Source organism: Maritalea porphyrae, assembly GCF_030159895.1.
Taxonomy (GTDB): domain Bacteria; phylum Pseudomonadota; class Alphaproteobacteria; order Rhizobiales; family Devosiaceae; genus Maritalea; species Maritalea porphyrae.
This window is the reverse complement of the sequence record NZ_BSNI01000002.1, coordinates 2,402,399-2,458,101: the sequence shown is the minus strand read 5'-3', so window position 1 is coordinate 2,458,101 and position 55,703 is coordinate 2,402,399. Positions and strand designations below refer to the sequence as shown.

Below are 55,703 nucleotides of genomic sequence, written 5' to 3'. Positions count from 1 at the left end.
TTGTCTGAGCTTGGTGGTGATCGCGTTGTCGATATGACGTTGCGATCACGGCTGAGCTCGCTTTCCAGCTTCAAGCAAAATGTGGAGATGGTGAATATCCGCGTCAATTTCATGTCTACGACAATGGAGCGTATGGATGAAATTGAGGGCGCTGCTCGGGCGTCGGCGCAACAAGGAACCTATGAAATCAACGGCGTGAACATGACCGCTGCTCAGTATTTGGCTGAGACCCGAATGACTGAGCTGATTGATTTGATGAATAGCGAGCTCAATGGCCGGCATTTGTTTGGCGGCAACGAGACCGAAAACGATCCTGTTGCACAATATGATGCAATCATGAACGGTAAGGATGGCAAGGCAGGTTTTCGCACGGTAATGGCAGAGCGAAAGCTCGCTGATATGGGTGCTGCCAATATGGGCAGGTTGACTTCCGGTATTGCTGGCACAGCCGTGACTTTGTCTGAGGATGGAACCCATCCATTTGGCTTTAAGCTTGATACGCTAACATCTGATGGTGCTGCGGCAACGCTAACCGCGCCTGCAGGCGCTCCACCTTCGTTGACAGTGGATTTTGCAGCGCAACCCAATGATAATGAACGGATTTTTATTGGTTTGGATATGCCCGATGGACGCACTATCCAAATGGAAATGAAGGCGGTGGCTGGTCCGCCAACTGCAACCAATGAGTTCCAAATTGGCGGCACAACTGCGGCAACCGCTGCGAACTTTAAGGCATCAATGGATGCGAAAATCGCTGAGTTGACAAAGACAGACTTGGTGGCAGCCTCAGCATTCGCAGCTTCTGACAATTTCTTTGCAGCCAACGGTGAAACGGCGCAACGGGTCGATGGACCACCTTATGATACAGCGACAGCGCTGGTAGCTGCGACGGATGCTGATACGGTTATTTGGTATCAGGGGCAAAGCGACACAAATCCGCGCCAAACGGTTGATGCGCGGGTGGATGAAAACACTCGAGTTCACTATGGTGTTCAAGCCAACGAAGATGGTCCGACGCGGTTAATTCGGTCGCTTGCTGTTTTTGCGGCGGAAGGGTTTTCACCATCTGATCCGGACGCAAAGTTGAAATATCAATCGCTCAACAACGCCGTGCGCGACCGTTTGAGCGAAAACCACAATTCCGAAAAGGGATCGATTGAAGTGATCCAAATGGAGTTGGGACTGGCTAAAACGACAAACGGACGTATTCAAGAGCGTCAAACCCAGCAAAAAGCGATGCTGGACAATATGTTGGTGAACATCGAAGAGGCGCCCATTGAAGAAGTGGCGATGAAAATTCTCTCACTGCAAACGCGTATGCAGGCAAGCTATCAGACCGCTTCAATTGTAAGTAAACTGTCGCTGGTCAACTACGTTCAGTAGTCTTTGGGAAGTTTAACTAGGCAATAAAAAAGGCGAGGATCGGAACCGATCTCGCCTTTTATCTATTCAAGGAAATCTTTGCTTATTCAGCGGCTTGCGCCATCTGCGTGCGTAAGCCAGCTGCGAGTTCTTGATTGATGTTGATCAGAACCGCAAGCTTTTCAGGTGCCGGACGCGCCAAGACCGTGATGGTCTGGTTCATCACGAATATGCCGAGATTTGCCACATTTTGTTTGATGGCAATTGGCAGCGGGTTTTCATCTTTGGTAACTGAAGTCAAAAACACGGTCCAAAGCTTGCGATTGTAGGTGAGGGCACCTTCAAGTTCGCTTTGTTTGTTGTCCCAATCGTCTTTGATGCGCTGCAATTGTGCTGCGGATTTCGACAGAAGACTTGCCTCTAACTCACGAGGACTCGCCGTCTTTTTGGCTGTCTGTTGATACGCTGCTGCCGCCTGTTGTTGCATGCCCTAACAATTCCCGTTCATACTCAATGAGTTTCTTAGCCTTTTTCAAAGCTTTATACAGTGAACCCGTTAATATCTCATTATTTACCTCGTCAACCATGGCTACAGTCGACGGTGCGGCGCGCACAAAATCGTTCACTAAAGTGAAATAATCTTCCTGCACTTTTTCGATATCATCGTCCAAATACATCAGCTGAACAGCAAAATAGATCCGCTTTGCAGGGCTATCTGCCGTTTCAAATGTCAGGATGTCTTTTTCGCGTAAAATTGGCGAACGACCGGAGACGTAAAAGCGTGTGCGTTGGTCTGAATTGGTGATTACGCAATCACCAATAATCAGCTTTTCATTTGGCTTTAACTCAACTTTTAGCGCCATTTAGCTCATTCCTTTGCGTATCTTATTGGAAGAGACGCAGTACGTTTTGGTCGGCTTGTGATGCCATCGATAGGGCGGTTGAGGACAATTGCTGCCTTGTTTGCAAAGCAAGCATATTCGCGCCCTCTTCGTTACTATCTGCCAATGTCAACATGTCTGCGCCAATGAGCAGTGTGTTGATCATGTTCTTGGTGAAGTCCTTGCGGTTTTCAACCACCGTTAAGTTGGTACCAAACGTGGAAGCCTGACCGCGAAGCGTGTTCAACGCTTCGGTGATCGCAGACAAGGTGTTGTTGATTGCCGTATCGGTTTCAAAGCTACTTTGTACGTATCCTGAACCGGAAACCGTTGCCATGTTGGCGGTTGAATTTGTGTCATCGAGTGTGAAGTCAGCCCCACCTGCAGTTGTGATGGTCACTGTTGTGCCGTCGGTCGTCGCCGTTACGTCCTGCAAAGCGTTCAGTGACGCGATGATTTCAGCTGCGGTTGCGGATGCACCATATTCAATAGTGTGTGTTTTTGACCCAATCGTCAGTGTCAGCGTGTCACCTGCTTCGCGTCCAGCAATCAAGTTTGCTTCAGTTACTGTACCCGTTGAAACCGTGCCAACTGTGAGGTCCGGTAGTCCCAAAAGGCCTGAAGTATCGGTGAAGTCCACAGCACTGATGTTCAGTTTTGAGGTACTATCTTCGTTAAAGATTACCTGCAAATCGTTACCTGCACCGGCAAGCAAGTTTTTACCCGAATATCCCGAATCTTTAGCGACAGCTTCAATCTGTGCCAAAAGTTCGTTGTATTCTGCGGCATATTTTTGCCGGTCCGAAACAAGGTTGGACTGGTGCGCTTGATTGGCCTTGGCTTTGGCTGCTTCGACCAAATCTACGATTGTGGACATGCCCTGATCAGCCGCGCGAATGGTTTGAACAGCCTGACCCATAGAATCGAGCAATGTCGATAAGTCATTGGATCTATTGTTCAATCCCTGCGCAGTAAAGAATGAATTCGGGTTATCGAGGGCCGAGTTGACCTTTTTGCCCGTTGCCAAACGATCTTGTGTTCTGCCCAGAAGATCCGCGGTGCTTTGCAATGACAAAAGGTTCTGTCTTACGGATTGGGAGAGGGTGATGTCGGCCATGTCAAACCATCCTGGCTAAAAGTTAACAATTCTTGCGCTTTGATTCCTTGCGACAATGAATTGTTAACCTTACCGAAAGGTTAACGCTAGTCCAAAGTGAGTGTCAGAATGGGACGGGTGGGGGATTCATCTGTGCATAAAAAAACGGCCCGTTCCCACGGACCGTTTTCTGACCGAGCCTAGCGTGCCTACTATCCGAAGAGTCGTAGAACGTTTTGGTCTGCCTGAGATGCGAATGATAGGGATGTTGAGGACAGTTGCTGGCGTGTTTGCAATGCCAGCAAGTTCGCACCTTCCTCGTTGCTGTCAGCAAGGATCAGTTTACCTGCACCTTCTTCGAGCGTATTGATCAACCGTTTTGTGAAATCCTGGCGGTTTTCAACTACGGTTAGGTTTGTACCGAAGGTAGAAGCTTGTGAGCGAAGCGTCCCAAGCGCCGACGTCAAGCTTTTCAGCGTGTTATCAATTCCGGTATCAGTATCGAAGCTACTGGCGACAAATCCAGAACCGCTGACAGTTGAAAGGTTGCTGCCTGTCACATTATCGTCCAGCGTAATTTCGCCCGCTGTTGATGTGATTGTGACGGTTGTTCCATCTGTTGATGCTGTTACATCTTGGATGGCGTTGATTGCTGCAACAACTTCTTCCGTTGTGGTGCCAGCACTATAGTCGATGCTGTGCGTTGTAGAGCCTAGCGTCAATGTAAGCGTGTCACCAGCTTCGTCACCAGCTTCTAGGTTTGCTTCGGTTACCGTTGCGGTTGAAACAACACCAAGTGTTAGGTCAGAAAGGCCAAGCGCGCCTGATGTGTCTGTGTAGTCAACTGCGGTAACACCGAGCTTTGATGTACCAGTTTCATTAAACACAACAGAAAGGTCGTTGGCTGTGCCGCCGCCCAGCAGGTTTTTGCCAGAATAACCTGCGTCTTTTGCAAGTGCTTCGATTTGACCAAGAAGGTCGTTGTATTCTGAAGCGTACCGGCGACGATCTGTGTTGCTGGAAGATTGAAGCGCTTGGTTGGCTTTACCTTTTGCAGCCTCAACCAGTTTAGTGATTGATTGGATGCCTTCATCCGCCGCTTTGAGCGTTTGAATTGACTGACCCATATCATCAAGCAAACCACTGAGATCTGACGCACGGTTGTTGAGCGCAGATGCGGTGAAGAATGAGTTGGGGTTATCAAGGGCGGAGTTTACTTTGAGGCCGGTTGCCAGTCGATTTTGGGTATTCGACATCAAGTCCGCTGTGGATTGCAGCGAGAGCAAGTTTTGGCGTACGGCCGCTGAAAGATGAATCATCTCAGACATTATTTTTCCTCTTCTAGGCTATACAAGAACCCCATTCTGGGGCCTTGATTAGAGGATGAATGATTATGCCTAATGAAAGGTTAATGAACTTGCATAATGCGAATATCGGTGTTGCAAAATGCGAGAATTGTTAAAAATCAACATGTTAAAACAGTAAGGGCGGATCAAATGACCCGCCCTTTGAATGAAGATATGCTCTTTTGTTAAAACAGTCTGAGCACATTTTGGTCCGCCTGGGAGGCAAATGAGAGGGAGGTGGACGATAGTTGTTGCCTTGTTTGCAACGCCAACAGATTCGCGCCCTCTTTGTTGGTATCGGCTAAGGTGAGTTTGCCCGCGCCTTCCTCAAGTGTGTTGATTAGTGAATTGGTGAAGCTCTGGCGGTTTTCAACAACTGTCAGGTTGGTGCCAAATGTGGATGCTTGCGAGCGCAGCGCGCTGAGCGCGTCATTGAGCTGACCAAGTGTTTCATTGATGAGTTGGTCGGTTGCAAAGCTGCCAGCCGTTGCCGCAACATAGTTTGACGTGGTTTTGGTCGCCAAGTTCCCGCCAGATAGATCGTTGTCATCGATAATGATGTCATCATGATCATAGGTGATCGTTACGCTTTGTGCGCCCATGTTCCAAGTTGCCGACAGACCATCAATGCCTGCGCTGTTGATGGCGTTTGCTGTTAGCATAGCCGTGCCGTTCTCAGAAGCACCTTGGCTGAGTGGAATGCTGTTCGAAAGCGTGTCACCGCTCGCTGTTTGAATGGTCAGCGCGTCATCATCTGCCCAAGCGGTTGCGGCGTGGAGTTCTGCGCCGGATATTGTTACTGACGCGGACGTGCCACTAACTGGGGCTGCCTGTCGGGCAAGCCCAAGGCTGCCGCTGTCAGAAATGTCAGTATAGTCAACTGCGGTAACGTTTAGTTTGCTATCGCCAAGCTCGTTGAAGATAACAGCTAGGTCATTCCCTGCGCCTGCAAGAAGGTTTTTGCCTTTATAGTCGGCATCGCTTGCCAGGGCTTCAATCTGGCCAAGTAATTCGTTGTACTCGGTCGCGTATCGAGCGCGATCGGTCGTGTCGGATGACTGTAGAGCTTGGTTGGCTTTGCCTTTGGCTGCCTCAACAAGTTTTGTAATGGCTTGAATGCCCTCATCAGCAGCCTTTAGGGTCTGAACAGATTGTCCCATGTCGTCCAACAGCCCTCTTAGATCGGAAGACCTTTGGTTGAGGGAAGATGCTGTGAAAAATGAGCTTGGATTGTCCAGTGCAGAATTTACCTTCAATCCTGTAGCAAGGATGTTCTGGGTTTTGGACATCATGTCTGCAGTTGCCTGAAGCGAAGACAGATTTTGCCGGACGGCGGAAGACAACTGAATACTAGACATAGGCACCAAATTCTAAGGCGTGAATCGCTCATTCTGAGCTTGTTAAGTATCGAATATATTTGGCTGGTTAATAGAGTGTTAATCGACGTAAAAAGTCGTGCAGAAACAGCTGCTTAACTGGCATGTTTATTAAGGTGTGGATTGCTTGGGTTGAAGGCTCGATAAACGAAAAAGGCGGACCAGATGGCCCGCCTGATGGAAATTGTTGTTGCGACTAGACTTAGAACAACCGCAATACGTTCTGATCCGCTTGTGAAGCGAATGACAATGACGTCGAAGACAATTGCTGCCTTGTTTGCAATGCAAGCAAGTTCGCGCCTTCTTCGTTAGTGTCTGCCAATGTGAGCTTGCCCGCGCCTTCTTCCAAAGTATTGGTAAGACGTGTGGTAAAATCTTGACGGTTTTCAACAACCGTAAGGTTTGTACCGAACGTAGACGCTTGTGAGCGAAGGGTGCTCAAAGCAGATGTCAATGATGTCAGCGATGCGTTGATCCCGGCATCTGTATCAAACGAGTTTGCCACATAACCAGAGCCACTGACTGTCGCCAAGTTTGCAGTGGTGTTGGTATCATCGATTGATATCTCACCATAGGCCGACGTCACAGTCATTGTTGTGCCGTCTGTTGATGCTGAGACGCCATCCAATGCTGTAAGTGCGGTGACAACATCTTCAGTTGTTGTGCCAGCACCATAAGCAATTGTGCCGACAACTGTGCCACCAACGGTAACAGAAAGCGTATCGCCAGCTTCATCGCCAGCTTCCAAGTTTGCCTCGGTTACTGTCGCAGTTGAAACGGTGTGTGTTGTTAGATCAGAAAGACCCAACGCACCCGTCGTATCTGTGTAATCTACTGCAGAAACCGACAGTTTGGACGTGCCTGTTTCATTGAACACAACTGATAGATCGTTGCCCGTACCTGCAAGCAAGTTCTTGCCAGAATAGCCTGCATCTTTCGCCAACGATTCAATTTGCGACAGCAATTCATTATACTCATTTGAATATTTGCGGCGATCGTCAGTGGAAGAAGACTGTAGGGCTTGGTTAGCCTTACCTTTGGCAGCTTCAACTAATTTGGTGATGGATTGGATGCCTTCATCGGCAGCCTTTAGGGTTTGCACCGCTTGGCCCATATCGTCGAGCAATGCACCAAGGTCGGAGGACCTATTGTTTAGTGCTGAGGCGGTGAAAAATGAACCGGGATTATCGAGGGCGCTGTTGACTTTCAGGCCTGTTGCTAATCGGTTCTGTGTTTTTGACATCAAGTCAGCGGTATTCTGCAAAGAGAGCAGATTTTGACGCACCGCGGACGATAGATGTATCATATCAGCCATATACTTATTTCCTTTCCTAGGAAATTAACCCCTATTCTAGGGGTATAAACTCCAGCATACCGTTGAAAGACTAACTCGGCATTAACGATAATGCTACGAAACCATGGGTTCTATCGGCGTGTATTTTACGTCGATAGAACAGCTCTATTGTTTACTTACTACCCTAGAATAGTCGGAGAACGTTTTGGTCCGCTTGTGAAGCGAACGAAAGCGATGTTGATGACAGTTGCTGGCGCGTTTGCAACGCCAGCAAGTTAGCACCTTCTTGGTTGGTGTCTGCCAGCGTTAGCTTGCCTGCGCCTTCCTCGAGCGTGTTTATCAATCGGTTGGTGAAGTTCTGACGGTTCTCGACAACTGTCAGGTTCGTACCAAACGTGGACGCTTGTGAACGCAAGGTGTTCAGCGCCGAAGTCAGGCTTGATAGAGATGTATTGATGCCGGAATCTGCATCAAAGCTACTTGCGACAAAGCCCGAACCGCTAACGGTTGTCAGGTTGCTACCAGTGACGTTGTCATCCAACGTAATTTCACCAGCAGACGACGTGATTGTCACCGTTGTACCATCTGTTGAAGCAGACACATCAGCAATGGCGTTGATGGCCGCTACCACTTCTTCAGTTGTTGTGCCTGCGCTGTAGTCGATTGAGTGAGTTGTTGAACCTAAAGTGAGGGTCAATGTGTCGCCAGCTTCGTCGCCAGCTTCCAAGTTTGCTTCAGTAACGGTTGCCGTTGAGACTGTTCCAGTTGTTAGGTCAGACAGACCCAACGCGCCAGTCGTGTCGGTATAGTCAACAGCAGATACAGAGAGTTTTGACGTGCCAACTTCATTAAAGACCACTGAGAGATCGTTGCCAGTACCAGCAAGGAGGTTCTTGCCCGAATAGCCTGCATCTTTCGCCAAAGTCTCGATTTGAGAAAGCAGTTCATTGTACTCAGTCGCATACTTGCGACGGTCGTCGTTTGAAGAGGACTGCAAAGCTTGGTTTGCCTTGCCTTTTGCCGCTTCAACAAGCTTGGTGATGGATTGAATACCTTCATCTGCCGCTTTCAACGTTTGCACCGCTTGGCCCATATCATCTAGCAGAGCGCCAAGGTCAGAGCCGCGGTTATTTAGCGACGAGGCAGTGAAAAAAGACCCAGGATTATCAAGGGCGGAATTGACCTTGAGGCCCGTGGCGAGCCGGTTCTGGGTTTTGGACATCAGGTCCGCAGTATTCTGCAACGAAAGCAGATTTTGACGCACTGCGGCTGACAAATGAATCATTTCAGACATTACTCAAATCCTTTTCTAGGAACGCACCTCTACATTCTGTAAAGGCTTATTAACCATATCAGAAAATGACTAACGTCAATTTAAGTTACTGTTAAATAAGCATTAAAAAAGGCGGATCCGAAGACCCGCCCATTTGGAGCTGTTTTTGTTGTTCTTGGTTTAGAACAAACGCAACACGTTTTGGTCCGCTTGTGAGGCGAATGAAAGTGATGTCGAAGACAGTTGCTGACGTGTTTGCAACGCTAGCAAGTTCGCACCCTCTTGGTTTGTGTCGGCCAATGTGAGCTTGCCCGCACCTTCTTCCAAAGTGTTGATCAACCGGTTTGTGAAGCTTTGACGGTTTTCAACAACGGTGAGGTTTGTACCAAAGGTGGACGCTTGTGAGCGCAGTGTGTTCAACGCTGAGGTGAGGCTCGATAGTGAAGTGTTGATGCCAGAATCTGCATCAAAGCTACTTGCAACGAAACCTGAACCGCTAACCGTTGACAAGTTGCTGCCAGTCACATTGTCATCAAGGGTGATTTCACCAGCAGATGAAGTGATGGTAACAGTTGTGCCGTCAGTCGAAGCTGAAACATCAGCAATTGCGTTGATGGCTGCTACAACTTCTTCAGTTGTGGTGCCTGCGCTGTAGTCGATTGAGTGAGTTGTTGAACCCAAAGTGAGGGTCAATGTATCACCTGCTTCGTCGCCAGCTTCAAGGTTGGCTTCAGTAACTGTTGCTGTAGACACAGTGCCAGTTGTTAGGTCCGCAAGGCCCAACGCACCAGTTGTGTCCGTGTAGTCAACAGCTGAAACTGACAGTTTTGATGTGCCTGTTTCATTGAAAACAACTGACAGATCGTTGCCTGTACCGGCAAGAAGGTTCTTGCCAGAATAGCCAGCGTCTTTCGCCAATGTCTCGATTTGAGAAAGCAGTTCATTGTACTCAGTCGCATACTTGCGACGGTCGTCGTTTGAAGAGGACTGCAAAGCTTGGTTAGCTTTACCTTTTGCCGCTTCAACAAGCTTGGTGATGGATTGAATACCTTCATCCGCAGCTTTAAGCGTTTGGACCGCTTGGCCCATATCATCCAAAAGGCCGCCCAAGTCAGATGCGCGGTTGTTCAATGATGACGCTGTAAAGAATGAACCAGGATTATCAAGGGCAGAGTTCACCTTGAGGCCAGTTGCAAGGCGGTTTTGTGTCTTAGACATCAGGTCTGCGGTATTCTGCAAGGAGAGCAGGTTCTGGCGTACTGCAGCCGACAGATGAATCATTTCAGACATGTACTAATTTCCTTTTCTAGGGATACTCAGTTCCTTCCTGGAACCAGTCCTTAAAAAATGCCCCATTATGGCTAATGAGAAGTTAATAGGAAAAATTACGTACAAAAAAAGCGGGCCGGGGCCCGCTTTTCCTAGAAATTCTGTGCGCTTTATTAAAGCAAACGCAACACGTTTTGGTCGGCTTGAGAAGCAAAAGACAATGAAGTCGATGCCAATGTTTGCCGTGTTTGAAGGGCAAGAAGATTCGCGCCTTCTTCGTTGGTGTCGGCCAAGGTTAGCTTGCCTGCACCTTCTTCCAACGTGTTGATCATTGACTTTGTAAAGTCCTGACGGTTTTCAACAACGGTTAGGTTTGTACCGAATGTTGAAGCCTGAGAACGCAACGTACCCAAGGCGTTAGTCAAGTTTGTCAATGTTGAGTTGATTGATGCATCAGTGTCGAATGTACCAGCCGCAAAACCTGTACCGCTTACAGTTGTAAGGTTTGCAGTGGTGTCAGTGTCGTCAAGAGTGATTTCACCAGCTGACGAAGTGATCGTCATTGTTGTGCCATCAGTGGTAGCTGATACGTCTTCAATCGCGTTGATTGCAGCCATAACGTCTTCAGTCGTTGTGCCAGCACCGTATGCAATTGAGTGGTTTGTTGAGCCTAAGGTTAGGGTCAATGTGTCACCAGCTTCGTCGCCAGCTTCAAGGTTCGCTTCAGTTACTGTTGCAGTTGATGAAGTACCAACTGTCAAATCAGAAAGACCCAAGGCGCCTGAAGTGTCTGTGTAATCAACCGCTGAGACTGACAACTTAGAAGAACCAGACTCGTTGAACACCACTGACAAATCGTTGCCAGAGCCGCCAAGCAAGTTTTTACCTGAGTATCCACTATCTTTCGCCAATGTTTCGATTTGCGAAAGCAGTTCGTTATACTCGCCAGCATATTTGCGACGGTCATCATTTGAAGATGATTGTAGAGCTTGGTTTGCCTTCGCTTTAGCCGCTTCAGCAAGTTTTGTAATCGCCTGAATACCTTCGTCAGCCGCTTTAAGCGTCTGAACCGCTTGGCCCTGATCATCAAGAAGTGATGAAAGGTCGGAAGCGCGAGAATTCAGTGATTGGGCTGTAAAGAATGAACCTGGATTGTCCAAAGCTGAGTTAACCTTCAAACCAGTCGAAAGACGGTTCTGGGTTTTGCTCAACATGTCAGCAGTGCCCTGAAGGGCGGTTAGGTTTTGCCGTACGGCAGATGATAGTTGAATAGCCATGATACTAAATACTCCATTCTGGCTGTCAAACGAGCCTTTCTGGCCCGCGTATAACCTGGGTCAACACCAACTAAGTGTTTTCTCCAGCATGGCACCCATAAAGCCCGGCTCGACTGAATCAAACCTTAACAAGGCAGTTAGGGGCGTTTTTAGGGTTAATAGAGGGTTAGCTCCTTTCGTTTAACTGATTGATTTATTTGAGTTGTTCGAGCATGTTCATTTCGCTGGGTGAGGGCACCCATTGCCTATTGATCATGCGTGGGAAATCGATGTGCGCACCGTGGCTCTCGCCATCACCGCGTTGCTTAGCGCTTGCGGCCAAAGAGGCTTCAAAAAGCAAGCTTGCCGGTGCTTCGGGGCCAACGAGTTTTGGATACTCTTTGACTGACTTGTCAGCGACAGCGTTGACTTTATTTGGAGCAGGTGGTGCAGCGTTCGCATCACTTGCTGGTGCATTTGTAGCAGCAGCATCAGGTTTACTGTAATGTTCGCCTTTAACACTGGCATTGCCAGTACTAAGTGCTCCACCTTGAAAACCGGCTGCGGACTCAATTCTGAGGGTCACGGGTCTTCTCCATTGAAAAATTGGCCTTCTGGTCAACTTTCAGTATGGAGTACCCGTGTTTAGATGAGGTGATTTGAATTGGTGTAAATTAATTCAAATTGAAACTAAAGCGTTGTGTTTATTGAAACGCCTTTAACTGATGCCGCTTGTCCCGCTGTGCCGCGCCCGGTGTTCCCGTAGGCTGCTGTCTGGCTGGATTGTCCGAGTTGGTTGGCAACGCTTGATACGATTTCTTCGGTCAAAGATTTAGCGGTGGCAAGCACGCGCAGATTTTCGGCCATCTGCGTAGCGAGCGCTGTTTGACCCTGCTGTAGCTTTTGCAACAAATGGGGTGCTTGTTTTTTGATTTCCGCCGCATTTGCTTGGATTGAGCGTGCCAGCCCGACATATTTTTGGGCCAATTCGGCCTTTTCTGCCGCCAATTCACTGGCTTCCACCAGTTTGCCTGCACGTAGTAGCGTGGTTTCGTTGTTGGTGACATCAACCAAAGCCCTAAGGGCAACGTCAGCATCCGCACAGACTTGCTCTGGGTTTTCGGGCATCGGAAGTTTCTTTGCGTTGGCTAGTGCTTGAGCGCGTATTTGTTGTGGGGTCATTTCTGGTAAGCTCCAGCAGGTGGGGTTGCATATTGTTGGGAAACGGCGGCCTGTGTATCAATGAGGTCGCGCAAAATACTATCTGACAGGCCAATGCCGCCAGCGCGTGCGATGTTGTTGGCAAATTCGCTTGCTTGCATGCCGCGCCAAGTTTCTTCGCCATATCCGCCGCCAAATGGGCCTTCTGTGTCGACACTTGAAGCAACCTGAGAAAGCAGGGTGTTCAAAAACACACCTTCGAGTTCCACGGCTTTGCTTTTAAGCTGATTGAAGGTTTGCTCTGGCATATGGGCCGGACGTTCTACCGGTATATGAATTGTAGAGTAAGCCATTACATGACCTCGATTTCTGCCTGCAACGCACCTGCAGATTTTATCGCTTGCAATATGGCGATGAGGTCTCGCGGTGAAATGCCTAGCGCGTTCAATCCGTCGACCAGCTCCTGCAATGTGACGCCTTCTTCAACGAGCGCGAGTTTGCTGTCGACTTGTTCTACGTCAACTTCTGTTCTGGGCAGCACAACGGTTTCACCCAAAGTGAGTGGGTTGGGTTGATTTGCTTCTGGTGTCTCGGTGATTGTGACGGTTAGGTTGCTCTGCGCGACGGCAACTGTGGACACGCGAACCTCGCGACCCATCACAATAATGCCAGAGTTCTCGTCGATTACAATCTTTGCAGTCTGGTCTGGAGTGACCACAAGCTGTTCAATGTCTGTCACTAGATCAACAATGTTGCCGTTGAAGCCACGTGGCAGAGTGAGTTCAACCGTTGCATTATCCACTGGAACTGCTGTTGGCATGCCGATGAGATTGTTGATGGCGAGCGCAATGCGGCGAGATGTTGTGAAATCTGGATTGCGCAGCGCCAAGCGCACAGAACGGCGCGAACCGAGAGCGAAATTCACTTCACGTTCAATAATAGCGCCTGACGAAATTCTTCCGGTGGTTGGAACGCCTGAAACGATGGATGCGCCATCACCACTCGCTTGGAAGCCATTAATTGCAACCTGGCCTTGCGCGATGGCATAGACTTCGCCGTCAGCGCCCATCAACGGGGTAACGAGTAGTGTACCACCTTGCAGGCTCTTTGAGTCGCCTAAAGCGGCAACATTTACGTCTATGCGTGAGCCTTGCGACGCAAATGCGGGCAGGTTGGCTGTTACCATCACTGCTGCGACGTTTGCGGTCCGCATGTTTGTGCCCAGCGTGTTAACGCCCATGCGTTCAAGCATGGCTTGTAAGCTCTGCTTGGTGAAAGGTGAGTTGTTAAGCCCGTCACCGGTGCCGTTTAGACCAACAACAAGGCCATAACCAACAAGTTGGTTCTCGCGGACGCCCTCAATATCAACAATGTCTTTGATCCGGGCGGCATAGGATGGCGCAACCAATGTTGCAGCTAGTCCAGCTAGGCCGATCATGAGAACTATGAATTTGCTCAGTTTAGTCATCAAATTCCCCAATTGCTTTGGTGTTTGGTACGCTCCCCAGCGCAATGCACACCATCGATGACAAATATAATGCCAGTATCGTGCCAGATTTGCGTTTGATGTAAGTTATTGAAGTAGTTGGGTAATTTTAGAGCAAAATCGTTCGATAAGATTTTAGAGGAAAAAATTGCCTATTCTTGGTAAGTGGTAAGTGATTTGTGGTAAATTTTGCCTAGTGCCTGATTTGATTATTGAGCGGCACAGATAAAGAAGAGAGCACAGATGCGCATTACGGATGCAAATCGGATAAACAGCCCCGCCAAGAAGTCTGCGAAAAAAGCGGGCAAGGCAGGTGATGGTGCATTTTCGGTTCGCCAAGAAGAATCTTCTCCCAAACAAACCGAAGCGACGTCACAAAGTCAGGATGTGGGCGGGATTGATGCTTTGTTGGCGTTGCAAGCTGTAGAAGATCCGACATTTGCCCGCAAAAAGGCGATAAAGCGGGGGCATGATTTGCTGGATGGTTTGGAGCAAATCAAAACGGATCTATTGGTTGGACAAATTTCCGAATCTCGGCTCAACAACATGCTCAATTTGGTTACAAAAGCGCGTGGAAACCTGGACCCGACACTAGATTCACTGATTGATGATATTGAATTGCGTGTTCGAGTCGAACTAGCAAAGTTCAACAAATTCTGATGGTTACCTGATTTTCAAAGTAAAATTCGGAACTTCATATTTATGTCACACACAATCCTTAACTGCTGCGCAACAAACTCACTTGCCGTTAGTGAGCTTGGCCATTATATATGTCGCGCATAGACTTAGGGAGTAAATTGCCGTGTCAATGGATTTGGAGAGTAAGGTCGATCTAGAGGAGACAAGTTTCGACAGTAGCGAGACTTATCAGCCGACCGAAGGCGAAGAGTTTATGAATCCCCGCCAGCTTGCGTATTTTCGTAAGAAATTGGTGGCGTGGAAAGACGACATTCTGCGCGAGAGCAAAGAGACTCTAGAGGCGCTGCAAGAAGAAAGTCAAAACCATCCTGATATCGCTGACCGTGCGTCTTCAGAAAGCGACCGGGCGCTTGAGTTGCGTACGCGTGACCGTCAACGCAAGTTGATTTCAAAGATTGATGCTGCTTTGGCCCGTGTTGATGATGGTTCTTATGGGTATTGTGAAGTGACGGGTGAGCCTATTGGTTTGGCCCGTTTGGATGCGCGCCCAATCGCGACAATGAGCCTTGAAGCACAGGAAAAGCACGAACGTCGCGAAAAAGTCTATCGGGACGATTGATCTAGATCGTTGTTTGCCTAGACTTGGTCTGTGCTAAAATGGTTGCGTTTTTGATGCATTCGTTGTGTGATGAGCGCAATTAACAATTGTCTGTTGGCGTAAAGGGGTAGGGTTGGTCATGAATCAAGCAGTTTTGCATGATCAGCCAGCTTTTGCTTCAGGGTCAGACATGCGCCCAGATCCCAACCTTTGGCCGATTTCCAAACCATATGACGTCGTGTTCTACCGCTCGTATGGCCCAAAATCGAACGTAAACGTTACTTTTCAGCACCTTTTTGATCTAGATGCTTTTAAATCTGAGCGGAAATTCACGCATTGTGCGCTGGTGGGCTCGGAGCTAACAGCCATTGAAGCTTATCCGCGTGCCGTGAAAGGCTATTACACCGACATGGTGCACCCTGGCGGTGTGCGTTTTGTGCCGGTGATTGACCTTTGTTATGACAGCCAAAATCGCTATCGCGACTTCATGGTGCTTCGTGCGCCAGGTTTGAGTATGCCTGAGACCGCTTTTGGCGCCGAGTCTATGCTCAAAGCTTGGCGGTATATAGAATCGAAATATGGCCTGCGTCGCTTCTTGGGGATCGGTCGCGGACCACGCGATAGCAACGCCAAGCAAATAAAGGAATGGCTTTCTTGTTCGGATTTGGTGTTAAAGGTTCTGGCGGATTCCGAGCGTTTCGGGTTGAAATTCCAAGAACGTGTGACGCCAAGTGGGTTGGTTGCAACTTTGCGCGGGTTGGGGTGGCAAGATGTCACCCACGATTACGCGCCGCATCGATTTGAAGCGAAAAGCCGGCAATATATGCAGCGCTTTGGTTTAACGGGTGGACAGCGGGCTGGTGTAGACCTCTACGCGCTGAAAATGGCTTGGAACTTGGGCACTTTTGCTCAGTCATTACAACGCCAGCAATATATGGTCGAAGAGTATATCAACCGGCGCTTGTCCAATGTTTGGCCAGATGGGCTGGACGCCGGGCGCTATTTTGAGAAATTCACCGCAGAACATGCGATGCAGGTGCTCAAGCAGATCAAAAGTGCTCGACAGGAAGAGTTTTCTGCCCACATTGATCCGTTGTTGGCTGAGCTTTCTCAAAAACGGCACGTGCTGAAATAGGTTCTGCCATGTCACGGATCGTCATTGTCGGGTATAAGCCAAAACCTGGGTGTGATGATCAGTTAGCTGCATTAATGAAAACCCATGTGCCCCGTCTTCGGGACGAAGGACTTGCAACGGATCGCCAGTCCATCGTTATGCGGACGGCTGACGGCACGTTTGTTGAAGTCTTTGAATGGGTCAGTGAGGCGGCGATGCAAGCAGCGCATTCAAACCCAAATGTTCAGAAAATGTGGGCAGAATATGCTGAGCTTTGTGACTATGTGCCGGTCGGCGATTTGCCTGAGTCGGCAGAGTTATTCTCGTCATTTTCGTCGTTTGACGCCTAGTTATCTAGATCTGCCAGCAGTTTCTTTGTCAGTCTATTGAGTTGTTTCAATTCGTCAGTTGATAGCGAGGCGAGGATGTTTTCCTCATTCTGCACATGCATTGGAATGAGTTGGGTAATCTTGTCAAAGCCAGCTGTCGTTAGTGCCACAATAACCCCGCGGCGGTCGTTGGGATTTTTGCGGCGTTCAACAAATCCAGCCTTTTCCAGCCGGTCGATCCGGTTGGTCATGCCGCCAGACGAGACCATCGTGGCTTCATAAAGTTGTGTCGGGGTGAGGGCATAAGGCTCGCCGCTGCGGCGCAATGTTGCCAAAACATCAAACTCACCGGGATGTAGCCCGTGCTCTGCAAAGAATGGTTCTAGCTTTTGTTGCATGATACGAGCAGAAACCTCAGCCAATCGTCCAAGGGTGAGCATGGGTAAGCTGTTGATTTCAGGCCATTCTTTTTGCCACTGATCGGCAGCGAATTGCGCGCGGTCCATAAATCCCTCAATTTATCTTGACATTAAGATACTTTATGTAAAGATACAATCCAAATGATAAATGGAGAATATCTATGGCTGGCCATATCACGCCAGCGTCGCCAAAGGATAGTCCCTTAGGCGGCGTTCCTCTCGTTGTGCCTCCAGTTCTGCAGGGGTTCTTCGACGTCAAAAAGTTTTTGCCATTGATGCTTTTGCTCATCGTGGGCAGCTTTTTTGGCGCAACAGCAGTAAACGGCAAAATTGCTGCAATTGCAGGCTGGGATCCGATTGTCTTCCTAGCGCTATCTGGTTCGCTTGGCGGCTTGCTAATGATGTTTGGTCTGCGACTGTTCGGCCACAGAATGGATTTTCGTGCTGTTGTATTGCGGTTCTCTTTGCTCAGCGGGTTTCTGTTTGCACTGCCAAATCTCATTTTTTTTATTGCGGTGCCGCATGTTGGCGCTGGATTTGTTGCACTGGTTACAGCGTTTGCGTCGGTACTTACCTATGTCTTTAGCGTTCTCCTGCGCACAGAAACATACAAATGGCAAAGCGCGATCGGTGTGACGATTGCTCTTTTGGGAGCAGTTGCGCTTAGTGTGGGCAAATTAGCGGACGGCAGTTTTCCCCTTGTTTGGGTATTGGTGGCGCTTGCAGGTCCTGTGTTTCTGGCAATCGGCAATATTTATCGATCTTGGGCATGGCCCGAGGCGGCATCTCCTTTTGCGCTTGCGCCATTAATGTTGATTTTTGCCGGTTTCATTTCAGCAATAGTTGCCTTGGCTCTAGGACGACCAATTGTGGCATTGCCATCTTTAGAAATGGCGCAAGTCTTGCTAGTTCAGGTGATGATCTTCGCCGTTGGATTTGCGTTCTATTTCTTGCTGCAAAAAATCGCTGGCGCTGTCTATTTGAGCCAAATTGGACCCATTATCGCTTTTGTTGGTACCGGGTTGGGGATTTTTTTGCTTGGTGAGCCTGCGACGTTGTCTTTGTTGGCTGGCGGTGCGGCAATCATTCTGGGTGTCGTCGTCTTCAATCTTAGCCGAGATCAAAAATAGAGAAGGACGCGGCAAATTGGGGAAAGCCGCGCCCTTCTGGGGAGAGCCAACCGAAAAATTGGGGAAATTCGATTGGCAAAACTTGTGTCAGATTAGAATGGTAGGATCGCATCCATGAATTGTTGGCCGTATCGTGGTTGCTGCACGTCGGTGATTTGACCACGTCCACCATATGATATGCGGGCCTGAGCGATCTTTGATGATGGGATTGTGTTTGCAGCCCCGATATCTTCTGGGCGCACAATGCCGGCGACAATCAGATCACGAACTTCAAAGTTGACGCGCACTTCTTGGCGCCCTTCAATCACTAAGTTGCCGTTTGGCAAGACTTGAATAACGACCGCTGCAACTTGAGTTTCAAGTGTCTCTGAGCGATCAACCGATCCATTGCCACTGTCTGCGCTACCTGATTTCAGCTCGATTGCGGTTGATGGTGAAACGCCGGGAACAACGGAGTTGAACAAAGATCCAACCACGCCACCTGCGCCAGCATCGTTAGTGCTGGTGCGCGAACGGGCGGTCTTGTTTGAGAATTGTGCCTTGTCAGAAATCGTCACCTGTACGGTCAGAATATCGCCAACTTTGCTGGCACGTTGATCTTTAAAGAAACCGCGTGTGCCAGAGATGAACAGCGAATTGGGTGAGTATGCAACCCGCTCCGGTGCAGGCATCGGCATGTTGACTGGCTTGTAGCCCGCTTGCGCTGTAGGGTTTTCAATTGTTGTTAGCGTCGGTGCTTTGCCAATGCCTGCCAAGCGGTTTGCAGTTGTGCAGGCAGCCAAGCTAGCGCCAAGAGCGACGATTGTTATGATCTTGAACAGTTTCATGATTGGCTCCTAATTACCGGCTTGCAATGCGGGTTGGATCGTTTGTGATCAACACCGTGCCAGCGGCTGCGGCAAAGCCTTGAACAGGTTTCTTTGACATCAGATTGAGAACGGTGACCAACTGTCCTTCGGTGGCAGCGTGAAGTGCCTGACCTTTGACAGTAAGTTTGAGTGGGCCGTGTTGATAGAACAGCGTGACCAATTCGTTCCGGTCGATAATAACAGGGTCGGACAGGTCGGAGATTTTGATCATGCTGCCACCGCGAACGGCGCGGGTTAGGCTTTTGCCGACAAGGTCTTCCAGGCGCAAATCGCCCTGTGTTTTGGAAAAACGAACTGGCACAGATTTGAACTCAATATCACTGATGTCGATGATCTCGCCTTTTACCATTGTGCGGCCAAGGTGAGCAGCTGGTTCCAAAATCTCAAGTCGACCGTTGACGCGAATTGGGTTGGTGTGCCCAGCAAGCGCCAATCGCGCAGCGACGCGGCCCGTTTGCGGTTCGAATGTGAAATCAAGCAAAGTTGCAGGGCTTGATGCTGCAGGGTCAGCATAAATCGCTTCATATGAACCGAACGGTGCAAACTGAGCTTCTTGGTGATCAAGTAATTGACCGCGCGCAGCAGCTTCTTGGCCAAAAATCTGACTTAGAAATTGGTTGTCGATTGCAATGCCTGGGCGCTCTACACGAACATGCGTGATGCCTTGAGCGTCAAAGCTGTCAATGCCAACGCGTTGTGCGGCCAATTTGATCGACGGTAGGGTCACCGCGCCAACAGTGCCTGGGGCAGGGGCGCGGAACAAGCCTTCTTCAGCCAACATGCCAGCATCGTCAAACATGTCGCCTACGGTGACGACTTTTGAGTGAACGGTCACATTGGCTTTGAGCGTTGGTGCTGCAAACCCAGCAGTGATGCTAAGTGCACCGATTAGCGCAGAGGTTAGAAGTGATTTGGTGAAGCGAAACATTCTAACTATCCCTTAGCGAAGCTGCGAAGTCGCTTGAAGCATTTCGTCTGCTCCAGAGATGACCCGCGCATTCATTTCATAGGCTCGCTGTGCAGCGATAAGATCGGCGATCTCGGTCACTGCGTTCACGTTTGCCATTTCAAGGTGGCCTTGCAACAAATTGCCAAAACCATCGGCATTGGCCGCGCCGGTTTGGGGCGATCCGCTGGCCGCTGTTTCGACATATAGATTGTCGCCAACGGCTTCGAGGCCAGCCTTGTTCACGAAGCGTGACAGCTGCAATTGGCCAAGAGCGGTTGGGCTTGAATCTTGGTTCAAGAAAGCTTCAACTTGCCCGTCGGCTGAAATTGATACCGAGCGCGCCGTGTCGGGAATAATGATGCCAGGTTGAACCAGATAACCTTCAATTGTCACCAGTTGACCTTGGCTGTCGCGCTCAAACGATCCATCGCGGGTGTAGCCCGTGCGACCATCTGGCATGGTGATAGAGAAGAAGCCTTCGCCACGAATGGCAACATCAAGTTCTTTTTGTGTTGGTGCGACGCTGCCTTGGCTCATGATACGAGGTGTAGCACCGAGTTTAACGCCCGATCCAACTTCAACACCCGTTGGCAATTGTGTTCCGCCTTCTGAGGTTTGTGAGCCGGAGCGACGATAAACTTGGTAGAGCAAATCCTGGAAATCAGCGCGTTGCTTCTTAAAGCCAGTGGTCCGCATGTTGGCGATGTTGTTTGAGATCACCTCAACGTTGCGTTCCTGAGCGGCCATCCCGGTTGATGCTGTGTATAGAGCTTTCATTTATTCAATTCCTTCTTGCTGGGACAGCGCAAACTACGCGTTGAGGTCGCCTAGGCGCTTGATCGCATTGCGTCGCAACTCATCTTGCTTTTGCTGCAAGTTCGCCATTGAAGTGTAGGCGCGGGTGACGCGGATCATTTCTGTCATCTCATTCACGCCAGAAACGTTTGAGCGCTCGATGGCCATATGAACGATGCTTGATGGATTATCGAAAATTGGGTTTTCGCCGGAGAACATGGTGTCGCCTTCGCGCTTTAGCGCTTGCGGGTCTTCAAACTCTGCAACGCGCAGAATACCTTTGTCACCGGCTGAGGAGGAAACGCGACCGTCCTTGGTCACGATGATACCCGTTTCCTCAGGGGCAAAGGTTAGAAAACCACCATCAGCAAGGACATTATATCCTTCTGACGTCACCAATTCGCCGCGTTGGTTGAGTTGGAATGCGCCGTTGCGTGTATATCGTTCGCCAGCAGGTGTTTGGACGACAAAGAAACCCTGGCCCTGAATGGCCATGTCCAGTTCATTGCCCGTTAGTTCGATTGAGCCTGAGGCAAAATCGTCGATGGTTGCCCAATCTTGCGTAAAGGACAGAGGCTGGTCGAGTGACTTGAAGTCTTTATGCCGCGCAGTGGGCATAATGTATTCTTCGAAAAGAATATCGACGTTCTTGTACCCGGCGGTGTTGATGTTGGCCATATTGTTCGCAACAACGTCCATTTGACGTTGCAGCGCAATTTGCCGCGATAAGTTTATGAGCTGTGCATTTTCCATTTTGCACTAATCTCCCCAATTTTGTTCAGCGAGCCACTTCCCCAAGTTTTTCGCCTGTCCAACATAATGCGAGGATCGTGCCAGTTTTTAAGTAATTGTTATATATAGGTTTTTGTTGAAGTTTGTGCTTTAGGTAGGGTGCGCTTTGTGTGCTGGGGTAAAAACTCCTCGGCAAAAATTGCCCAGCAAGTTTGAAATGGTAATACTTCGTTAACCTTCTCGTCGTTACGTGGATATGTGGAAAGAATTTCCTTATTGATGTGCACCGTACCAGTAGAGCAAAAACATGGCAGACCAGACGGCTGAAGACGTAGAAGGCGAAGAAGGCGAGAAGAAAAAAGGCCCCCCAATGATGATCATCATTGGTGCGGCGGTCATCTTGTTGCTTGGCGGCGGCGGTGCGGCTTACTTCTTTTTGTTTTCGGGCGGTGGAGATGATGCGGCGTCCGTTCAGGCGGAGCAAGTGCGCCAGACCTATTTTCATGACCTTGAGACCATCACAGTAAACTTGAACTCTAAAGGGGAGAGCAAAGAGCTCTTCTTGAAAGTCATTGTTTCTCTTGAATTGGCCGATGAAAGCTTGGTGCCGCAGGTTGATGCAATGATGCCGCGCGTTCTGGATACTTTCCAAGTTTACCTTCGCGAATTGCGCAAATCTGATCTTGAGGGGTCAGCGGGTATCTATCGCTTGAAGGAAGAGTTACGCCGCCGTGTGAATTTGGCACTGTTCCCAACTCAAGTTGAGAGCATTGTTTTCAAAGAGATATTGGTGCAATAGGGGCGCTTGAAGCATGTCGGAATCTGACACTGACGATCTCTTAAAAGAATTTGGAATCTCTGGTGACGAGGAAAGCTCGGACGGAGATGGCGAAGGCGCGGCTGCTGAATGGGCTGCAATGATCGAAGGTGGCGATGATGATGAAGATGGCGCTGCCGTCGATCGTATTCTAAACCAAGACGAAATTGATAACCTTCTAGGATTTGATAGTGGCGACATGGGCATCGGAGACCTTTCCGGGGTCCAGGCGCTCATTAACTCGGCTCTGGTTTCCTACGAACGTCTACCGATGTTGGAGATTGTGTTTGACCGCTTGGTGCGGTTGACCACGACGTCTTTGCGCAACTTCACCTCTGATAACGTTGAAGTGTCTTTGGACAGCATCACGTCTGTTCGTTTTGGCGACTATCTGAACTCTATTCCACTTCCAGCGATTTTGACGGTAATCAAGGCCGAAGAGTGGGACAACTTTGGTTTGATGACGGTTGAAAGTAACCTCATCTATTCCATGATTGATGTGCTTTTGGGTGGACGCCGCGGCAACAATACGATCCGGGTTGAAGGCCGACCTTATACGACAATTGAGATGTCGCTGACCAATCGCATGATCGAGTTGATCTTGGACGACATGCACAAGGCTTTTGAGCCGTTGACACCGGTTAACTTCAAGATTGAACGCATGGAGACCAACCCGCGCTTTGCCGCTATCGCAAGGCCGGCAAATGCTGCGATTTTGATCGAACTGCGCATCGATATGGATGATCGCGGCGGCAAGGTCGAGATTCTACTCCCATATGCGACGATCGAGCCAATTCGTGAGCAATTGCTACAAATGTTCATGGGTGAGAAGTTTGGTCGCGATCCCATCTGGGAAGGGCACCTTGCGACCGAAATTTTCAATGCAGATACCTCCATTGAGGCTGTCTTGCATGAATGGGAAATCCCCCTTTCAGACATGTTGAAGTTAGAAGAGGGCGACACGTTGATGTTTGAACGTTCGCCCAGTGATCCGGTGTCTTTGCGGTGCGGCGACGTGATGCTGACCGAGGGCATTATGGGTCATATTGGGAAAAATGTTTCAGTGCGGGTTACGCGACCACTTAACCCTCCAAAAGTGACCATGGCAGTGTTCGAGGCCATGGATGAGCAAGGAGATGACTAATTATGGGTAATTTTGCACTTGGACTAATCGTAGAGGGTGCCGTCGCTGTTCTGCTCATTCTTACAATTGGTTACTGCTACATACTAAATGTGAGGCTGAAGCGTTTGCGCGATGATCGCGCCGCTCTGCAAACCATGATTACTGACTTGGTGCGCGCAACCGATCAGGCGAATGGCGCAATTACTGAATTGCGCAAAACGGCGATTGAGTGCGATGGCATGATCCAAACGCGTCTAAGTGAAGCCGAGAGTTTTTCGATTGAACTTGCGCATCACGTCAATGCTGGTCATTCGGTGATGAGTAAAATCGCCATGATTGCCCAGACTGCGAAAAACGCGGCGCCTCAACCTAAGGAAAAGCCGCTTAAAGCGAAAGCCGCGCTTGACCAGCTCGATAACTTTTCGCGGCGTGATGGAGCTGCTGCGTGAACTCAGTGAGACTTTTGCCGGTCGTGATGGTCGTGGCGTCCGCGCTGCTACTGTTCAAGCTTTTTGGCTTTGTAACTGGCGACCTCTATATTTTTGGCACCCGTGAAGTTATCGCGCAGGAAGCAGAAGCTGCTGCGGAAGGTGAACAGGCGACGGAACAAGGCGGCGAAGAGGAAGCAACCAATCCAGTTGTTGAAGCGACAAATGCGGCGCTGGATCCAAACCGGCCAACCGATGCTGTTGCCAAGGTCTTGAATACACAAGGACAACTTGAAGCCTTAAGCGAAGCCTCGGGCGTGGCGCCAACGGAACTTGAGTTTTTGGAGCGTTTGAGTGAGCGGCGCAAGCAGCTTGATGCATTGGCGGAACAGTTGGCGGTGCAAGAATCTATTGTAAGGGCAGCTGAATTGCGTCTTGAGACGCGCGCAAATGAACTGAAACAAATCGAAGCGCGAATATCTGAATTGGTGGACCGCAAAGAAAGCCAAGAAGAAGAAAAGTTCAAAGCGTTGGTGGCTACATATGAGAACATGAAGGCCAAAGATGCTGCTCGGATATTTGATCGTTTGGATATGATTGTACTGGTGCGCATGGTTGAGCGCATTAACCCACGAAAAATGGCGACGATTATGTCGGCAATGGACCCTGAAAAAGCTGAAGCGCTCACCATAAATCTGGCAAATCCCAACCTCACGGACATGAGTCAGACGGTTGATGGTCCAAGCAATGACGAATTACCGCAGATTGTTGGTCAGTAGAATGGGCAAATAGTAAGGCGCCGTTAAGCCTACCGCGATAATTTGTATGGAGTGAAAATGTCGGAGCCCATTGCGGTCGATGAATGTAAAAAACGCACCAAAAGCCGCTGATCTGCGCGCTTTCGCGATCCTATTGTGGATGGCGATTGGTTTGGTGTGTGCATTTTTGCAACCAGTTTACGCTCAAACGAGCGTGCAAAGTGAGCGTGTTGAAGTTATTGCCCAAGGGCAAACGGGCTATGGCCGTCTAATTATCCGCTTTAAAGACCGGCTCAATTTGCCATCCTATACACTTAAGACGCAGGGCGGCGTGATGTCGCTTGAGTTTTCTAAGCCAATCGAAGTTGCTCTCCCTGACGTCACCGAGCATCTAAGCGAATATATTGCAGTTGGTCGACTTGACCCGGATCGCAAAGGGTTGCGATTTGGATTGAAGCGAGATTATCGCATCAACAAGATTGAGGCTGGCGAACGGCTGTTTATCGACCTAATCCCAGAGGATTGGACCGGATTGGATCCTGCGCTTCCTGAGGAAGTGGTGAAGGAACTTGCCTTGCGTGCCGAGCAAGCCGCTTTGCTGGCTGAACGACGTCGCAAAGCAAAGATTGCCCGCGAATCTAAGCCCGAAATGGAGATACGCCTAGGTCGGCATCCCACTTTTTCTAGGGTCGTTTTCGATTGGTCGATGGAAACAGAAGCCGAGTTTAATGTGGAAGATCGTACTGCGTCTTTGCGGTTCGAGTGGCCCGTTGATGTTGATCTTTACAAGATCGAATCTGATTTGCCGCCTGAAATCTTGGGGGTCTCAAAACTTGTCTCCGACGATGGGCTGTTGATCGTGTTTCAATTGGCCGAAGAGGTGGACCCACGCTTTTTCAACGAAGAAAAGCGGCGCTACACGCTCGATCTGGACTTTTCAAATAACGAAAGCATCAGCGTTCCGTTGGCAGATTTGGTCGAAGGCAATATTCCTGATGATCTTGAATTGACGACCGAGGAAGAAGAGAAGACGCCAGCAGAAGTTATGCAAGAGCAGAAACTTGAGCGCGGGCCTGCATTCTCGCGACAGACGTCGATTACGCCTTTTATCAACCGCATCGGCGGTACTGTTCGCTTAGTCTTCCCATTTGAACAGGACACGCCTGCTGCGGTCTATAAGCGCGGCGGAGCGGTTTGGATGATTTTTGATACTCACGTGAGTATCGACAAGCCCGCTGACATGGACATGATGGGCGGAATTGCGAGCGATATTGAGGTTGATAGTGCGGGCGAAACGCAAATTGTGCGTTTGAATATGAATGCTGATCGATTGGCCACGCTGGGCTCTGAGGGTCGATCTTGGGTTCTGTCACTCGGCGATATCTTGATCGCGCCAACAGAGCCCATGACATTGGAGCAGGAGACGACTTCGACGGGCCGCGTGCGTATTTCAGCTGATCTGCAGCGCCCTGCAAAAGTGCACAAAATCCGTGACCCGAATGTCGGGGATATGTTGCATGTGGTAACTGCATATCCGCCATCTCGCGCGGTGGTTCGCGATTTGGAATATGTAGACTTTCGAGCGCTTCGTGCTGTGCACGGTTTAGTGGTTAAACCGTTTCATCACGAGCTAACTTTGGAAATCGCTGAAAGCCGAGTGATCATTGATTCCAACGATGGATTGATTTTGTCTTCTGGTTTGGAGCGGCGAACCAATCAGACCACGGAAGAGAATGAGAACCGGATAAGCTACTTAGATTTAACAAGTTTTTCGGTGAACAACCCGCAGGACTACCGCGATAAGCTTGAAGAAATATTCAATCGGGCAGCGGACGCAGAGGGTCCTCAATTGGAAGCGACGCGACTTGAACTGGCGCGCTTTTTCCTTTCCGAACAGCTTGCCTACGAAGCTATTGGTATAACCAACGTCTTACTGGCGGACACAAAACGCCCCGCACTACTTGAGAAAACAAAAATTGCAAAAGCAGCCGCGAGCGTGTTGGCCCGTCGGCCGGATGATGCGCTTGAATTGCTGCTGGAGGATAGCCTTGCAGAAGCGTCTGATGCGATAATGTGGCGTACAATGGCACGGGTGCAGCGCGCGGAATATGATATGGCGCGCGCGGATGCTTTGTTGTCAGAAGAGGCTGTTCAGAATTACCCCGATTGGTTGCAAAACAAGTTCTACTTTGCTGCAGCGCGCGCAGCAGTTGAGGAAAGCGATGCAAGTTTGGCGGTCCGTTATCTGGATGCCATTGATTTTGCGCGCTTGGATCAGGAAGATCTTTCAACCTATGATCTTCTTTCTGGTCGGATTGATGAGATAGAGGAGCGCTATGAAGAAGCGCTTGATACCTATGGTTCTGTGATGAATGCGGGCATTCGTCCTACCCATGCAGAAGCTGTTTATCGCACGTTGGTTATTTTGGACAAAACCAACAAGGTGGATGTTGAAAAAGCTAAGCAAACCCTAGAGCTACAGTCCCTGACGTGGCGTGGTGGTCATTTGGCGGCGAAAATTCAGCACATGATGGGACAATTCCAATTTCGGTCAGGCGACTATCGCGCTGGATTTGAAACTCTAGAGCTGATGGCGGCAGAATACCAAGACACGCCCGATGAAACCGCGCTTTACGAGGAAGCAAAGCAGGTCTTTGCGGACCTCTATCTAGATGGTGAAGCGGATCGGATGGACCCAATCTCTGCGCTTGCTGTGTTTTATGATTTCCGCCATTTGGCGCCTGTTGGTGCTAAGGGCGATGAAATGATCCGCAATCTGGCGCGCCGCTTGGTGAAAGTCGACCTGCTGGAACAAGCTGGCGGCTTGCTTGAATATCAAATTGATAATCGCTTGGAGGGGGTTGCACGTTCAAAAGTAGCAGCAGATCTCGCGGTTATTCAAATTGCTGACCATCGCCCCGACTTGGCTTTGAAGACACTTTATCGAACGCGACTTGCCAATTTGGTGCCAACACTTGAGCGCCAGCGTCGGATTCTAGAGGCGAGAGCGCTTATAGATGCGGGCCGCGACGAATTGGCAGTGGATATTTTGCGCGGACTTGAGGGGCGTGATGCTGCGCTGCTGGAGGTCGATGCGCATTGGTCTGGCCGTCGCTATCGGGAAGCTGGCGAAATGTTAGAACGGATTTATTCTGATGGTTTGCCAAGTGGTGCGCTTTCAACTTCCGTGCGCAACCATATGGTCAAAGCGGCGGTCGCTTATACTTTGGCGGGCGATGAAATTGGCCTAACAAGGCTGCGGGCGAAATATTCAGGCCGCATGGCGGGGACGCCGGAATGGCCAGTATTTGAATTTGTTACCAGCAAAACTGCATATGGCACCGTGGAGTTTAGAAAACTTGCCCGCCAAATCGCGGACGTAGATTCGTTAAACTCGTTCCTCAATGCCTATAAGACGCAATATGTCGATAGTGGCGCCATCGCGCCGCAGGCGGACGTGCTCTAAGGTCTCGCCATCGTAACGGCTAGCCGAAACTTCGAATGAGCGATCCGGCGACCAGGTGCCATCCATCTACCAATACGAAGAAAATCAGCTTGAACGGTAACGAAATCACGATTGGTGGCAGCATCATCATACCCATGGACATAAGGACAGATGAAACCACCATGTCGATGACGATGAATGGCACGAACAATAAGAAGCCGATCTCGAATGCCCGCCTAAGTTCAGAAATCATGAAGGCTGGCACCAAAATGGTCAGCGAAAGGTCTTCCGGATTTTCTGGAATATCGGTTTCCGTTAGATCTAAGAATAGCTGCACATCCTTGTCGCGAACATGAAGGCGCATGAACTCGTGAATTGGCTCGGCCGCGCGCGGTAGCGCATCTTCTAATTGCAACTCGCCTGCAACAAGCGGTGCGATGCCAGCGTCATAGGATTGCTGCAAAGTTGGTGCCATCACAAAGGCCGTAAGGAAGAGCGCAAGTGAGATCATCACCGAGTTTGGTGGCGCAGTCTGTAGGCCAATCGCTGTCCGTAGAAGCGACAAGACCACCACAATGCGAGTGAAACTTGTCACCATGACCAAAATGGAAGGCGCAAGCGATAGGACTGTGATAATGGCGATCAACTGGACCGCACGCTCAGTTAGTGTGGTTTGATCGCCGAAATCGACAGAAATGTCTTGTGCAAGTGCTGGGAATGCGATGAGAGAGCCAACTAACATGACCGCAAAACATGCCGCAGAAAGCTTCAGACAACGCAATAGCGTTGCCTTAACGAAGTCTATGTCGTTGCCGCTGCTATTTGCTGTTTGCTGGCTTGCGACCTGACTTTTTGTCGTTGGTCGCATCGTCGTCCTTGTCACCATCTGCTCCTTGCACCACCTCAATTTCGGGTGCTTCCTGAGCAGCTAATTTATCTGAGTCGTTCAAATCATCGTCGTTATTTTGATCCAACTCGCTTCTATCCACGCCTTTGTGACGTGTTACTGGGCGTAAAATACCAGGATAGCGTAGTGTCGACGCGGTTGTTTCTGGGCTGGACTTGCCGAGTTCACGCAGTTTTTCAATCGCGGTGACGTTAGATTCTGGCGCCGGTTCCTTCGTTTCGCTTGAAGGTGCCGGGACAATACGTGGCGCTGCGCGATTAAACGGAACGGTGCCATTTGTAGATGGTTTTGTGGAAATCGGCTGTTTTGGCGCTGGGGACTTAGGTTCAGTGGAAATTGGCTCCACCTTTGGTTCTGCTTTGGCCTGTTCGGTTTGGGTGGTTACCGTTTTTGCTCGTTTTGCTGGGGTCTTTTGCACCACGGATTCATCGGGATCAATACCCGTTTCAATGACCACGTCAGTTGGGCCACCGATCATAATCAGGTGTTCTTTGTTGTCTCGACGAATGATGACCAGCTGACGCTTATTGTCCACGGCCGCAGTTGAAATTACGCCTAGCCTTTTAACCCGGTTGCCAAGTCCGTTTCTGCTGGCATTGAATGCAAATTTGAGAAGCCAAACGACCAAGACTATTGCAACAACTACTGTAACCAGGCTTCCGGCTATTACCCAAAGATTATTGTCAACATTGCCGAATAGATCGTTGATAAAGCCCATTTTTCGCTCATTCCCCGTTTGTCGTGCCAAACTTGCCCATCAAAAAGCACGTATCTGTTGCGGATATTTATTCCCACAGTCCCAGCTATACAAGCAAATTGGGCAAGGACAAGGCCGAAAAACACGTAAATTTCGCAATATGAAAGATATCGTTAATGAGGTGTTAACCAATTGGGCGGCAATATCTGCCTAGTAGAAGTGGAAGCGAATTTATGTCGATCTCTAAATTGCCATTGTTTCAGGCGCTTGGTCAAAAAATGAAGTGGCATCAGACACGCCAATCATTATTGGCTGAAAACGTTGCCAATGCTGAAACACCTGGCTATCGCGGCAGAGACCTAAAACCTTATTCATTTTCAGAACAGATGAACGCGCTGCAAATGTCGAATGTTTCGACCAGTGCAACTGATTCACAGCATTTTACGGTTGAAGGGCAGGGCGCAGGCAAATTTGGCGCGCGCAAGCTCAATAGTTTTGAAATTACGCCCGAAGGCAACCAGGTGGTGCTCGAAGACGAGATGATGAAGGTTGCGGGCAACCAAATGGACTACCAAGCCGCAACGACACTTTATTCGCGTTCAATAAAGCTGATCCGGACAGCATTAGGCAAAGTCTAGGTTTTGCCGGTTGGGGATCAGTTAGGAGTTAAGCAATGACAGATTTTTCAAATTCTCTAAAGATCGCAGCAACCGGGTTGCATGCCCAGTCTGCGCGTATGCGGATTATTGCAGAGAATATGGCCAATGCCAGTTCAGCCGCAAAAGAGGCGGGCGGGGAGCCTTATCGTCGCCGAATTCCTACATTTGAGGCGGTTTATAATCGCGAGCTTGCCGCGCACCAAGTTGAAATTGGCAAGGTGAGCTATGACATGAGCGATTTCCAAAGTCGTTATGAGCCTGGGCACCCGGCTGCCGACGAGCGTGGCTATGTGCTCTATCCAAATGTGAACTCTTTGATTGAAACCATGGATATGCGCGAGGCACAGCGCACATATGAGGCGAATTTGAATGTTATTTCCACGTCCCGCGCAATGCTTGGCGGCACGTTGGATATTTTGCGTGGCTAGACCGCGTTAACGGAGAGCCAATTGCTGCGCTTGTGTTGGGGAACACGAAAACGGCGAAGGCAAATGTAAAAGTTGGGGAATTGAAATGAGCGTACCGTTTTCTGCGGCATCAAATGCTTACGCAAGCGCAACCAAACTTGTCGATCAGGCCTCCAAAGCAGCGCCAGGTGCGGCGGCCGGAGATATGGGCGCTGGCCCTGATTTTGGCAAGTTGGTTGCTGAATCTATCGGTAGTGTGGTCGAAACGGGCCGCCAAGCCGATCAAAAAGCACTAGATCTTGTTGATGGAAAGTCCAACGTGGTTGATGTGGTGACCGCAATTTCAGAAACTGAGATTGCGCTTGAAACCATGGTGACGATTCGTGACCGCGTTATCAGCGCATATGAAGAAATTATGCGGATGCCGATTTAGCGGCTTCGCAAGTTTGATCGGAGGCGCAAAATGACCGGTGCACAAGTGCTCGATGTTGCACAGGATGGCATTTGGACGCTGATCTATGTTTCTTCACCCCTCATGATTGTGGGGTTGGTGGTTGGTGTGGTGATTGCGCTGTTTCAAGCGCTCACGCAAATCCAAGAAATGACATTGGTATTTGTGCCAAAAATCTTGGCAATCTTCATAACGATGATTTTGTTGCTTCCCTTTATGGGATCGATGATGGGTGGCTACATGAACCGTGTGGCTGATCTAATCATATCTGGCGGTTAGTGCGATGAGCATCGATTGGCTCCCACAAACCGCAATGACCTACATTCTGATATTTGCGCGATTGGGCACAATGGTCATGCTCATGCCCGGCTTCAGCTCGCAGCGTTTGCCGATGCGGATGCGTTTGACAATTGCATTGGTCTTCACCTTCATCATGTATCCGTTGATTTCGCAAAACTATCCGGCGCAGGCAGTAGCGTTTTACCCAGCTATTGTGTTGCTGCTTTCAGAGATTGGTGTTGGTCTTATCATCGGTGGCGTGTCGCGCATTTTGATGTCTGCGGCGCAGGTGGCGGGTACTGTGATTGCCTTTCAAACAGGTCTTTCCTTTGCGCAAACGTCTGATCCAACGCAAGGCGGCGTGCAGGGCGCTATTTTCGGTAATTTCATTGCTGTGTTGGGTGTCACGCTGATTTTTACCCTCGACTTGCACCATTTGGTGTTGGCGGCGATTTACCAAAGTTATTCGATTTTCACCCCGGGAGCGCCATTTGATCTGAAGGATGCTGCCGACATGGCCGTTGATGTTGTGGCGGGCAGTTTTGTTGTCGGCGTGCAGATGGCCGCACCGTTTTTGGTTTTTGGTCTTGTGTTTTATTTCGGCCTTGGTCTGCTGGCACGTTTGATGCCGCAGTTGCAGGTTTTCTTTATCGCAATGCCAGCGAACATCGCGATAGGCCTTCTACTCTTTGTGTTGCTGCTTACGATGATGATGACCTGGTATATGAACCATATTGAGCAGTTCTTGCTCAAGTTGGTTGGGTAGGGGGCAGCGTGGCTGACGAACCGGATAAGTCCGAGAAAACCGAGGACCCCTCTGACAAAAAGCTCGAAGATGCGCACAAACGAGGGGATGTTGCCAAAAGCCAAGAGTTGACGACTTGGTTCATGATGGTTGGCACGGCTTTCGTTTTTGCACTCATGGCGCCAATAACCGCATCCAGTCTGATGAACCAGCTGAAGATGATCATGCTCAACGCAGATCAAATTGAAGTGGGTGGCCCTGGATTTGGGGCCTTCTGGCAAGGCCTTTCAGGCACGGTATTGCTGGTTGCCATTGTGCCTTTGCTCATTATGGCTTTGTTCGCTTTGGCCGCAAATTTGGTACAACACCGCCCGGTTTGGTCGCTTGATCCCATCAAGCCGAAATTCTCCAAGATTTCGCCATTGAGCGGCGCGAAGCGCTTGTTCTCCAGTGAAGCGCTGGTCAATTTCGCGAAAGGTATCGCTAAGCTTACAATCGTTTCATTGATAATGTTTTTGGTGATGTGGCCAGAGCGAGATCGACTAGACACAATCATCACCGCCGATCCCTCGATGATAATGCCAGTATTCCAGGAAATGGGCATCAAGATCATTATTGGGACGCTGGCCGTTATTACTGTCGTTGCGGGCCTAGATTTTATGTATCAGCGCAACAAATGGTGGGAAAAGCAAAAAATGACCATCAAAGAAGTGCGCGACGAATACAAGCAAATGGAAGGTGATCCGAAAGTCAAAGCGAAAATCCGCCAATTGAGGGCAGAGCGTGGCCGTAAGCGCATGATGGCTGCGGTACCTGACGCGAGTGTGATTATCACCAACCCGACGCATTATGCGGTGGCACTTAAATATGAACAGGGCATGGGCGCACCGGTTTGTTTAGCAAAGGGCATCGACGCGGTTGCCTTGAAAATTCGTGAAATTGCCGGTGAAAACGAGATACCAATTGTTGAAAATCCACCGCTTGCGCGCGCCTTGCACGCAACCGTTGAGATTGAAGAAGAAATTCCAGCGGAACACTTTAAGGCGGTAGCCCAAGTTATCGGTTATGTGATGCAGTTGCGCAAATCACGTTCGTGGAGTGCGGGTTAGGCCAAGTGAGTTTGGGATAAAGCGGCTATTTCAAACAAAAATACTGCGCAATCCTTCGAATTGATGAATAATGTCTTAAACTTGCTTGATGCAAGCGCATCATTTGATGTTGATTAGAGAACAAGAATAATCATGATTCTTGTGTGATTTCGCAGCAGTATGGCCGCGCCGACACAAGACAGAATAGGGGCAAAAAATGTCCATGACGCCGCTGGCCCAAGATAGCTATCCACAACCCGCTGCTCGTTCCCGTTTGGGTGGCGGTGGCGTTTGGCGCGTCATCTTGCTGTCCGCCTGTTTTGTTGGGCTCGCGGTTGCCTATTCGATCTTTGGCGATCAAATCCCTGCGGACATGCTTCTGCTTGTGTTGGGCGTTCTTGCTGTTATTGGTGTTTTTTGTCTGTTTGGTTTGGCCGCGGGTCTTTTCAAAATTGCACATAGCGATGACGGACCAGCCCTGCAAAACGCAATTGTTGATAGTCTTGATTATGGCGCTGTGGTTGCCGACCGCGAGGGGCGCATTATTTACGCCAACGCGGCCTATGGCGAGCTGATTGCTGGTTTGAACCGCAAGTCGGTTGTGAGTGTGCCGCGGCTTTTTGCTAGTGCTGCGGAGGCAAGTGAGGCGATTTATCGGTTGTCACGCGCCGCGCACGACGGTCGACGGGCAGTGGAAGATATTCGACTAACCGAAGGCGATGCGCTGAACGGCGTCGCCAATCAACCAGTTTGGTATCGGGTTTCTGTTCAAATATTGCCAGAAATTGAAGGTGCTGGTGGCAAGAAACTTGTGCTTTGGTCCGTTGAAAACATTTCGCGTGACCGTGAGCGACAAGAGAACATTTTCTTGGAGCTGCAAAAGGCAATCGATTATCTTGATCATGCGCCGGCAGGCTTCTTTTCGACAGATGGCCGCGGGAAAATTCAGTATTTAAACGCCACATTGGCACATTGGCTTGGCTATGATTTGGCCGAATTTGATGCCGGATCGTTGCGTCTGTCTGAAATTGTTCGGGGCGATGGGTCTGGATTGTTGCTTGGCGGCAGCAATGACGGCCAGATAAAAACAGAAGTGATTGATATCGATTTGGTAAAGCGTGATGGCACAAATCTGCCTGTACGCTTGCTGCACCGCGCTGCGCGATTGGCAGAGGGCGATTTGGGCGAAACGCGCACACTTGTGCTGGACCGCGCGCCCGGCGTGGATGCCTCTGAAGAACTGCGCAACGCAGAAGTACGGTTCAGCCGGTTCTTTAACGACACGCCATTTGCGATTGCGGCACTGGATGAGAGCGGCAAAATTGTACGCACAAACGCACCGTTCTCTCGCACTTTTGGCAACGAGCATGGCGAGAAAGCCACTGAAGGATTGCCGCTTACCGAGCTTGTTGCCCCAGAAGCCAGCTCACGCTTCATAAATGCGATTGAAACAGCCAAGTCTAATCAATCAACTATTGAGCCTGTGGATACAGTCTTGGCCGCCAACGAAGAGCGCAGCGTGCGGCTTTACGTTACTGGCGTGGCTGACGCTGGCGATAGCGACGAGCGTGTTATTGTTTATGCAATGGACACCACAGAGCAACGTGTGCTGGAACAGCAATTTGCTCAAAGCCAAAAGATGCAGGCCGTTGGTCAGTTGGCGGGCGGTATTGCACACGATTTGAACAATATCCTAACAGCGATTATTGGCTTTTCAGATTTGTTGTTGCTCAATCTCCGACCGAATGACCCTTCGTTCAAAGACACGATGGAAATCAAGCAAAACGCCAACCGCGCTGCTGGCTTGGTGCGTCAGTTGTTGGCGTTTTCACGGCGTCAGACATTGCGGCTTGAGGTTTTGGAAGTTTCGCTGCTTGTTGATGATTTGACGGTTCTGTTTAAGCGCTTGATTGGTGATAGCATCACATTGTCAGTCGACCATGCGCCAAATATCTGGCCGGTTCGCGCCGACCATATTCAACTAGAACAAGTGGTTATCAACTTGGTCGTGAATGCTCGTGATGCGATGCCTGAGGGCGGTAGTGTTAAAATTCGCACCAGCAATGTTGAAGAATCCGTGGCGGCGACATTCAACTATCGCGGCATGCCAGCGGCCGATTATGTGTTGATTGAAGTGGAAGACAGCGGTACGGGCATTCCGCCGGAAGTGCTTGCCAAGATATTTGAGCCATTCTTTACAACCAAAGATATTGGCAAAGGTACAGGACTTGGCCTTTCGACTGTTTATGGCATTGTGAAGCAAACTGGCGGATTTATTTACGCGGATACCGAATTGGGTCAGGGCACTACCTTCAAGATATTCTTGCCACGCTATGTTCGCAAAGAAGAAAAGCCGGAACAAATTGAGCAACAAACAAAGGTTCGTGATCTTACTGGCCAAGAACGCATTTTGATTGTTGAGGACGAAGACAGTGTGCGGGCATTTGCTTCTCGGGCACTATCGTCAGCAGGCTATGTTGTGCATGAAGCGGATAGTGGGGTGGACGCGCTTGAAGTGCTTGAAGAAATTGATGGCGAAATTGAGCTGTTGATTTCTGATGTGGTGATGCCAGAAATGGACGGGCCAACATTGCTTACGCATATGCGTGAAAGATACCCCGAAATTAAAGTGATCTTCGTTTCAGGCTATGCGGAAGAGAATATCCGCAAAGGGCTCGAGGATGATAGCTCTGTCGAGTTTTTGGCTAAGCCGTTTTCGTTGAAGCAACTTGCGCAGAAAGTGAAAACCGTTTTGGAGGGCGCTGAATAGGCGCCCACCAATTTCTTCGATTTAGCCAGTGGTGCGGCGCATTAATTCTTCTAGTGGGCCGCGTTTGAAATTCAGATTCCACATCGTCACATAAATTATTGAAGCAGCTACGAAAAGTGCGGCGGCGTTTAGTGGCACCAACGAGCTGGTCGCACTGATTAGACCCATCATTTCAATTATGCCCATACCGATTAAGATGTGTGCGAAGTAAAGCGTGAGTGTTTGTTGACCCGTTTTACACAGCGTTTTGATTGCTGGATTTTGATAAATGGTGGGCGGCAGCAGCAGGCAAAGACCAACAACAAGCGACGCTGCACTCATGCCGTTGAGCATGTAAAATGGTCCGGGGGGAATAGGTGATGTTCCCAAAATTGTGGCAGCATCCGTGCCGATTAGTGGTGCTGCAAAAGCAATACTCGTTTCACTGATAATTGGTGTGATGATACTGCCAACTATGCCTATGGCCGCGATACGAATGGCAATGCCGCGCTTTGCTAGGTCAAGTTTGGATAAGAAAATGCCGAAAGTGAAAAAGCCTAGCCATGGAACGATTGGGTGCCAGCCGTTAAACGTTAGGTTTCTTAAAAATCCTTCGGGCGTCCAAAGCCCTGAATAGCTGAGATTATTCCAATCCCAGCCGGTGTCGTAGTTGCTGATTAAGATTAGGAACGGAAACGCTAGAACTATGCCGCCGGTTAGAAAAAGGAGTTGGTATTTGTCCAGAGGCAGAAACCAGATGCCGAGCGCAAAGTAGAACGCGTAATAGTGGATTATGTCTGCTTCAAAGATCGACATGTTGACCAAGCCGATTGCCAGTAAGAACAGCGAGCGTTTAAGCATGGTGATGCGAAAACCCTGTGTTTCAACACGCTGGAAGGCCAAACCAACGCCAATTCCGGCAAGCACCACAAAAGTTGCTGCGGCCTTGCCTTCAAACAGGACCAATATGGTTTCGAGCCAGTTTGGTGTTTGCAAGGATTGATCGCGCATTACCATCTGGAAGTTGACAATGACCATGCCAAAAAACGCAAAAAAGCGTGCCAAATCTAGCCCAAATAATCGCTCATGTTTCACTTTGATATCTGCCCATAATTATTAGAACGATCATTCTAATATATAGGTGATTCTGTTTGTTTCAAGACAATGTGCGTGTGTGAGGGCAGCATTTGTTGAGGGACACAGTTAAGGGTCATACCTGTTAGTCGGTGACAAAAGTGAGAACAAATGTGGAATAAATTGAACTATTGCATATTTTTCAATACCTTATTCGTATTGACAAAATGAACAGAATATGAGAACAAATATAGTACAAACTTTTAAAATAGATTCACCCGACGGATTGCATGACGGCGTTGGTTTTGGAATAAGGAGAAGGTAATGGCTAATTCTCAACTTCGCGTGGTCGAGGGGGGTTCTATGGATAAGAACAAAGCGTTGGAAGCTGCACTATCGCAGATCGAACGCAATTTTGGTAAGGGCTCGATCATGAAGCTGGGGGAGAACTCAGCTGTTGAGGTTGAGTCTGTTCCGACTGGCTCACTCGGACTTGATATTGCTTTGGGTATTGGCGGTTTGCCGCGTGGCAGAATTGTTGAAGTTTTCGGCCCTGAAAGCTCTGGTAAAACCACGTTGACGTTGCATGCCATCGCCGAAGCTCAGAAGGCTGGCGGCATTTGTGCTTTTGTTGATGCTGAGCATGCATTGGACCCTGTATATGCCCGCAAACTAGGTGTTAGCGTTGATGATTTGCTGATTTCTCAGCCGGACACCGGCGAGCAGGCATTGGAGATTTGCGATACACTTGTTCGAAGCGGTGCACTTGATCTCTTGGTGGTCGACTCTGTTGCGGCATTGACGCCCAAAGCTGAACTTGAAGGCGAAATGGGTGATTCATTGCCCGGCCTACAAGCTCGCTTGATGAGCCAAGCAATGCGTAAGCTGACCGCATCGATCTCGCGGTCTAAAACGATGGTGATCTTCATCAACCAAATTCGTATGAAGATTGGTGTGATGTTTGGTTCGCCTGAAACCACCACTGGTGGTAATGCGCTGAAGTTCTACTCCTCTGTTCGTCTTGATATTCGCCGCATCGGTGCGATCAAAGATCGTGACGAAGTCGTTGGAAACCAGACGCGCGTGAAGGTGGTGAAGAACAAATTGGCACCTCCATTCCGTCAAGTTGAGTTTGACATTATGTATGGCGAGGGTATCTCCAAAACTGGAGAGCTGCTTGACTTAGGCGTTAAGGCTGGAATTGTTGAAAAATCGGGTTCTTGGTTCTCATATAATAGCGAACGTTTAGGCCAGGGACGTGAGAACTCACGCCAATTCCTCAAAGATAATCCGCATATTGCCTTTGAAATTGAAGCAGGTGTGCGGGAAAGCGCCGGCTTAAGCACGGATAATATGATCGAGCCGCCTGCAATTACAGAAGTTGACGCTCAGTTGATTGAAAGTGACCCTGAGTAGGGTTTGATACTGCCGGTCGATCCTCACATTGGCCGTAAAATGCTCCATGCTCATAAAAAGAAGCGCTGGCAATTGCTGGCGCTTTTTTTGTGTGCAAATGGCAGATATGTACACTCAACTAGACAGGGGGCACTACGCAAGGTAAAACCAGCAAAAATGTCAATTGCTCCGCATAGTTGGGGCCATCAACCTATCCGGTAAGGCTTTATGAGTAGCGTCAACCAAATCCGCTCAAAATTCATCGACTATTTCTCAAAAAATGGTCACGAGGTGGTCGCGTCAGGTCCCTTGGTGCCGCAAAATGACCCTACCTTGATGTTCACAAACTCAGGCATGGTGCCGTTTAAAAACGTGTTCACTGGACTAGAGAAACGTGACTACACGCGTGCGACGTCAGCACAAAAATGTGTACGCGCTGGTGGTAAGCATAATGACTTGGATAATGTAGGCTTTACTGCGCGTCACCACACATTCTTTGAAATGTTGGGCAATTTCTCGTTTGGCGATTATTTCAAAGAAAATGCTATCGAATTGGCGTGGAACCTGATCACCAAAGAATATGGTCTTCCAATTGAGAAACTGTTGGTGACCGTTTATGCCGAGGACGACGAGGCATATGACCTTTGGAAAAAGATTGCTGGCATTGGTGACGACAAGATCATTCGCATTGCAACTTCTGACAATTTTTGGTCGATGGGTGACACTGGTCCTTGTGGTCCTTCCTCAGAAATATTTTACGACCATGGGGATCACATTTGGGGTGGTCCTCCAGGATCTGCGGAAGAAGATGGCGACCGTTTTATCGAGATCTGGAATTTGGTGTTCATGCAATATGAACAGCACGCGAATGGTGAGCGAACCAATCTCCCTAATCCTTCGATCGATACGGGCATGGGGTTGGAGCGCTTTGCAGCATTGTTGCAAGGCACGCACGACAATTATGAAACCGACATGTTCAAGAAATTGATCGGTGATATCGCCAACGCAACCAACACTGATATTGGTGACAAAGGCGATCAGAGTCGTCGCGTGATTGCAGATCACCTGCGTTCAATGTCATTTTTGATTGCGGAAGGTGTTTTGCCATCGAACGAAGGTCGTGGATATGTTCTGCGCCGCATTATGCGTCGTGCGATGCGCCACGCCACTTTGTTGGGCACGGACAAACCCGTCATTCACTCTGTTGTCCCGACATTGGTTCGAGAGATGGGACAAGCCTATCCAGAACTTGTGCATGGTGAACAGATGATTTCGGAAACTGTTCGTTTGGAAGAGGAGCGTTTCCTCAAAACACTGAGCCGTGGACTTTCTATTCTAGAGGAAGAAAGCGCGGACCTTAGTGAAGGTGATGTGCTTGATGGCAGCACGGCGTTTAAACTCTATGATACCTATGGTTTTCCACTTGATTTGACCCAAGATGCATTGCGTCAACGTGGTGTTGAGGTTGATCAAAAGGGCTTTGACGCTGCAATGGAAGCGCAAAAAGCAGAAGCGCGTGCAAATTGGAGCGGTTCGGGTGATGCGGCCAATGAAGCAATTTGGTTTGCAATTGCTGACAAAGCTGGCGCAACGGAGTTTCTCGGGTATGAGCATGAACGTGCCGAAGGCGTTGTAACCGCTATTGTGAAGGATGGGGCGGAAGTTGACATCCTAAATGAAGGTGAAGACGGTTTTATCGTACTCAATCAAACACCTTTTTACGCCGAGAGTGGCGGTCAAGTTGGCGACCACGGTGTTGCCCAAGGTGAGGGCAGTCAGGTTGCAATTAGCAATGTTACCAAACATGTCGGAAAGGTATTTGCGCATGCGGCTAACGTAACAGCCGGCACTGTGAAGGTTGGTCAGCCGCTTGATATGAAGGTCGACCGAGAACGTCGCGCTGCAATTCGTGCGAACCACTCGGCAACCCACTTGCTGCACGAAGCGCTCAGAGAAACATTGGGTGCACATGTCGCGCAAAAGGGATCTCTGGTCGCACCAGATCGTTTGCGTTTTGACTTTTCGCACACAAAAGCTGTTAGCGACGAAGAAATTGCCAACATTGAACGGATGGCCAACGCGATCATTTTGCAAAACTCTCCAGTTGAAACGCGCTTGATGGGTGTTGAAGACGCCAAGGAAGCGGGCGCAATGGCATTGTTTGGTGAGAAATACGGTGAGGAAGTGCGCGTCGTATCTATGGGCACGGCGCTCGAGGGCGACAAAGCTGGCAAAACCTATTCGATGGAACTTTGTGGCGGCACGCATGTGCGCAGCACCGGCGAAATTGGTTTGGTAAAAGTTGTTGGCGAGAGTGCGGTGGCATCTGGTGTGCGGCGCTTAGAAGCGCTTACCGCTGATGGCGCTCGTGCGTACTTGGATGAACAAGACAGAACCGTAAAGGCCATTGCTGACCGCTTGAAAGTTGCCCCGCGCGATGCGGCGACTCGCGTCGAGGCACTAATCGACGAGCGCAAGCAACTTGAAAAGCAACTGAGCGAAGCTCGCCAAAAACTGGCGATGGGCGGCGGCGCATCCGGTGAAAGTGGACCAGAGGAAATTGCTGGCATTTCATTTGTTGGTCGTGTTGCTGAGGGCATCCCGACCCGCGAATTGCGTGGGCTAGTTGATCAAGGCAAAGCGCAAATCAAATCAGGTATTGTTGCGATTGCTGGTGTATCTGAGGATGGAAAAGCGGGTATTGCTGTCGGCGTCACAGATGACTTGAAGGAAAAATTCAGCGCTGTGGACTTCGTGCGCGTTGGTGTTGAAGCCGTTGGCGGCAAAGGTGGCGGCGGTCGCCCAGACATGGCGCAGGGTGGTGGCCCTGACGGTGCGAAAGCAAATGCCGCTATTGAGGCCATTCGCGCCGCAATAGCGGGCTAATTGCTCCGTTTTAGATGTGGGCCGATCAATTCAATGCGGTTGGTCCACACATAGCCATCAAAATCTGTTGGGATCATTGAAGTTTGTTCTAGTGTGTCAATACCGGTTGACCCTGGATCATCCAATCCCATGGGCCCGAGAAGTATGATTTTTGATCCCGCGTCAACCATGCGTTGTTGAAATCGGTTGGGCCATCCCCACAGAGCCCAGGAATAGTTTGCGGGAATGGCCACGAGCCGGTTTTTGCACGGCTCTGGCACAATGCCAGTCCAGCCAACTGCCAAATACTCAATGAGACATTTTTTTGTTTGCGGTTTAGTGTAGCCAAGCCATCCGGGACGTGCCGCTAAAACGTGTTCGGTCGGTCGAGCCCCTCCATAGACTGCAAAGATTTGGTTCTCGACCTGAGTGTTTTCCTTGAGGAAACGCATGAAGGCTGGTCCTTCAGCAGGGTCGTCGCTCTTGAAATTAATGAGGAATTTCTTGCCCGGAATTTTGCGCATGAAGTCCGCTAATTCGGGCATCTCGCCCACATATTTGCCACGCAATGGAAATGTCTCTCCGTTGTCAGCTGTATAACCATGGCCGATATCAAGAGACTGAAGTTCTGCGAGCGATTGTTTGCGTGTGACGCCGGTTCCATTTGTTCGGCAATCTAGTGTCCAATCATGGAATACAACGAAATGACCGTCAGTGGTTGGATGTATGTCAATTTCAACCACATCGGCGCCGGCGTTAAATGCTGCACGCGTTGAATCCGGCGTGTTTTCAATTAGGTCATGTCTGGGGTTGTCGATCCGCGTGGCAGTACAGGTTTGATTTGTCAGGTCTTGCCGATGAAAAGTTTGATGGACACCGCGGTGACTGAGCAGCTTGGCTTGTGCCTTGGGAGGTGGCGTGGCCAAGAGTGAGCTATTCCACGCCCAGATTGCACCGACAATCGTCAAAGGAATCCAGTATCGTTTTTTCACTTCGCCCTCCCAACTCTATCAGAGTGGATAAAGTTGGAAGGTGTCAGCTTTGAGGCGATCTAGTTTCGTGCGATTGCCTAACGGAAAATGTTGACTTTGCCGCCAGAGCCTTCTTCGATTTCAGTCGTTTTTGGGGTGCCATGGATGTTGGCAGTGCCGCCGGACCACGCTTCAGCCTTCACTTTTTCGGAAATGGAAACGTCGACATCTGCGCCACTCGCGGCCTCAACACGACCGTCTTCACAAACAAGATCCTTGGCCCAAATATCTGCACCTGAAGAAGCGTCGGCGACTACCATGTCGCAAGTGCCGGTTACCGTCAGGTTTGCGCCAGTTGTTGCATCAACAGATAAGTTCCCAGCCGTTATGTCGCTGACGATCAAGTCGGCACCAGTTGAAACTTCGAGGTGCAACTTTTCGGAATTAAAGGCGCCTATGCGCAAATCAGCGCCTGTCGAAGCTTCGGCGCTCTCCAAGTTTGGCATTAACACATTTATTTGCACTCGGTCTGTCCAATTGTTCATCCAATCGAGAAGGCCTGTGATTCCCCAGTCAGTTTTGCGCTTGATGATGAGATGGTCACCGTCTTGGATGATTTCTAGCTTGTCCAAAAGGTCGGACTTGTCGGCAATTGCTTCGACAACAAATTCGTCACTTGGCTGAACTGAAACGTTCAGTCCTTCTTGCGCTTCAACTTTGTTGAATGATGAAAACTCATAGTTTTTCGTTGTATCGGCATATGCGGTTGAAAGCCCAAGGGCAAACAATGGAATAGATGCTGTGGCAATAAGTTTTTTGCGGGTCACTGTTTGGCTCCATCAAGAATGTATGTCTCATATGGCCATTGCCTGCATGCCTTAAAGGGCAGGAAGTGCAAAAAATGAACAATTCGGGCCTTGAAAATGCTGCGGGGCAAATTACCGCAGTCAAACCTCGCAACCAGATTTTTTACCGTTTTGGTCTAATTTCGTTTTGATGTTTGAAAGGCGGATGGCCATGGAACGAGCGAGAATGGAGCGGCTTCGGCGCAGATGGTTTGAGATTTTGGAACCCTCAGCGGGCGGCGATAAAGCGTCGTTGATAAGCGATGTGGTGTTGGTAACGCTGATTTTTCTGAACACATTTGCATTCGTATTGGGGACGGTGGACGGCTTTAAAGAAGACTATGCTGTTCAGCTTGATATCATTCTTTATGTGTCAATTATTGTCTTCTCAATAGAGTATTTGCTGCGGCTGTGGGTCTGTGTTGAACACCCTTTGCGCCGTGATGGTCACCCGGTTTGGGCACGTGTCCAATACATGTTTACGCCGCTTGCGTTGGTCGACTTGATTGCAATCTTGCCATTCTACATTGGTCCAGGTAGCTCCGTCGATTTGCGCATTTTACGTGTTTTGTCGATGCTCAGGTTCCTGCGAATTGCGCGCTATTCTTCAGCTTTTCAATTGTTTGGCCGTGTCGTGCACCGAGAGGGGCGTTCTTTGATGGGCGTTCTACTCATATTGGTTGCTTTGGTGCTGATTGCCGCTTCGGGGATGTATGCCATTGAGGGGAACGTGCAGCCCGAGAATTTCGGCGACATTCCCTCTGCAATGTGGTGGGCGTTGGCGACCTTGACGACAATCGGCTATGGCGATGTGGTTCCTGTGACGGCACTGGGGCGATGGTTTGCGGGGCTAATCATGATTTTTGGCGTTGGAGTTTTTGCTCTTCCCATCGGCATTCTTTCCAATGGCTTTGCGATGGAGGTAAACCAACGCAATTTCGTTGTGACCTGGAATATGATCTCGAAAGTCGATTTGTTTGCAAAGCTAGATGCCGGCGAAATAGCCGAAATTATGGAGTTGCTTAAATCACGACATTTGCCCAAAGGCACAACTATTGTGCGCGAAGGGGATGTAACCGACGCGATGTATTTTGTCGTCACGGGCGAGGTGGTTGTGGAAACTGGCGGGCAGTCGCTGCGGCTGGGGCCGGGCGAGCATTTTGGTGAGACAGCATTGTTGGCGCAGGACTTGAACATGCTTTCAGCAAAAACAGCGACCGTGTGTGACCTGCTGGAACTTGACGCGCAGGACTTCAATTATTTGCTGATGCACAATGCGCATTTGGAAGAAGACTTCCGTAAAATTGCGAAAGAGCGACTTAAAGCAAAGTAGTAGTTCATTCGACCGTCTTGTGCTCATTATGTATAAACGGCTCTTGCTTTTCACCCGTAGCGGCATCAGCGGTGTGCTGGTGGTAGAGCATGTAATCGGCCGGCAAGATGTCGCCTTTGATGGCTGAATCAACGAATATATGTCTGGTGTTTTCTGGGTTGCGAGCAAACCAATTGGGGTCATCAAATGTGCCGCCAAACACCCCGAGGGCTTCTGGGAAACGCTCAAAAGTTTGGAACAGTTTTGTCCCGCAATTTGCGCAGAAGTTTACATATAGCGCTAGGGCGCTGCGATCGGAAATATGCGTGTAAACCTTGGTCTCACCTGCAGTTACACTGAAGTCGCCAACGTAAAAAATTGGTTCCAATAGGTATGCAGAACCCGTTGAGCGCTGGCACATTTTGCAATGGCAGATCGTTGTGTGAATTGGTGGTGCGGACACGTCGTAGGTTACTCCGCCGCATAAACAACGGCCCGACTGCTTTATGTTAGTCATAGTTCCTCCAACAAAAAACCGCCCGCACTAGGTGCGGACGGTCAAAATCTTACAGCGATTAAAGCTGACTAGCCAGCAGACATGGCCTTTTGAAGGTTTTCGTCAATTGCTTCAAGGAAGCCAATTGTTGAAAGCCATTCTTGCTCTGGGCCAACAAGCAGTGCCAAATCTTTTGTCATGCCGCCGCTTTCGATTGTGTTGATCACAGTCTCTTCAAGCGTTTTGGCGAACTTTGCCAACTCAGCATTGTCGTCCAGCTTCGCACGGTGAGCCAAGCCACGTGTCCAAGCAAAGATTGAAGCTGTTGAGTTGGTTGAAGTTGCTTCACCTTTTTGGTGCTGACGGTAGTGACGGGTCACTGTGCCGTGTGCTGCTTCTGATTCAACTGTTTTGCCGTCTGGTGACATCAGAACCGAAGTCATTAGACCCAATGAACCAAAGCCCTGCGCAACGATGTCTGACTGAACGTCGCCATCATAGTTCTTACAAGCCCAAACATAGCCGCCAGACCATTTAAGAGCTGATGCAACCATGTCGTCGATCAAGCGGTGTTCGTACCAAATTTTCTTTTCTGCATATGCGTCAGCAAATTCGTTATCAAACACTTCTTGGAACAAGTCTTTGAACTGGCCGTCATAGGCCTTCAAAATTGTGTTCTTTGTGGACAGGTAGCAAGGCACGCCGCGCTGCAAAGCGTAGTTCATTGATGCGCGTGCGAAATCGCGAATTGAATCATCCAAGTTGTACATTGCCATGGCAACGCCTGAGCTTGGTGCATCAAACACTTCGTGCTCGATTTCTTTGCCATCTTCGCCAACGAATTTAACTGTCAGCTTGCCTTTGCCTGGGAAGCGGAAGTCGGTTGCGCGATATTGGTCACCGAATGCGTGACGGCCAACGATGATCGGCTGCGTCCAACCTGGAACCAAACGCGGTACGTTGCGGCAGATGATTGGCTCGCGGAAGATAACGCCACCAAGAATGTTACGGATTGTGCCGTTTGGTGAGCGGTACATGCGCTTCAGGCCAAACTCTTCAACACGATCTTCATCAGGTGTGATGGTTGCGCATTTTACGCCAACGCCGTGCTTTTTGATCGCGTTTGCAGCGTCCACGGTGATTTGGTCATCAGTCGCATCGCGCGCTTCGATTCCAAGATCGTAATAGTGCAGGTCCACGTCCAAATATGGGTGGATGAGTTTGTCTTTAATGAACTGCCAGATGATACGTGTCATCTCATCGCCGTCGAGTTCGACGATTGGGTTCGTTACCTTGATTTTGCTCATGGGATACTCCGCATAGCGTTGGTTAAACGGGGAGACCTGTTTGTGGGGGACAGGCATTCCGCTGCCCTATAGCACTGTAATCAAAAAACGCAAAGTGCTGGGGTCAAATTGGCGCCATTGGCTTGTGCAGAAACAATATTTCTTGACATTGTGTAGATACACAGTAGTGATTGGAGCATGGAATCTGAAATCGAAAAGTGTTTGTTGCGGAATACGCGAGCCGCTGCAAGGGTAATGACGCGTCGCTTCGCTGAGCATATGCGTGAGTTTGATGTTTCTACCGAGCAGTTTTCATTGCTCGCATCCCTTGTGGGCACCGACCACAATTCAGTTTCGGCATTGGCCGAGTTTCTTGCAATTGAACGCACTACCTTGACGCGCAATTTAGCACTACTTGAAAAAAAGGGATTGGTGAAACTTGTTGCTGCAAGGAAGGGCAATGCGCGTACTGTGCAATTAACGCCCAGTGGCCGGCAATTGATGACAGATATGACACCCGCTTGGCGTCAAGCGCAAAATATGGCGTTTAAACGTGTTACGCGTGAGGAAGTGGATCAAGCTTTGGATGTCCTTAGACGTATAACAGCTGAACTAAGTCGCGCTGAAAGCTCATAATGCTCGCTGTTCCAAAATCTGTTTGTCCTATTGGTGTGTATATACACGAAAGTTGGGTGAAATCAGTGTGTTAGTTACCACCTCGGGTTGGGAATATCGCGCGCCAAGCTGTGTAAATACACGGTGCTAGATGACTTGTCGGCGAACAAAAAGAGATTGAACTGAAAGAGAAAGCAAATGGATTTTAGAGATTTAAAGCAAGACCCAATTGTGGTGACAGGAATGGGCGCGGTAAGCCCACTTGGCGTCGGCGTTCAGGTGAATTGGGATAGATTGTTGGGCGGCAAAAGTGGTGTTGTTGCCCACAACCGTTTTGATACAACTGAGTTTGCTGCAAAGATTGCCGGTGTGGTGCCCACAAAAGAAGACGATGAGTTTGGGTTTGCAGCCGATGATCACATTGCGCCAAAAGACATCAAGAAGATGGATTTATTTATCCAATATGGCATTGCAGCTGCCAACGAGGCACTAAGCCAAGCTGGATGGGCGCCTGCAACTGATCAGGAAAAAGAGCGAAGCGCCACCATTATTGCCACTGGTGTTGGCGGTTTTCCTGCAATGACCGCCGCAACTCGCACGATCGATAGCCGGGGCCCTAGGCGCTTGTCACCTTTTGTGGTGCCTTCTTTCTTGGCCAATTTGGCCGCAGGTCACATTTCAATTCTGCACCAACTCAAAGGACCAATTGGTGCTCCCGTCACTGCCTGCGCGGCATCGGCTCAAGCAATTGGTGACGGCATGCGCCTCATTATGACGGGCGAGGCGGACGTGGCGATATGTGGGGGCGCGGAAGCCTGTGTTGACCCCGTATCTATCGGTGGGTTTGCGGCTGCGCGCGCCTTGGCTACTGACTTCAACGATACGCCAGAAACCGCATCCCGCCCATTTGATAAGAAACATGCTGGTTTCGTTTTGTCCGAAGGTGCGGCTGTATTGGTGATTGAACGATTAAGCCATGCACAAAAGCGCGGTGCAGAACCACTTGCAGTCCTATCCGGCTATGGAACTTCCGGCGATGCATTTCATTTGACGGCGTCAGCGCCAGACGGTGAAGGTGGTCAGCGCGCGATGCGTCAAGCATTGCGAATGGCAGAGCTGGCGCCGTCAGATATCAGTTATATTAATGCGCACAGTACTTCGACGCCGGTGGGCGATGCAGCCGAAATCGCGGGCATATCTGCGGTGTTTGAGGGGCGGGGCAAGGATTTGCCGGTCACTTCAACCAAGTCCTCGGTTGGGCACTTGCTTGGCGCTGCGGGCGCAATTGAAGCGGTCTATTCGATAATGGCCCTGCGCAACAATATCGTGCCAGCGGGGCTTAACATTGAGGACCCTGAACCTGAAGCGGACAAGTTCGAGCTTGTCGCGAACAAGCCAAGGGAATGGGACATCAAACATGTCTTGTCCAATGGTTTTGGATTTGGCGGCGTAAATGCGTCGTTGATCTTTAGCGCCGTTTAGCTGGCTTTGTTCAGCGGTTGGTCTTTAGCGTCTTGGCGGGAGAGGCGCTCTTTCGCCAAAATGCTGGACGCATCAAGCGAGGCTATATCCGCGTCTTTGTCGGTTGGGATATCGCCTGTGAGTTGCAATGCAAGATATCGACCGCAGCAAACCCGCAAGAATGACGCAAAATTATCTGGATCGTGGCCCGCTTCTGTTGTCTCTAAGAATAGGCGTGTAACCAGTTGGCCAACAGAAAGGCCGTCTCTTGCCCCGATTTCGGTGAGCACTTGCCAGTAAAACTCTTCCAAACGCACGCTGGTGGCCATGCCATCAATGCGCATTGACCGTGTTTGGTTTTCCCAAAGGCCTGTATCAGCACCGACAAAGAGTTGGCACATTTTTTCCTCCCAATTCTGCGCGGAAAAACCGCGCAGAATCTAATTCAGCAAAAATCGCATCTGTTGGCAAATCAGTTATGAGTAATCTGAGTGCCAAGAACAGCGAGGAACTGTGCGATCCATGTTGGATGGGCAGGCCAAGCAGGTGCCGTGACTAGATTGCCGTCCGTCGCTGCTTCTGTAACTTCGATGTCGGCATAAGTGCCACCGGCAAGTGTCACTTCCGGTGAACATGCGGGATAGGCGGAAACGTTTTTGCCTTTGATCACATTTGCCGCTGCCAAAAGCTGCGCCCCATGGCAAATAGCAGCAATTGGTTTGTTGGCACTTGAGAAATGCTGAACCATCGCAATCACGTCAGCATTTAGGCGCAGATATTCAGGTGCACGCCCACCAGGGATAACCAGCGCATCGTAGTTTTCAACGTTCACGTCTGCGAATGTCTTGTTGAGCGCAAATCTGTGGCCGGGTTTTTCGGTGTATGTTTGATCGCCTTCAAAGTCATGAATTGCTGTTGCAACGCTGTCGCCTGAAGTTTTGTCTGGACAGACGGCATCGACCTCGTGTCCAACTGCCAGCAAGCATTGGTAGGGCACCATAACTTCATAGTCTTCTACAAAGTCGCCAACAATCATCAGAATTTTCTTTGCACCCATCATATCCTCCTCAAGATTGGTGTGAGGAGAAATCTTACCTATCCAATGCGTGGGCGGGTGTTATCCCGCTACTACAGTACTATTTGGCGGGTAGGGCACCAACAAATTCTGTTGCTAAAGCGATCCATGTGGCAAGCGCTTCGTCATCAGTGATCTTGTCGGGATGAACATGAATGAAGCCCTTCATGGTCTTGCCTGTGAAGTCCATGACCCTGGCACCAGGGCGGGAAAGTGCCTCTTCGTATAAGTCGGGCCCTACACGCGCCATCAGTGTGCCATCTTTGTGCGGACCAACGAGCATGTTGCCATTGAGCATAAAGGCGATGCCGCCAAACATTTTCTTTTCGGTGATGTTGGGATCGTCACCGATAATGCTGCGGATGCGTTCTGCCAAGGCTTCGCGTTCTTCAGTCATCTACATAAACTCGTGTTTTTCTATAGTGTCGTCCACAGGGTCCCATTTTGGACGCTGCGAATAATACAAAATAACCTCAGGCTTAAACCACTCTGAATTGTCAAAAGCTCCAACTGATACGCCAAGCGCGCCTGGGGTTTTGGAGTTCTCGGCAAAGAGCCTAGAACCGCATTCAGGACAAAAATGCCGTGTGCGAGTATTTCCCGCATCGGATATAGATTTGTGAGATTTTGTGGTTCCGGATATTTTGACATCTTCGCGACGGAAGAATGCATGTACAACATGGCCGGTTCCTGTGAGCCGGCGACAGGCTTCGCAATGGCATTGTGCCATTCGGACCGGCTCTGCATCCACTTCAAACGTTACTGCACCGCAGTGACATTGGCCGGTTTTTGTCATTTCGTGCGACCTTTCTACTTCTCTTTATATTTCTCAAATTTCGGTAATTCGGGATCAACAATGTCCCAGTCATAATGGGATCGATTGAATATCATTGCGCGTGGTTGATAGTTTTGAGCGTCTTCGCCCAGCATGCTGACTGGCAAAAGCTTGTGCATGGGTACGCGGCCACTTATGCCAAAAATTGGTGTGCCACAATTGGGGCAAAATTTTCGGTCCACGGTGGCACCGCTATCTGCGGTAACTGAAAAAGACTTGGTTTCGCCTTCAATTTCGATATGGTCGTCGCTGAAAAGCGCTAGTGCACTATGTCCAGTGCCAGTGGCTTTTTGACAGTCTTTGCATGCGCACAGCATTGTTGTGCGTGGCTCACCAGAAATTTTGACCGTAACAGCGCCGCAAGCGCATGAAGTTGCACTCAATTCATTCATATGTTCAGCTTGCCGATCATTTTGTTTGGATGCAACTTAAAAACGAATATTGGATAGTTTGTTTATGAAATTGCCATTTGAATTGCCGCTCGAAACTGACCGGTTGATTTTGCGTCTGGCTCGTGAAGATGATGTGGCGGCTTTGATGGAGTACAGCGCCGATCCAGAAGTTTGTCGCTATTTGCCGTATGAACCGCGCGACGAGGACGAAATACGAAAGTCAATGGTTCGACGGCTTGGGTTCACGGAATTCACCCCAGATGGGCACCCACTGTTTTTGCATGTTGAACTTAGGGAAACCGGTGAGATGATTGGCGAATTCTTGTTGTTCTCTAGAGATGTAGAGGCGCGGCAAGGGGAAATCGGTTATGTGCTCAATCCACGTTTTCAAGGCAAGGGGTATGCGAAAGAGGCAGCAATTGCGCTGATGGATGCCGCCTTTAAGACCGCAAACCTTCATCGAATTGAGGCCAAGTGCTCCGCTGCAAATGCGCCCTCATGGGGACTAATGGAAAAGCTTGGCATGCGGCGCGAAGCGCATTTCAAAGAGCAGGCGATCTTTAAAGGTGAGTGGGATGAGCTGCTCATTTACGCAATATTGCAACGCGAATGGCTTGAACTGCACCCTTGATCTTTTTTGCGGTTTGGCCCATTCATCGCCCTCAATTATTGGAGCGATAAATGGCAGGTACCGACAGCACAAAGGGCTTAGAGCTAAAAGCGGGGCCCGCGATTATTTTGTGTGAACCGCAACTTGGCGAAAATATTGGTACAGCGGCGCGTGCCATGGCCAATTTTGGCTTGTGGGATATGCGTATTGTAAACCCACGTGACGGTTGGCCAAGCGACAAAGCTCGGGCAGCCGCGTCAAAGGCGGACCATGTAATCGATCGCGTGCAGGTGTTTGACACGGTAGAAGAGGCAATTGCCGACTTAACCCGCTGCTACGCGACGACGGCTAGATCGCGGGATATGTACAAACCTGTCATTGGTCCGGACGTTGCCGCTGACGAAATGGTTGCGCCGATTAAGAACGGTGAGAAGGTTGGCATTCTGTTTGGTCGTGAGCGCTGGGGCCTCAATAATGATGAGGTTGCGCTGTGCGACAAAATCGTGACGCTTCCGGTTGAGCCCGCATTTGCATCGCTGAATATCGCGCAGGCTGTATTGGTTCTTGCTTACGAATGGCGTCGCGCCTTCAATGGTGCTGACAGTTTGCCATTTGAAGGACCTGAAGAGCAGCCGGCGACGCGCGAAGATTTGGTTGGACTGATGTTGCACCTTGAAGAAGCATTGGATCGAGTGAATTTTTTCAAGACTCCGGGCAAGCGACCATCCATGGTTGCAAACCTGCGGGCAATGTTTGCGCGCGCCAAAATGAACGTACAAGAAGTGCGGACGTTTCGCGGTGTGGTTGCTGCGCTGGATCGGCGTCATGAACGACCAAACCCAAAGCGTGATCAGTCGAAATATAAACAAAAAAAGGACGCCGAGTAGGCGTCCTTCGTTAGAGCTTTTTGAAGTTCAACTAGGCTTCAATTAGTCGACGGCGATATTCGCTAGCGAGATAAATAAATCCACCAAGAATTGCCCAGCCAATTACCATGTGGAGCCAATCAATCTGCGTGAAGCCATAGCTGATCATGCCCCATGCATCGATTTTTGTGTTGCTCATGATCCAAACTTCTGGGTCGAATGACACATCGTCTTCGCCAACCATTTCCAAACGGAATTGGATAAACCGCAATATTTGGCTTTCATAAGCAAGGTCGCGGATGTTGATCACACGTTCTAGGAGAACAGCAAGCGCCGGGATTACGAAGAATAGTGGAATGCTCCAACGCTTGAACAATGTGCCCAAAAATGCTGCCCAGCCAAAGATTGGTGCGTACCATAATAGTGCGATCAGTGCATAGAATGAGCCAACCAAAAGTACTTGAATGTAGCTGTTGATGAATTGCATGATGCTCGGCGCTGTGTAGAAAACAACAACCATGTCAATCACTTGCGCAAAGACATAAGCGATAACGCCGGTTACCATGACCCAAAAGCCAATGGCGAGTGGGAATATTGTGTAGCCCGACAAGACCTTCGATCCAAGAATTTCTAGATCGCTTTTTGGCATCGATTTCCAGAACAACATGGAGTTGTTGCGGCGATCCGAGTGGAAAGCGTCGGAAAAATAGAAGAACAGCGCAATGAGCATATACATGGCCCACAACAAAAATGTTGCCATGAAAGTGACTTCATAAAACAGCACGCTGCCAGGCATTTCACCGGCTTCTGCCGCAAATTCTGGTTGGTTCATCAGAATTGCAATGGCCAGTACTGTTGTTACGACCAGCGTGATAATTGCTGGCGCATACAAGAATGCGCCGCGGTGTTCTAAGAATTCTCGTTTGACGAGGGCGACCCAAGATCTCATATCATTTCTCCTTGGTGAGCCGTGTCGCGCTGCATTAGAGCGACGAATAGATCGGAAACAGTGGGAATTGTAACGTCGCCCATTGTGCTTAGTTTTTCATGGTCGACACCGTCAAAAATCATGATGTTTTGACCAAATTTGGTTTCTTCAAATACTGGCTTGAGCTTCTTAGCGTCTTCCAGAAAGTCAGGATGGACGACAAGTTGAGCGTATCGTTCGCCAACTTCCTCCATTGGGCTGTCCAAAACCAGATGTCCATCGCGGATAAACATCAGATCTGTCAGCATAAATTCTATTTCGTCCACCTGGTGGGTGGTGATCAAAAGCGTGCGTTCTTCGTTCATATAGTCTTCAAGCAATCGCTTATAGAAGCGTTTGCGGTAGGTGATGTCCAAACCAAGGGTTGGTTCATCTAAGACTAGAAGCCGAGCATCGATCGCCATGACGACAGCAAGGTGCAGCTGAGCGACCATACCTTTTGATAGATTTTTAATCTTTGCATCAGCGCGGATGTCCGTTCCGTGAAGAAATCCATTTGCCTTCTCCCTAGAGAAATTTGGGTGAATCTCGTCGAGCAAATCGAAGAGCTCACGAACGCGCAAAAAGCGGGGTAGACTGGCGACATCAGAAATGAACGCAACGTCATTCATCAGCGCAGCACGTTGGGCATAAGGATTTTTGCCCAATACAGTAATGTCACCTTCGCAATCGGTTAGCCCCAAAAGCGCGTTTAATGTTGTGGTTTTGCCCGCACCATTGTGGCCAATAAGACCCACGATGCGACCTGGTTCAATTTGAAAATCCAGACCATGCAAGATTTCCTTTTTGCCAAACCCTTTGCGTAGTGCCGAGGCTTTAACGAGGGGAGTTGGGTTGGTCATTTTTTGCCCTCTTCTTTCAATAACTCTTTGATATCAAGGTCTAATGCCTTGATTTGGGTAACAATTCGGGGCCATTCTTCGGTGAGAAATTTCTCACGCTCGTGTTTAAGCAATATTTCGCGTGCGCCTTCAGCAACGAACATGCCGAGCCCTCTTCGTTTCTCTACGACACCGAGTTCAACAAGTGACTGATACGCCTTTGTGACCGTCAGTGGGTTCACTGATAGGTCCATGGCGATCTGTCGAACTGAAGGAAGTGATTCACCCTCAGCTGCTGTTTTGCTCAGGATAAGGGCAATGATGCGTGTCCTTATTTGAACAAAGATCGGTTGTGTTTCATTGAATTGATTCATGTGTCTCACTCATTTAGTGTGCTACAGTAGTAACACACCAAATCAGGATTGCAACAGGAAATTGCAAGGGCAAGGCAAAAAATAATTTGGCAGGTGCGAAAATTGCGCCGGGAAATTGCTGCGGAAATGGTCAAAAACGGCTGAAAACCGTTGACTTTAGGGGTGAAGAGCGGTACATCCGCGCCACTTGATGACTCTATTTGAGTGATTAGGGGCACCCGAGACTGTCGGTTTTCATGAGGGACAAAGCGATTTGGCCCGCCGGAAACGGTTTGATGTGTTTTTCGCACAGTCTGTCAGGTTTGTTGAATCAAAGGTTCAGGAAATCAAAGGAGGGCGCTGTAACTAAAGAGAAAACAAAAAGGAAAAGCGATGTCAAAACGTCATTCGCAGAAGTACAAAATTGACCGCCGTTTGGGCGAAAACATCTGGGGTCGTCCTAAGAGCCCAGTTAACCGTCGCGAATATGGCCCAGGTCAGCACGGTCAGCGTCGTAAAGGCAAATTGAGTGACTTTGGTCTTCAGTTGCGCGCTAAGCAGAAGCTTAAAGGCTACTACGGCAACATGACCGAGAAAGCATTTAAGCGTGTTTATGGCGAAGCTACACGTCTTCGTGGTGATACAGGTGAATTGCTAATCGGCTTGTTGGAGCGTCGTTTGGATGCGGTTGTATACCGTGCGAAATTTGTGCCAACAGTTTTTGCTGCTCGTCAGTTTGTGAACCACGGCCATGTGCTTGTTAACGGCAAACGCGTCAATATCCCATCTTACCGTTTGAAAGTTGGAGATGTTGTTGAAGTTCGTGAAAAATCAAAGCAGCTCGCTCTTGTGTTGGAAGCAACACAATTGGCAGAGCGCGATGTTCCAGACTATTTGGACGTGAGCCACGACAAGCTAACAGTTTCTATGACACGTGTACCGACTTTGTCAGACGTGCCATATCCGGTTCAAATGGAACCAAACCTTGTTGTGGAATTCTACTCTCGCTAATCGAGACGAGCACAACTCAAGAGATTTTAAGGCCGCCCAATGGGCGGCCTTTTTGTTTAGGGATTGAATGGATCAAACCGGCGATTTTGGCAGAGGCGAATCCTTTGGGATTTCGGCTTCGAATTTGCGCAAACGCTTGTAAACGGACATCAGCTTGATGATTGCCGGCCAAGAGTCGACAAGGTATTGCAGGGAGCTTTCTACCCGCCCAAACGCGTTTGCCACTTGTTGATAGATTCCAAGTGTAATCGCTCCGGCCAAAATCGATGGACCTAACGCGATGAGAGTTATGAAGTTCGAAGCCTGATTGTAAGTCGAGCGTACCAAGTTGAAATAGAGGTAGTGGAAGTACAGTTTGAAATAGTTTTTCTGCACGTCGGCATATAACTCTTTGATGGTTTTCGGTTGCGCTCTGTCTTCATGGTCTTCTGCGTACACGAGTTCTTTGCGATAGGCTGCCTCAACTTTTTGATTGTTGAACTCTAGTCCCGGCAATTTGATGCCT

At 49.4% G+C, this 55,703-nt stretch carries 60 protein-coding genes (2 of these 60 running past the window's edge); 26 read left to right on the top strand and 34 right to left on the bottom strand.

The features are described from left to right. Positions 1-1,383, top strand: the 3' portion of a protein-coding gene (locus QQL65_RS15525; RefSeq protein WP_284365949.1) for a flagellin N-terminal helical domain-containing protein. It extends 117 nt beyond the left edge of the window; only the last 1,383 of its 1,500 coding nucleotides appear in the window; the start codon falls outside the window, past its left edge; its stop codon occupies positions 1,381-1,383. A gap of 82 nt (positions 1,384-1,465) precedes the next feature. Here the strand turns inward: QQL65_RS15525 and flaF are convergent, their stop codons facing one another. The 13 genes from flaF to QQL65_RS15460 all read right to left on the bottom strand — a co-directional run bounded on the left by flaF (position 1,466) and on the right by QQL65_RS15460 (position 13,782). Further along, on the bottom strand, positions 1,466-1,849 hold the full coding sequence (flaF, locus tag QQL65_RS15520) for a flagellar biosynthesis regulator FlaF (RefSeq protein WP_284365948.1): 384 nt from the start codon (positions 1,847-1,849) through the stop codon (positions 1,466-1,468). Beyond that, on the bottom strand, positions 1,788-2,225 hold the full coding sequence (flbT, locus tag QQL65_RS15515) for a flagellar biosynthesis repressor FlbT (RefSeq protein WP_284365946.1): 438 nt from the start codon (positions 2,223-2,225) through the stop codon (positions 1,788-1,790). Before flbT ends, flaF begins: the two co-directional genes overlap by 62 nt. 22 nt (positions 2,226-2,247) lie before the next feature. Then, on the bottom strand, positions 2,248-3,360 hold the full coding sequence (locus QQL65_RS15510) for a flagellin N-terminal helical domain-containing protein (RefSeq protein ID WP_284365944.1): 1,113 nt from the start codon (positions 3,358-3,360) through the stop codon (positions 2,248-2,250). 191 nt (positions 3,361-3,551) lie between these two features. Beyond that, complete coding sequence (locus QQL65_RS15505; protein ID WP_284365943.1) at positions 3,552-4,667, bottom strand: flagellin N-terminal helical domain-containing protein; 1,116 nt, start codon at positions 4,665-4,667, stop codon at positions 3,552-3,554. A 203-nt stretch (positions 4,668-4,870) separates the two neighbouring features. Further along, positions 4,871-6,043, bottom strand: coding sequence for a flagellin N-terminal helical domain-containing protein (locus QQL65_RS15500; protein ID WP_284365942.1), 1,173 nt, complete (start codon positions 6,041-6,043; stop codon positions 4,871-4,873). A 220-nt stretch (positions 6,044-6,263) separates the two neighbouring features. After that, on the bottom strand, positions 6,264-7,376 hold the full coding sequence (locus tag QQL65_RS15495; RefSeq protein WP_284365941.1) for a flagellin: 1,113 nt from the start codon (positions 7,374-7,376) through the stop codon (positions 6,264-6,266). A 163-nt stretch (positions 7,377-7,539) separates the two neighbouring features. Further along, the gene (locus QQL65_RS15490; protein ID WP_284365939.1) at positions 7,540-8,649 is read right to left on the bottom strand and encodes a flagellin; all 1,110 of its coding nucleotides are present in this window, start codon (positions 8,647-8,649) and stop codon (positions 7,540-7,542) included. A 159-nt stretch (positions 8,650-8,808) separates the two neighbouring features. Next, positions 8,809-9,918 (bottom strand): flagellin, encoded by a 1,110-nt coding sequence (locus QQL65_RS15485; RefSeq protein ID WP_284365937.1) that lies wholly within the window; start codon positions 9,916-9,918, stop codon positions 8,809-8,811. Positions 9,919-10,070: 152 nt separating this feature from the next. Then, positions 10,071-11,174, bottom strand: a complete 1,104-nt coding sequence (locus QQL65_RS15480) for a flagellin (RefSeq protein ID WP_379863180.1) — start codon at positions 11,172-11,174, stop codon at positions 10,071-10,073. Between the two features lie 193 nt (positions 11,175-11,367). Further along, complete coding sequence (locus QQL65_RS15475; RefSeq protein WP_284365934.1) at positions 11,368-11,739, bottom strand: hypothetical protein; 372 nt, start codon at positions 11,737-11,739, stop codon at positions 11,368-11,370. A 104-nt stretch (positions 11,740-11,843) separates the two neighbouring features. After that, entirely contained in the window at positions 11,844-12,335 is a 492-nt protein-coding gene (locus QQL65_RS15470; RefSeq protein ID WP_284365932.1) for a hypothetical protein, read from the bottom strand. Further along, a complete protein-coding gene (locus QQL65_RS15465) occupies positions 12,332-12,667 on the bottom strand; it encodes a rod-binding protein (RefSeq protein WP_284365930.1) in 336 nt (111 codons plus the stop codon). Before QQL65_RS15465 ends, QQL65_RS15470 begins: the two co-directional genes overlap by 4 nt. Continuing rightward, a complete protein-coding gene (locus QQL65_RS15460) occupies positions 12,667-13,782 on the bottom strand; it encodes a flagellar basal body P-ring protein FlgI (RefSeq protein WP_379863182.1) in 1,116 nt (371 codons plus the stop codon). Before QQL65_RS15460 ends, QQL65_RS15465 begins: the two co-directional genes overlap by 1 nt. A 261-nt stretch (positions 13,783-14,043) precedes the next feature. Between QQL65_RS15460 and QQL65_RS15455 the strand changes: the two genes are divergently transcribed. From QQL65_RS15455 to QQL65_RS15440, 4 genes are all read left to right on the top strand, one after another. After that, complete coding sequence (locus tag QQL65_RS15455) at positions 14,044-14,460, top strand: flagellar assembly protein FliX (protein ID WP_284365929.1); 417 nt, start codon at positions 14,044-14,046, stop codon at positions 14,458-14,460. 148 nt (positions 14,461-14,608) lie between these two features. Beyond that, entirely contained in the window at positions 14,609-15,058 is a 450-nt protein-coding gene (gene dksA / locus QQL65_RS15450; protein WP_284365928.1) for an RNA polymerase-binding protein DksA, read from the top strand. A gap of 118 nt (positions 15,059-15,176) precedes the next feature. Then, on the top strand, positions 15,177-16,172 hold the full coding sequence (locus QQL65_RS15445; protein WP_284365927.1) for a hypothetical protein: 996 nt from the start codon (positions 15,177-15,179) through the stop codon (positions 16,170-16,172). An 8-nt stretch (positions 16,173-16,180) separates the two neighbouring features. Beyond that, positions 16,181-16,501, top strand: coding sequence for a putative quinol monooxygenase (locus tag QQL65_RS15440; RefSeq protein ID WP_284365926.1), 321 nt, complete (start codon positions 16,181-16,183; stop codon positions 16,499-16,501). On the opposite strand, the gene QQL65_RS15435 is transcribed toward QQL65_RS15440, so the two are convergent. Then, the gene (locus QQL65_RS15435; protein WP_284365925.1) at positions 16,498-16,986 is read right to left on the bottom strand and encodes a MarR family winged helix-turn-helix transcriptional regulator; all 489 of its coding nucleotides are present in this window, start codon (positions 16,984-16,986) and stop codon (positions 16,498-16,500) included. The genes QQL65_RS15440 and QQL65_RS15435 overlap by 4 nt on opposite strands. Before the next feature lie 74 nt (positions 16,987-17,060). On the opposite strand from QQL65_RS15435, the gene QQL65_RS15430 reads away from it, so the two are divergent. Further along, positions 17,061-18,029 (top strand): DMT family transporter, encoded by a 969-nt coding sequence (locus QQL65_RS15430; protein ID WP_284365924.1) that lies wholly within the window; start codon positions 17,061-17,063, stop codon positions 18,027-18,029. A 92-nt stretch (positions 18,030-18,121) separates the two neighbouring features. On the opposite strand, the gene flgH is transcribed toward QQL65_RS15430, so the two are convergent. From flgH to flgF, 4 genes are read right to left on the bottom strand one after another with little or no spacing between them, the layout of a single operon-like run. Beyond that, positions 18,122-18,856: a flagellar basal body L-ring protein FlgH gene (flgH, locus tag QQL65_RS15425; RefSeq protein ID WP_284365923.1), complete on the bottom strand. Its 735-nt coding sequence runs from the start codon at positions 18,854-18,856 to the stop codon at positions 18,122-18,124. Between the two features lie 13 nt (positions 18,857-18,869). Beyond that, complete coding sequence (flgA, locus tag QQL65_RS15420) at positions 18,870-19,826, bottom strand: flagellar basal body P-ring formation chaperone FlgA (RefSeq protein ID WP_284365922.1); 957 nt, start codon at positions 19,824-19,826, stop codon at positions 18,870-18,872. Positions 19,827-19,838: 12 nt separating this feature from the next. Further along, positions 19,839-20,624 carry a flagellar basal-body rod protein FlgG gene (flgG, locus tag QQL65_RS15415; RefSeq protein ID WP_284365921.1) on the bottom strand — a complete coding sequence of 262 codons (786 nt, stop codon included), beginning with the start codon at positions 20,622-20,624 and terminating at the stop codon, positions 19,839-19,841. Positions 20,625-20,657: 33 nt separating this feature from the next. Next, positions 20,658-21,395, bottom strand: a complete 738-nt coding sequence (gene flgF / locus QQL65_RS15410) for a flagellar basal-body rod protein FlgF (protein ID WP_284365920.1) — start codon at positions 21,393-21,395, stop codon at positions 20,658-20,660. Between the two features lie 286 nt (positions 21,396-21,681). Between flgF and QQL65_RS15405 the strand changes: the two genes are divergently transcribed. From QQL65_RS15405 to QQL65_RS15385, 5 genes are all read left to right on the top strand, one after another. Then, positions 21,682-22,173, top strand: coding sequence for a flagellar basal body-associated FliL family protein (locus tag QQL65_RS15405; protein WP_284365919.1), 492 nt, complete (start codon positions 21,682-21,684; stop codon positions 22,171-22,173). A gap of 13 nt (positions 22,174-22,186) precedes the next feature. After that, on the top strand, positions 22,187-23,335 hold the full coding sequence (gene fliM / locus QQL65_RS15400) for a flagellar motor switch protein FliM (protein ID WP_379863187.1): 1,149 nt from the start codon (positions 22,187-22,189) through the stop codon (positions 23,333-23,335). Positions 23,336-23,337: 2 nt separating this feature from the next. Then, positions 23,338-23,763, top strand: coding sequence for a DUF6468 domain-containing protein (locus tag QQL65_RS15395; protein WP_284365918.1), 426 nt, complete (start codon positions 23,338-23,340; stop codon positions 23,761-23,763). Continuing rightward, positions 23,760-24,521: a MotE family protein gene (locus tag QQL65_RS15390; RefSeq protein WP_284365917.1), complete on the top strand. Its 762-nt coding sequence runs from the start codon at positions 23,760-23,762 to the stop codon at positions 24,519-24,521. Before QQL65_RS15395 ends, QQL65_RS15390 begins: the two co-directional genes overlap by 4 nt. 79 nt (positions 24,522-24,600) lie before the next feature. Then, positions 24,601-27,966, top strand: a complete 3,366-nt coding sequence (locus tag QQL65_RS15385; protein ID WP_284365916.1) for a tetratricopeptide repeat protein — start codon at positions 24,601-24,603, stop codon at positions 27,964-27,966. 19 nt (positions 27,967-27,985) lie between these two features. Here the strand turns inward: QQL65_RS15385 and fliP are convergent, their stop codons facing one another. After that, positions 27,986-28,687 (bottom strand): flagellar type III secretion system pore protein FliP, encoded by a 702-nt coding sequence (gene fliP / locus QQL65_RS15380; RefSeq protein ID WP_284365915.1) that lies wholly within the window; start codon positions 28,685-28,687, stop codon positions 27,986-27,988. 76 nt (positions 28,688-28,763) lie between these two features. Continuing rightward, positions 28,764-29,570, bottom strand: coding sequence for a flagellar biosynthetic protein FliO (locus QQL65_RS15375; protein ID WP_284365913.1), 807 nt, complete (start codon positions 29,568-29,570; stop codon positions 28,764-28,766). A gap of 212 nt (positions 29,571-29,782) precedes the next feature. Here QQL65_RS15375 and flgB point away from each other — a divergent pair, with 212 nt between their 5' ends. From flgB to cckA, 7 genes are all read left to right on the top strand, one after another. After that, positions 29,783-30,187, top strand: coding sequence for a flagellar basal body rod protein FlgB (flgB, locus tag QQL65_RS15370; RefSeq protein WP_284365911.1), 405 nt, complete (start codon positions 29,783-29,785; stop codon positions 30,185-30,187). A 35-nt stretch (positions 30,188-30,222) separates the two neighbouring features. Next, the gene (flgC, locus tag QQL65_RS15365; RefSeq protein WP_284365910.1) at positions 30,223-30,636 is read left to right on the top strand and encodes a flagellar basal body rod protein FlgC; all 414 of its coding nucleotides are present in this window, start codon (positions 30,223-30,225) and stop codon (positions 30,634-30,636) included. Between the two features lie 85 nt (positions 30,637-30,721). Then, positions 30,722-31,048 carry a flagellar hook-basal body complex protein FliE gene (gene fliE, locus QQL65_RS15360; RefSeq protein ID WP_284365909.1) on the top strand — a complete coding sequence of 109 codons (327 nt, stop codon included), beginning with the start codon at positions 30,722-30,724 and terminating at the stop codon, positions 31,046-31,048. Positions 31,049-31,078: 30 nt separating this feature from the next. After that, positions 31,079-31,345 (top strand): flagellar biosynthesis protein FliQ, encoded by a 267-nt coding sequence (gene fliQ, locus QQL65_RS15355; protein WP_284365908.1) that lies wholly within the window; start codon positions 31,079-31,081, stop codon positions 31,343-31,345. A 4-nt stretch (positions 31,346-31,349) separates the two neighbouring features. Continuing rightward, positions 31,350-32,111, top strand: coding sequence for a flagellar biosynthetic protein FliR (fliR, locus tag QQL65_RS15350; RefSeq protein WP_284365906.1), 762 nt, complete (start codon positions 31,350-31,352; stop codon positions 32,109-32,111). An 8-nt stretch (positions 32,112-32,119) separates the two neighbouring features. Further along, positions 32,120-33,199 (top strand): flagellar biosynthesis protein FlhB, encoded by a 1,080-nt coding sequence (gene flhB, locus QQL65_RS15345; RefSeq protein ID WP_284365903.1) that lies wholly within the window; start codon positions 32,120-32,122, stop codon positions 33,197-33,199. Between the two features lie 202 nt (positions 33,200-33,401). Then, positions 33,402-35,948 (top strand): cell cycle histidine kinase CckA, encoded by a 2,547-nt coding sequence (cckA, locus tag QQL65_RS15340; protein ID WP_284366309.1) that lies wholly within the window; start codon positions 33,402-33,404, stop codon positions 35,946-35,948. Between the two features lie 21 nt (positions 35,949-35,969). Here the strand turns inward: cckA and QQL65_RS15335 are convergent, their stop codons facing one another. Continuing rightward, the gene (locus QQL65_RS15335) at positions 35,970-37,022 is read right to left on the bottom strand and encodes a DUF418 domain-containing protein (protein WP_284365901.1); all 1,053 of its coding nucleotides are present in this window, start codon (positions 37,020-37,022) and stop codon (positions 35,970-35,972) included. Positions 37,023-37,325: 303 nt separating this feature from the next. On the opposite strand from QQL65_RS15335, the gene recA reads away from it, so the two are divergent. Further along, a complete protein-coding gene (recA, locus tag QQL65_RS15330; protein ID WP_284365899.1) occupies positions 37,326-38,417 on the top strand; it encodes a recombinase RecA in 1,092 nt (363 codons plus the stop codon). A gap of 207 nt (positions 38,418-38,624) precedes the next feature. Beyond that, entirely contained in the window at positions 38,625-41,282 is a 2,658-nt protein-coding gene (alaS, locus tag QQL65_RS15325) for an alanine--tRNA ligase (protein WP_284365898.1), read from the top strand. On the opposite strand, the gene QQL65_RS15320 is transcribed toward alaS, so the two are convergent. Together QQL65_RS15320 and QQL65_RS15315 are read right to left on the bottom strand one after the other, a co-directional pair. Continuing rightward, positions 41,279-42,253 carry a glycerophosphodiester phosphodiesterase family protein gene (locus QQL65_RS15320; protein WP_284365896.1) on the bottom strand — a complete coding sequence of 325 codons (975 nt, stop codon included), beginning with the start codon at positions 42,251-42,253 and terminating at the stop codon, positions 41,279-41,281. The genes alaS and QQL65_RS15320 overlap by 4 nt on opposite strands. A 77-nt stretch (positions 42,254-42,330) precedes the next feature. After that, positions 42,331-43,059 (bottom strand): head GIN domain-containing protein, encoded by a 729-nt coding sequence (locus QQL65_RS15315; protein ID WP_284365895.1) that lies wholly within the window; start codon positions 43,057-43,059, stop codon positions 42,331-42,333. Positions 43,060-43,249: 190 nt separating this feature from the next. On the opposite strand from QQL65_RS15315, the gene QQL65_RS15310 reads away from it, so the two are divergent. Next, on the top strand, positions 43,250-44,410 hold the full coding sequence (locus tag QQL65_RS15310) for a cyclic nucleotide-gated ion channel (protein ID WP_284365894.1): 1,161 nt from the start codon (positions 43,250-43,252) through the stop codon (positions 44,408-44,410). A gap of 4 nt (positions 44,411-44,414) precedes the next feature. Here QQL65_RS15310 and QQL65_RS15305 read toward each other — a convergent pair whose 3' ends face one another. Both QQL65_RS15305 and QQL65_RS15300 read right to left on the bottom strand, forming a co-directional pair. Next, on the bottom strand, positions 44,415-44,906 hold the full coding sequence (locus QQL65_RS15305; protein WP_284365893.1) for a GFA family protein: 492 nt from the start codon (positions 44,904-44,906) through the stop codon (positions 44,415-44,417). 68 nt (positions 44,907-44,974) lie between these two features. Then, positions 44,975-46,192, bottom strand: a complete 1,218-nt coding sequence (locus QQL65_RS15300) for an NADP-dependent isocitrate dehydrogenase (RefSeq protein ID WP_284365891.1) — start codon at positions 46,190-46,192, stop codon at positions 44,975-44,977. 177 nt (positions 46,193-46,369) lie between these two features. On the opposite strand from QQL65_RS15300, the gene QQL65_RS15295 reads away from it, so the two are divergent. Then, positions 46,370-46,807, top strand: coding sequence for a MarR family winged helix-turn-helix transcriptional regulator (locus QQL65_RS15295; protein ID WP_284365890.1), 438 nt, complete (start codon positions 46,370-46,372; stop codon positions 46,805-46,807). 177 nt (positions 46,808-46,984) lie between these two features. Continuing rightward, complete coding sequence (fabF, locus tag QQL65_RS15290) at positions 46,985-48,268, top strand: beta-ketoacyl-ACP synthase II (RefSeq protein ID WP_284365888.1); 1,284 nt, start codon at positions 46,985-46,987, stop codon at positions 48,266-48,268. Here the strand turns inward: fabF and QQL65_RS15285 are convergent. From QQL65_RS15285 to QQL65_RS15265, 5 genes are all read right to left on the bottom strand, one after another. Continuing rightward, positions 48,265-48,648, bottom strand: coding sequence for a ribbon-helix-helix domain-containing protein (locus QQL65_RS15285; protein WP_284365886.1), 384 nt, complete (start codon positions 48,646-48,648; stop codon positions 48,265-48,267). The two genes, fabF and QQL65_RS15285, sit on opposite strands and share 4 nt — an antisense overlap. Positions 48,649-48,719: 71 nt before the next feature. Beyond that, a complete protein-coding gene (locus tag QQL65_RS15280; protein WP_284365884.1) occupies positions 48,720-49,304 on the bottom strand; it encodes a DJ-1/PfpI family protein in 585 nt (194 codons plus the stop codon). A 79-nt stretch (positions 49,305-49,383) separates the two neighbouring features. After that, on the bottom strand, positions 49,384-49,719 hold the full coding sequence (locus tag QQL65_RS15275; protein WP_284365882.1) for a TfoX/Sxy family protein: 336 nt from the start codon (positions 49,717-49,719) through the stop codon (positions 49,384-49,386). Continuing rightward, positions 49,720-50,118 (bottom strand): GFA family protein, encoded by a 399-nt coding sequence (locus tag QQL65_RS15270; RefSeq protein WP_379863194.1) that lies wholly within the window; start codon positions 50,116-50,118, stop codon positions 49,720-49,722. Between the two features lie 14 nt (positions 50,119-50,132). Next, positions 50,133-50,549: a GFA family protein gene (locus QQL65_RS15265; protein ID WP_284365880.1), complete on the bottom strand. Its 417-nt coding sequence runs from the start codon at positions 50,547-50,549 to the stop codon at positions 50,133-50,135. A 64-nt stretch (positions 50,550-50,613) separates the two neighbouring features. Here QQL65_RS15265 and QQL65_RS15260 point away from each other — a divergent pair, with 64 nt between their 5' ends. Beyond that, the gene (locus QQL65_RS15260) at positions 50,614-51,180 is read left to right on the top strand and encodes a GNAT family N-acetyltransferase (RefSeq protein ID WP_284365878.1); all 567 of its coding nucleotides are present in this window, start codon (positions 50,614-50,616) and stop codon (positions 51,178-51,180) included. A 50-nt stretch (positions 51,181-51,230) separates the two neighbouring features. Further along, the gene (locus QQL65_RS15255; RefSeq protein WP_284365876.1) at positions 51,231-52,046 is read left to right on the top strand and encodes an RNA methyltransferase; all 816 of its coding nucleotides are present in this window, start codon (positions 51,231-51,233) and stop codon (positions 52,044-52,046) included. Between the two features lie 31 nt (positions 52,047-52,077). On the opposite strand, the gene QQL65_RS15250 is transcribed toward QQL65_RS15255, so the two are convergent. The 3 genes from QQL65_RS15250 to QQL65_RS15240 are packed head-to-tail and all read right to left on the bottom strand — an operon-like array spanning position 52,078 to position 54,208. Further along, complete coding sequence (locus tag QQL65_RS15250) at positions 52,078-52,974, bottom strand: hypothetical protein (RefSeq protein ID WP_284365874.1); 897 nt, start codon at positions 52,972-52,974, stop codon at positions 52,078-52,080. Then, positions 52,971-53,855 carry an ABC transporter ATP-binding protein gene (locus QQL65_RS15245; RefSeq protein WP_284365872.1) on the bottom strand — a complete coding sequence of 295 codons (885 nt, stop codon included), beginning with the start codon at positions 53,853-53,855 and terminating at the stop codon, positions 52,971-52,973. The genes QQL65_RS15250 and QQL65_RS15245 overlap by 4 nt, the downstream gene beginning before the upstream one ends. Next, entirely contained in the window at positions 53,852-54,208 is a 357-nt protein-coding gene (locus QQL65_RS15240) for a GntR family transcriptional regulator (protein ID WP_284365870.1), read from the bottom strand. The genes QQL65_RS15245 and QQL65_RS15240 overlap by 4 nt, the downstream gene beginning before the upstream one ends. 372 nt (positions 54,209-54,580) lie before the next feature. Here QQL65_RS15240 and rpsD point away from each other — a divergent pair, with 372 nt between their 5' ends. Beyond that, positions 54,581-55,198, top strand: coding sequence for a 30S ribosomal protein S4 (gene rpsD, locus QQL65_RS15235; protein ID WP_284365868.1), 618 nt, complete (start codon positions 54,581-54,583; stop codon positions 55,196-55,198). A 72-nt stretch (positions 55,199-55,270) separates the two neighbouring features. Here rpsD and sbmA read toward each other — a convergent pair whose 3' ends face one another. Continuing rightward, positions 55,271-55,703: the 3' end of a peptide antibiotic transporter SbmA gene (sbmA, locus tag QQL65_RS15230; protein ID WP_284365867.1), read on the bottom strand. 791 nt of this gene lie beyond the right edge of the window; 433 of the gene's 1,224 nt are visible here — the last part of the coding sequence; its start codon lies beyond the right edge, outside the window; its stop codon occupies positions 55,271-55,273.

Excerpts from the sequence above, each read along its gene's own strand:
- flgG (WP_284365921.1), bottom strand. The coding sequence starts at position 20,624 with ATGAAAGCTCTATACACAGCATCAACCGGGATGGCCGCTCAGGAACGC.
- QQL65_RS15250 (WP_284365874.1), bottom strand. The coding sequence starts at position 52,974 with ATGAGATCTTGGGTCGCCCTCGTCAAACGAGAATTCTTAGAACACCGC.
- fabF (WP_284365888.1), top strand. The coding sequence starts at position 46,985 with ATGGATTTTAGAGATTTAAAGCAAGACCCAATTGTGGTGACAGGAATG.
- QQL65_RS15275 (WP_284365882.1), bottom strand. The coding sequence starts at position 49,719 with ATGACTGAAGAACGCGAAGCCTTGGCAGAACGCATCCGCAGCATTATC.
- QQL65_RS15305 (WP_284365893.1), bottom strand. The coding sequence starts at position 44,906 with ATGACTAACATAAAGCAGTCGGGCCGTTGTTTATGCGGCGGAGTAACC.
- QQL65_RS15455 (WP_284365929.1), top strand. The coding sequence starts at position 14,044 with ATGCGCATTACGGATGCAAATCGGATAAACAGCCCCGCCAAGAAGTCT.
- QQL65_RS15470 (WP_284365932.1), bottom strand. The coding sequence starts at position 12,335 with ATGACCCCACAACAAATACGCGCTCAAGCACTAGCCAACGCAAAGAAA.
- QQL65_RS15495 (WP_284365941.1), bottom strand. The coding sequence starts at position 7,376 with ATGGCTGATATGATACATCTATCGTCCGCGGTGCGTCAAAATCTGCTC.
- flgH (WP_284365923.1), bottom strand. The coding sequence starts at position 18,856 with ATGAAACTGTTCAAGATCATAACAATCGTCGCTCTTGGCGCTAGCTTG.
- fliR (WP_284365906.1), top strand. The coding sequence starts at position 31,350 with ATGAGCATCGATTGGCTCCCACAAACCGCAATGACCTACATTCTGATA.
- flgA (WP_284365922.1), bottom strand. The coding sequence starts at position 19,826 with ATGTTTCGCTTCACCAAATCACTTCTAACCTCTGCGCTAATCGGTGCA.
- QQL65_RS15505 (WP_284365943.1), bottom strand. The coding sequence starts at position 4,667 with ATGTCTGAGATGATTCATCTTTCAGCGGCCGTACGCCAAAACTTGCTC.
- fliE (WP_284365909.1), top strand. The coding sequence starts at position 30,722 with ATGAGCGTACCGTTTTCTGCGGCATCAAATGCTTACGCAAGCGCAACC.
- QQL65_RS15430 (WP_284365924.1), top strand. The coding sequence starts at position 17,061 with ATGGCTGGCCATATCACGCCAGCGTCGCCAAAGGATAGTCCCTTAGGC.
- QQL65_RS15280 (WP_284365884.1), bottom strand. The coding sequence starts at position 49,304 with ATGGGTGCAAAGAAAATTCTGATGATTGTTGGCGACTTTGTAGAAGAC.
- cckA (WP_284366309.1), top strand. The coding sequence starts at position 33,402 with ATGACGCCGCTGGCCCAAGATAGCTATCCACAACCCGCTGCTCGTTCC.
- QQL65_RS15460 (WP_379863182.1), bottom strand. The coding sequence starts at position 13,782 with ATGACTAAACTGAGCAAATTCATAGTTCTCATGATCGGCCTAGCTGGA.
- QQL65_RS15310 (WP_284365894.1), top strand. The coding sequence starts at position 43,250 with ATGGAACGAGCGAGAATGGAGCGGCTTCGGCGCAGATGGTTTGAGATT.
- QQL65_RS15405 (WP_284365919.1), top strand. The coding sequence starts at position 21,682 with ATGGCAGACCAGACGGCTGAAGACGTAGAAGGCGAAGAAGGCGAGAAG.
- QQL65_RS15260 (WP_284365878.1), top strand. The coding sequence starts at position 50,614 with ATGAAATTGCCATTTGAATTGCCGCTCGAAACTGACCGGTTGATTTTG.
- QQL65_RS15245 (WP_284365872.1), bottom strand. The coding sequence starts at position 53,855 with ATGACCAACCCAACTCCCCTCGTTAAAGCCTCGGCACTACGCAAAGGG.
- flgC (WP_284365910.1), top strand. The coding sequence starts at position 30,223 with ATGACAGATTTTTCAAATTCTCTAAAGATCGCAGCAACCGGGTTGCAT.
- QQL65_RS15295 (WP_284365890.1), top strand. The coding sequence starts at position 46,370 with ATGGAATCTGAAATCGAAAAGTGTTTGTTGCGGAATACGCGAGCCGCT.
- QQL65_RS15485 (WP_284365937.1), bottom strand. The coding sequence starts at position 9,918 with ATGTCTGAAATGATTCATCTGTCGGCTGCAGTACGCCAGAACCTGCTC.
- QQL65_RS15300 (WP_284365891.1), bottom strand. The coding sequence starts at position 46,192 with ATGAGCAAAATCAAGGTAACGAACCCAATCGTCGAACTCGACGGCGAT.
- QQL65_RS15285 (WP_284365886.1), bottom strand. The coding sequence starts at position 48,648 with ATGTGCCAACTCTTTGTCGGTGCTGATACAGGCCTTTGGGAAAACCAA.
- fliM (WP_379863187.1), top strand. The coding sequence starts at position 22,187 with ATGTCGGAATCTGACACTGACGATCTCTTAAAAGAATTTGGAATCTCT.
- QQL65_RS15465 (WP_284365930.1), bottom strand. The coding sequence starts at position 12,667 with ATGGCTTACTCTACAATTCATATACCGGTAGAACGTCCGGCCCATATG.
- QQL65_RS15500 (WP_284365942.1), bottom strand. The coding sequence starts at position 6,043 with ATGTCTAGTATTCAGTTGTCTTCCGCCGTCCGGCAAAATCTGTCTTCG.
- QQL65_RS15395 (WP_284365918.1), top strand. The coding sequence starts at position 23,338 with ATGGGTAATTTTGCACTTGGACTAATCGTAGAGGGTGCCGTCGCTGTT.
- QQL65_RS15255 (WP_284365876.1), top strand. The coding sequence starts at position 51,231 with ATGGCAGGTACCGACAGCACAAAGGGCTTAGAGCTAAAAGCGGGGCCC.
- alaS (WP_284365898.1), top strand. The coding sequence starts at position 38,625 with ATGAGTAGCGTCAACCAAATCCGCTCAAAATTCATCGACTATTTCTCA.
- QQL65_RS15440 (WP_284365926.1), top strand. The coding sequence starts at position 16,181 with ATGTCACGGATCGTCATTGTCGGGTATAAGCCAAAACCTGGGTGTGAT.
- rpsD (WP_284365868.1), top strand. The coding sequence starts at position 54,581 with ATGTCAAAACGTCATTCGCAGAAGTACAAAATTGACCGCCGTTTGGGC.
- flgB (WP_284365911.1), top strand. The coding sequence starts at position 29,783 with ATGTCGATCTCTAAATTGCCATTGTTTCAGGCGCTTGGTCAAAAAATG.
- QQL65_RS15240 (WP_284365870.1), bottom strand. The coding sequence starts at position 54,208 with ATGAATCAATTCAATGAAACACAACCGATCTTTGTTCAAATAAGGACA.
- QQL65_RS15510 (WP_284365944.1), bottom strand. The coding sequence starts at position 3,360 with ATGGCCGACATCACCCTCTCCCAATCCGTAAGACAGAACCTTTTGTCA.
- QQL65_RS15435 (WP_284365925.1), bottom strand. The coding sequence starts at position 16,986 with ATGGACCGCGCGCAATTCGCTGCCGATCAGTGGCAAAAAGAATGGCCT.
- flbT (WP_284365946.1), bottom strand. The coding sequence starts at position 2,225 with ATGGCGCTAAAAGTTGAGTTAAAGCCAAATGAAAAGCTGATTATTGGT.
- flgF (WP_284365920.1), bottom strand. The coding sequence starts at position 21,395 with ATGGAAAATGCACAGCTCATAAACTTATCGCGGCAAATTGCGCTGCAA.
- QQL65_RS15445 (WP_284365927.1), top strand. The coding sequence starts at position 15,177 with ATGAATCAAGCAGTTTTGCATGATCAGCCAGCTTTTGCTTCAGGGTCA.
- QQL65_RS15480 (WP_379863180.1), bottom strand. The coding sequence starts at position 11,174 with ATGGCTATTCAACTATCATCTGCCGTACGGCAAAACCTAACCGCCCTT.
- QQL65_RS15265 (WP_284365880.1), bottom strand. The coding sequence starts at position 50,549 with ATGAATGAATTGAGTGCAACTTCATGCGCTTGCGGCGCTGTTACGGTC.
- flaF (WP_284365948.1), bottom strand. The coding sequence starts at position 1,849 with ATGCAACAACAGGCGGCAGCAGCGTATCAACAGACAGCCAAAAAGACG.
- recA (WP_284365899.1), top strand. The coding sequence starts at position 37,326 with ATGGCTAATTCTCAACTTCGCGTGGTCGAGGGGGGTTCTATGGATAAG.
- QQL65_RS15375 (WP_284365913.1), bottom strand. The coding sequence starts at position 29,570 with ATGGGCTTTATCAACGATCTATTCGGCAATGTTGACAATAATCTTTGG.
- QQL65_RS15490 (WP_284365939.1), bottom strand. The coding sequence starts at position 8,649 with ATGTCTGAAATGATTCATTTGTCAGCCGCAGTGCGTCAAAATCTGCTT.
- fliP (WP_284365915.1), bottom strand. The coding sequence starts at position 28,687 with ATGTTAGTTGGCTCTCTCATCGCATTCCCAGCACTTGCACAAGACATT.
- fliQ (WP_284365908.1), top strand. The coding sequence starts at position 31,079 with ATGACCGGTGCACAAGTGCTCGATGTTGCACAGGATGGCATTTGGACG.
- QQL65_RS15270 (WP_379863194.1), bottom strand. The coding sequence starts at position 50,118 with ATGACAAAAACCGGCCAATGTCACTGCGGTGCAGTAACGTTTGAAGTG.
- dksA (WP_284365928.1), top strand. The coding sequence starts at position 14,609 with ATGGATTTGGAGAGTAAGGTCGATCTAGAGGAGACAAGTTTCGACAGT.
- QQL65_RS15385 (WP_284365916.1), top strand. The coding sequence starts at position 24,601 with ATGAATGTAAAAAACGCACCAAAAGCCGCTGATCTGCGCGCTTTCGCG.